At 72.1% G+C, this 57,671-nt stretch carries 48 protein-coding genes, 3 pseudogenes and 1 riboswitch (1 of these 52 running past the window's edge); of the genes and pseudogenes, 22 read left to right on the top strand and 29 right to left on the bottom strand.

Annotated features, from left to right (window positions below):
* Positions 1-1,890, top strand: the 3' portion of a protein-coding gene (locus ABZ374_RS29300) for an AAA family ATPase (RefSeq protein WP_360316430.1). It extends 225 nt beyond the left edge of the window; only the last 1,890 of its 2,115 coding nucleotides appear in the window; its start codon lies beyond the left edge, outside the window; its stop codon occupies positions 1,888-1,890.
* A 71-nt stretch (positions 1,891-1,961) separates the two neighbouring features.
* Positions 1,962-2,678: a metal-dependent phosphohydrolase gene (locus ABZ374_RS29295; RefSeq protein WP_360316428.1), complete on the top strand. Its 717-nt coding sequence runs from the start codon at positions 1,962-1,964 to the stop codon at positions 2,676-2,678.
* A gap of 16 nt (positions 2,679-2,694) precedes the next feature.
* Here the strand turns inward: ABZ374_RS29295 and ABZ374_RS29290 are convergent, their stop codons facing one another.
* Complete coding sequence (locus tag ABZ374_RS29290; protein WP_360316426.1) at positions 2,695-2,964, bottom strand: DUF4031 domain-containing protein; 270 nt, start codon at positions 2,962-2,964, stop codon at positions 2,695-2,697.
* Positions 2,965-3,009: 45 nt separating this feature from the next.
* Here ABZ374_RS29290 and ABZ374_RS29285 point away from each other — a divergent pair, with 45 nt between their 5' ends.
* Positions 3,010-3,393: a hypothetical protein gene (locus tag ABZ374_RS29285; protein ID WP_360316424.1), complete on the top strand. Its 384-nt coding sequence runs from the start codon at positions 3,010-3,012 to the stop codon at positions 3,391-3,393.
* A 293-nt stretch (positions 3,394-3,686) separates the two neighbouring features.
* Here ABZ374_RS29285 and ABZ374_RS29280 read toward each other — a convergent pair.
* The 7 genes and pseudogenes from ABZ374_RS29280 to thrC all read right to left on the bottom strand — a co-directional run.
* Positions 3,687-4,046 (bottom strand): annotated as a pseudogene (locus ABZ374_RS29280) (DUF6569 family protein); the annotation flags it as partial.
* A gap of 314 nt (positions 4,047-4,360) precedes the next feature.
* Entirely contained in the window at positions 4,361-5,866 is a 1,506-nt protein-coding gene (locus tag ABZ374_RS29275) for a hypothetical protein (protein WP_360316422.1), read from the bottom strand.
* A gap of 284 nt (positions 5,867-6,150) precedes the next feature.
* Positions 6,151-6,465, bottom strand: a complete 315-nt coding sequence (locus tag ABZ374_RS29270; RefSeq protein ID WP_360316420.1) for a hypothetical protein — start codon at positions 6,463-6,465, stop codon at positions 6,151-6,153.
* 184 nt (positions 6,466-6,649) lie between these two features.
* Complete coding sequence (gene groL, locus ABZ374_RS29265) at positions 6,650-8,275, bottom strand: chaperonin GroEL (RefSeq protein ID WP_020557825.1); 1,626 nt, start codon at positions 8,273-8,275, stop codon at positions 6,650-6,652.
* A 519-nt stretch (positions 8,276-8,794) separates the two neighbouring features.
* On the bottom strand, positions 8,795-8,998 hold the full coding sequence (locus ABZ374_RS29260) for a cold-shock protein (RefSeq protein WP_020557826.1): 204 nt from the start codon (positions 8,996-8,998) through the stop codon (positions 8,795-8,797).
* 421 nt (positions 8,999-9,419) lie between these two features.
* Positions 9,420-9,698: a MoaD/ThiS family protein gene (locus tag ABZ374_RS29255; protein WP_360316416.1), complete on the bottom strand. Its 279-nt coding sequence runs from the start codon at positions 9,696-9,698 to the stop codon at positions 9,420-9,422.
* Complete coding sequence (thrC, locus tag ABZ374_RS29250) at positions 9,695-10,969, bottom strand: threonine synthase (protein ID WP_360316414.1); 1,275 nt, start codon at positions 10,967-10,969, stop codon at positions 9,695-9,697. The genes ABZ374_RS29255 and thrC overlap by 4 nt, the downstream gene beginning before the upstream one ends.
* A 16-nt stretch (positions 10,970-10,985) precedes the next feature.
* A riboswitch (SAM riboswitch) is annotated at positions 10,986-11,137 on the bottom strand.
* 192 nt (positions 11,138-11,329) lie between these two features.
* Here thrC and ABZ374_RS29245 point away from each other — a divergent pair.
* Positions 11,330-12,307, top strand: coding sequence for a glucosyl-3-phosphoglycerate synthase (locus ABZ374_RS29245; protein ID WP_360316411.1), 978 nt, complete (start codon positions 11,330-11,332; stop codon positions 12,305-12,307).
* 31 nt (positions 12,308-12,338) lie between these two features.
* On the opposite strand, the gene ABZ374_RS29240 is transcribed toward ABZ374_RS29245, so the two are convergent.
* Complete coding sequence (locus ABZ374_RS29240; RefSeq protein WP_360316408.1) at positions 12,339-13,280, bottom strand: hypothetical protein; 942 nt, start codon at positions 13,278-13,280, stop codon at positions 12,339-12,341.
* Positions 13,265-13,669: a peptidase inhibitor family I36 protein gene (locus ABZ374_RS29235; RefSeq protein WP_360316406.1), complete on the bottom strand. Its 405-nt coding sequence runs from the start codon at positions 13,667-13,669 to the stop codon at positions 13,265-13,267. Before ABZ374_RS29235 ends, ABZ374_RS29240 begins: the two co-directional genes overlap by 16 nt.
* 205 nt (positions 13,670-13,874) lie before the next feature.
* On the opposite strand from ABZ374_RS29235, the gene ABZ374_RS29230 reads away from it, so the two are divergent.
* Positions 13,875-15,341 carry a trehalose-6-phosphate synthase gene (locus tag ABZ374_RS29230; RefSeq protein WP_360316403.1) on the top strand — a complete coding sequence of 489 codons (1,467 nt, stop codon included), beginning with the start codon at positions 13,875-13,877 and terminating at the stop codon, positions 15,339-15,341.
* Between the two features lie 43 nt (positions 15,342-15,384).
* On the opposite strand, the gene ABZ374_RS29225 is transcribed toward ABZ374_RS29230, so the two are convergent.
* The 4 genes from ABZ374_RS29225 to ABZ374_RS29210 all read right to left on the bottom strand — a co-directional run bounded on the left by ABZ374_RS29225 (position 15,385) and on the right by ABZ374_RS29210 (position 20,592).
* Complete coding sequence (locus ABZ374_RS29225; RefSeq protein WP_360316401.1) at positions 15,385-16,554, bottom strand: LPXTG cell wall anchor domain-containing protein; 1,170 nt, start codon at positions 16,552-16,554, stop codon at positions 15,385-15,387.
* A gap of 43 nt (positions 16,555-16,597) precedes the next feature.
* On the bottom strand, positions 16,598-17,620 hold the full coding sequence (locus ABZ374_RS29220; protein ID WP_360316399.1) for a DUF916 domain-containing protein: 1,023 nt from the start codon (positions 17,618-17,620) through the stop codon (positions 16,598-16,600).
* A 341-nt stretch (positions 17,621-17,961) separates the two neighbouring features.
* A complete protein-coding gene (locus tag ABZ374_RS29215; RefSeq protein ID WP_360316396.1) occupies positions 17,962-19,350 on the bottom strand; it encodes a hypothetical protein in 1,389 nt (462 codons plus the stop codon).
* A 189-nt stretch (positions 19,351-19,539) separates the two neighbouring features.
* Entirely contained in the window at positions 19,540-20,592 is a 1,053-nt protein-coding gene (locus ABZ374_RS29210; protein ID WP_360316393.1) for a hypothetical protein, read from the bottom strand.
* Positions 20,593-20,819: 227 nt separating this feature from the next.
* On the opposite strand from ABZ374_RS29210, the gene ABZ374_RS29205 reads away from it, so the two are divergent.
* Entirely contained in the window at positions 20,820-23,237 is a 2,418-nt protein-coding gene (locus ABZ374_RS29205) for a helicase-associated domain-containing protein (protein WP_360316391.1), read from the top strand.
* Between the two features lie 561 nt (positions 23,238-23,798).
* On the opposite strand, the gene ABZ374_RS29200 is transcribed toward ABZ374_RS29205, so the two are convergent.
* Both ABZ374_RS29200 and ABZ374_RS29195 read right to left on the bottom strand, forming a co-directional pair.
* Positions 23,799-24,644, bottom strand: coding sequence for a hypothetical protein (locus ABZ374_RS29200; RefSeq protein ID WP_360316388.1), 846 nt, complete (start codon positions 24,642-24,644; stop codon positions 23,799-23,801).
* Positions 24,641-25,525: an ABC transporter ATP-binding protein gene (locus ABZ374_RS29195; protein WP_360316385.1), complete on the bottom strand. Its 885-nt coding sequence runs from the start codon at positions 25,523-25,525 to the stop codon at positions 24,641-24,643. Before ABZ374_RS29195 ends, ABZ374_RS29200 begins: the two co-directional genes overlap by 4 nt.
* 297 nt (positions 25,526-25,822) lie before the next feature.
* Between ABZ374_RS29195 and ABZ374_RS29190 the strand changes: the two genes are divergently transcribed.
* A complete protein-coding gene (locus tag ABZ374_RS29190) occupies positions 25,823-27,469 on the top strand; it encodes a DNA repair helicase XPB (RefSeq protein ID WP_360316382.1) in 1,647 nt (548 codons plus the stop codon).
* A gap of 20 nt (positions 27,470-27,489) precedes the next feature.
* Here the strand turns inward: ABZ374_RS29190 and ABZ374_RS29185 are convergent, their stop codons facing one another.
* Both ABZ374_RS29185 and ABZ374_RS29180 read right to left on the bottom strand, forming a co-directional pair.
* Complete coding sequence (locus ABZ374_RS29185; protein WP_360316379.1) at positions 27,490-28,146, bottom strand: VanZ family protein; 657 nt, start codon at positions 28,144-28,146, stop codon at positions 27,490-27,492.
* Positions 28,147-28,152: 6 nt separating this feature from the next.
* Positions 28,153-28,362, bottom strand: a complete 210-nt coding sequence (locus tag ABZ374_RS29180) for a hypothetical protein (protein ID WP_360316377.1) — start codon at positions 28,360-28,362, stop codon at positions 28,153-28,155.
* A gap of 309 nt (positions 28,363-28,671) precedes the next feature.
* Here ABZ374_RS29180 and ABZ374_RS29175 point away from each other — a divergent pair.
* Positions 28,672-29,250: pseudogene (locus ABZ374_RS29175) on the top strand (haloacid dehalogenase-like hydrolase); the annotation flags it as partial.
* Positions 29,248-30,096, top strand: coding sequence for an ATP-dependent sacrificial sulfur transferase LarE (gene larE, locus ABZ374_RS29170; RefSeq protein ID WP_360316510.1), 849 nt, complete (start codon positions 29,248-29,250; stop codon positions 30,094-30,096). The pseudogene ABZ374_RS29175 and the gene larE, both read left to right, overlap by 3 nt.
* Positions 30,097-30,130: 34 nt before the next feature.
* Here larE and ABZ374_RS29165 read toward each other — a convergent pair whose 3' ends face one another.
* Positions 30,131-30,367 (bottom strand): hypothetical protein, encoded by a 237-nt coding sequence (locus ABZ374_RS29165; protein WP_360316375.1) that lies wholly within the window; start codon positions 30,365-30,367, stop codon positions 30,131-30,133.
* A 203-nt stretch (positions 30,368-30,570) separates the two neighbouring features.
* Between ABZ374_RS29165 and ABZ374_RS29160 the strand changes: the two are divergent.
* Positions 30,571-30,756 (top strand): annotated as a pseudogene (locus ABZ374_RS29160) (cold-shock protein); the annotation flags it as partial.
* A gap of 334 nt (positions 30,757-31,090) precedes the next feature.
* Here the strand turns inward: ABZ374_RS29160 and ABZ374_RS29155 are convergent.
* Genes ABZ374_RS29155 through ABZ374_RS29140 form a run of 4 tightly spaced genes read right to left on the bottom strand, consistent with a single transcriptional unit; the run spans position 31,091 to position 34,483 of the window.
* Positions 31,091-31,927: a 1,4-dihydroxy-6-naphthoate synthase gene (locus tag ABZ374_RS29155; RefSeq protein WP_360316372.1), complete on the bottom strand. Its 837-nt coding sequence runs from the start codon at positions 31,925-31,927 to the stop codon at positions 31,091-31,093.
* Positions 31,924-32,574 carry a futalosine hydrolase gene (locus ABZ374_RS29150; RefSeq protein WP_360316369.1) on the bottom strand — a complete coding sequence of 217 codons (651 nt, stop codon included), beginning with the start codon at positions 32,572-32,574 and terminating at the stop codon, positions 31,924-31,926. Before ABZ374_RS29150 ends, ABZ374_RS29155 begins: the two co-directional genes overlap by 4 nt.
* Positions 32,575-32,577: 3 nt before the next feature.
* Positions 32,578-33,036 (bottom strand): DUF2771 domain-containing protein, encoded by a 459-nt coding sequence (locus tag ABZ374_RS29145; protein WP_360316366.1) that lies wholly within the window; start codon positions 33,034-33,036, stop codon positions 32,578-32,580.
* A 10-nt stretch (positions 33,037-33,046) separates the two neighbouring features.
* On the bottom strand, positions 33,047-34,483 hold the full coding sequence (locus tag ABZ374_RS29140) for an MFS transporter (RefSeq protein WP_360316508.1): 1,437 nt from the start codon (positions 34,481-34,483) through the stop codon (positions 33,047-33,049).
* A 236-nt stretch (positions 34,484-34,719) separates the two neighbouring features.
* On the opposite strand from ABZ374_RS29140, the gene ABZ374_RS29135 reads away from it, so the two are divergent.
* Positions 34,720-35,571, top strand: coding sequence for a DUF3027 domain-containing protein (locus ABZ374_RS29135; protein WP_360316505.1), 852 nt, complete (start codon positions 34,720-34,722; stop codon positions 35,569-35,571).
* A 124-nt stretch (positions 35,572-35,695) separates the two neighbouring features.
* Here the strand turns inward: ABZ374_RS29135 and ABZ374_RS29130 are convergent, their stop codons facing one another.
* Positions 35,696-35,953 carry a hypothetical protein gene (locus tag ABZ374_RS29130; RefSeq protein ID WP_360316363.1) on the bottom strand — a complete coding sequence of 86 codons (258 nt, stop codon included), beginning with the start codon at positions 35,951-35,953 and terminating at the stop codon, positions 35,696-35,698.
* Positions 35,954-36,167: 214 nt separating this feature from the next.
* Between ABZ374_RS29130 and ABZ374_RS29125 the strand changes: the two genes are divergently transcribed.
* A complete protein-coding gene (locus ABZ374_RS29125; protein ID WP_360316360.1) occupies positions 36,168-39,242 on the top strand; it encodes a molecular chaperone Hsp90 in 3,075 nt (1,024 codons plus the stop codon).
* Positions 39,243-39,282: 40 nt separating this feature from the next.
* Here ABZ374_RS29125 and ABZ374_RS29120 read toward each other — a convergent pair whose 3' ends face one another.
* Together ABZ374_RS29120 and ABZ374_RS29115 are read right to left on the bottom strand one after the other, a co-directional pair.
* Entirely contained in the window at positions 39,283-41,727 is a 2,445-nt protein-coding gene (locus ABZ374_RS29120; RefSeq protein ID WP_360316357.1) for a cation-translocating P-type ATPase, read from the bottom strand.
* 128 nt (positions 41,728-41,855) lie between these two features.
* The gene (locus tag ABZ374_RS29115; RefSeq protein ID WP_360316354.1) at positions 41,856-42,533 is read right to left on the bottom strand and encodes a DUF2530 domain-containing protein; all 678 of its coding nucleotides are present in this window, start codon (positions 42,531-42,533) and stop codon (positions 41,856-41,858) included.
* Positions 42,534-42,708: 175 nt separating this feature from the next.
* Here ABZ374_RS29115 and ABZ374_RS29110 point away from each other — a divergent pair, with 175 nt between their 5' ends.
* From ABZ374_RS29110 to ABZ374_RS29085, 6 genes are all read left to right on the top strand, one after another.
* The gene (locus ABZ374_RS29110; protein ID WP_360316351.1) at positions 42,709-44,163 is read left to right on the top strand and encodes an NCS2 family permease; all 1,455 of its coding nucleotides are present in this window, start codon (positions 42,709-42,711) and stop codon (positions 44,161-44,163) included.
* 248 nt (positions 44,164-44,411) lie between these two features.
* Entirely contained in the window at positions 44,412-44,813 is a 402-nt protein-coding gene (locus ABZ374_RS29105; protein WP_360316348.1) for a MarR family transcriptional regulator, read from the top strand.
* A 122-nt stretch (positions 44,814-44,935) separates the two neighbouring features.
* Positions 44,936-46,240 carry an MFS transporter gene (locus ABZ374_RS29100; protein WP_360316345.1) on the top strand — a complete coding sequence of 435 codons (1,305 nt, stop codon included), beginning with the start codon at positions 44,936-44,938 and terminating at the stop codon, positions 46,238-46,240.
* Positions 46,241-46,348: 108 nt separating this feature from the next.
* Positions 46,349-47,128 carry a maleylpyruvate isomerase family mycothiol-dependent enzyme gene (locus ABZ374_RS29095; RefSeq protein ID WP_360316342.1) on the top strand — a complete coding sequence of 260 codons (780 nt, stop codon included), beginning with the start codon at positions 46,349-46,351 and terminating at the stop codon, positions 47,126-47,128.
* On the top strand, positions 47,125-47,277 hold the full coding sequence (locus ABZ374_RS29090; RefSeq protein WP_360316339.1) for a hypothetical protein: 153 nt from the start codon (positions 47,125-47,127) through the stop codon (positions 47,275-47,277). The genes ABZ374_RS29095 and ABZ374_RS29090 overlap by 4 nt, the downstream gene beginning before the upstream one ends.
* 204 nt (positions 47,278-47,481) lie before the next feature.
* Positions 47,482-48,510: a hypothetical protein gene (locus tag ABZ374_RS29085; RefSeq protein ID WP_360316337.1), complete on the top strand. Its 1,029-nt coding sequence runs from the start codon at positions 47,482-47,484 to the stop codon at positions 48,508-48,510.
* 70 nt (positions 48,511-48,580) lie between these two features.
* On the opposite strand, the gene serC is transcribed toward ABZ374_RS29085, so the two are convergent.
* Positions 48,581-49,699 carry a phosphoserine transaminase gene (gene serC, locus ABZ374_RS29080; protein WP_360316334.1) on the bottom strand — a complete coding sequence of 373 codons (1,119 nt, stop codon included), beginning with the start codon at positions 49,697-49,699 and terminating at the stop codon, positions 48,581-48,583.
* Between the two features lie 161 nt (positions 49,700-49,860).
* Between serC and ABZ374_RS29075 the strand changes: the two genes are divergently transcribed.
* Together ABZ374_RS29075 and ABZ374_RS29070 are read left to right on the top strand one after the other, a co-directional pair.
* Positions 49,861-52,710, top strand: coding sequence for an FAD-binding and (Fe-S)-binding domain-containing protein (locus tag ABZ374_RS29075; protein ID WP_360316331.1), 2,850 nt, complete (start codon positions 49,861-49,863; stop codon positions 52,708-52,710).
* Positions 52,711-52,782: 72 nt separating this feature from the next.
* On the top strand, positions 52,783-53,214 hold the full coding sequence (locus ABZ374_RS29070; RefSeq protein ID WP_360316328.1) for a PPOX class F420-dependent oxidoreductase: 432 nt from the start codon (positions 52,783-52,785) through the stop codon (positions 53,212-53,214).
* A 90-nt stretch (positions 53,215-53,304) separates the two neighbouring features.
* Here the strand turns inward: ABZ374_RS29070 and ABZ374_RS29065 are convergent, their stop codons facing one another.
* A complete protein-coding gene (locus tag ABZ374_RS29065) occupies positions 53,305-54,252 on the bottom strand; it encodes a threonine/serine dehydratase (protein WP_360316325.1) in 948 nt (315 codons plus the stop codon).
* A gap of 200 nt (positions 54,253-54,452) precedes the next feature.
* Here ABZ374_RS29065 and ABZ374_RS29060 point away from each other — a divergent pair, with 200 nt between their 5' ends.
* Positions 54,453-55,301 (top strand): (2Fe-2S)-binding protein, encoded by an 849-nt coding sequence (locus ABZ374_RS29060; RefSeq protein WP_360316322.1) that lies wholly within the window; start codon positions 54,453-54,455, stop codon positions 55,299-55,301.
* 82 nt (positions 55,302-55,383) lie between these two features.
* Here ABZ374_RS29060 and ABZ374_RS29055 read toward each other — a convergent pair whose 3' ends face one another.
* Positions 55,384-56,493 carry a citrate synthase 2 gene (locus ABZ374_RS29055; protein WP_360316319.1) on the bottom strand — a complete coding sequence of 370 codons (1,110 nt, stop codon included), beginning with the start codon at positions 56,491-56,493 and terminating at the stop codon, positions 55,384-55,386.
* Between the two features lie 320 nt (positions 56,494-56,813).
* Here ABZ374_RS29055 and pdxH point away from each other — a divergent pair, with 320 nt between their 5' ends.
* Positions 56,814-57,512, top strand: coding sequence for a pyridoxamine 5'-phosphate oxidase (gene pdxH, locus ABZ374_RS29050; RefSeq protein WP_360316316.1), 699 nt, complete (start codon positions 56,814-56,816; stop codon positions 57,510-57,512).
* Positions 57,513-57,671: the final 159 nt, after the last annotated feature.

Genomic DNA, 57,671 nt, shown 5'->3' with positions numbered 1-57,671 from the left:
TTCTTCGGCCGGGTCGACGGCCGATTCGCCGACGGCGTCGAGGGCGTCGAACCGGCCGAGGTGAGCGCCGACCCGAGCAAGCCCGTCGAGTCCTTCTGGATCGGCCGCCGACACGTCCACGACGAACTCGGCGACCCGATGGTGGTGGACTGGCGCGCCCCGCTGTCCCGCGCGTTCTACCGGGCCAACCGGGCCGAACCGCTCGGCGTCGAACTGCGCCGCCGCTTCGGCTGGACGACCGGCGAACTGACCGCGTTCGAGGACGAGCACCTGACCGACCCGGACGAGGCCGACACCGCGAGCGGCATCCTCGCGGCCGAGATCGAGCGCCCGCGCATGGGCCCGATGCGCGACATCGTGGCGACCATCCAGCCCGAGCAGGACGAGATCGTCCGCTCCGACCTGGGCCGCACGCTGTGCGTACAGGGCGCGCCCGGCACCGGCAAGACCGCCGTCGGCCTGCACCGCGTGGCCTGGCTGCTGTACGCCTACCGGGACCGCCTCGCCCGCAGCGGCACCCTGGTGGTCGGCCCGAACCGGTCCTTCCTCGACTACATCCAGCAGGTACTGCCCGCCCTCGGCGAGATCGAGGTCGGCCAGACCACCGTCGAGGACCTGGTCACCCGCACCTCCAAGATCAAGGTCCGGGCATCGGACGAGGCCGTGTCCGGCACGATCAAGGGCGACGCGCGGATGGCCGAGGTGCTGCGCCGCGCGGTGTGGTCCGGCCTGAGCGCGCCGACCGAGTCGGTGGCCGTGGTCCGCGACTCGCGCACCTGGCGGCTCCCGGTCCACGAGGTCGAGGACCTGGTCACCGCGCTGCGCACCCGCGACGTGCGCTACGGCGCGGCCCGCGACATGCTCCGGCAACGCATCGCACACGCGCTGCTGACCAAGATGGAGGAGCGCGGCGAGTCCCCGGACGACCGGGTCCAGGACGCGGTCGCGCGCAGCCGACCGGTCAAGGCCGCGGTGGACGCGATGTGGCCGGCGGTGGACCCGCTCAAGCTGGTGTTCCGCCTGCTCGGCGACGCCGACTTCCGGGCCGCGTGCGCGGACGGCGTGCTCAGCGCCGAGGAACAGGCCGCGATCGGCTGGGCCACGCCGCCGCGCGGCGTGGGATCCGCCCGCTGGACCATGGCCGACGCGGTGCTCGTGGACGAGACCGCCGACCTGCTCTACCGCACCGGCGGCTACGGGCACGTGGTCATCGACGAGGCGCAGGACCTGTCCCCGATGCAGTTGCGGGCGGTGGGTCGGCGCTGCTCCACCGGCTCGGCCACCGTGCTCGGGGACATCGCCCAGGGCACCACGCCGTGGGCCACCCCCGGCTGGACCCAGACGCTGCGGCACCTGGGACACGAGGGAGCCAGGATCGAGGAGCTGACCCGGGGCTTCCGAGTGCCGCTCCAGATCCTGGAGTTCGCCAGTCGGTTGTTGCCGCTGATCGCGCCGGGCCTGGCGCCCGCGTCCTCGGTCCGCCAGGCGGCGGGCGCCCTGGAACTGCGCCCGGTCCCGGCCGACGAGCTGGCCCTACGATCCGCCCGGGCGGCGATCGAACTGCTCGACCACGAGGGCTCGATCGGGCTGATCTGCGCCGACGCACGGGTGCCCGAGGTGGCCGCCGCACTGCGTGCGGACGGCGTCGCGCACCGGGTCCTGGGCACGGACGACGCCGACCAGGCCCGGATCAGCGTGGTACCCGCGTCGCTGGCCAAGGGCCTGGAGTTCGACCACGTCGCGGTCGCCGAACCGGCCGAGATCGTCGACGCCGAGGCCCAGGGACTGCGCCGGCTCTACGTGGTGCTCACCCGCGCGGTGTCCGGCCTGATCGTGCTGCACGCCCGCCCGCTCCCGGAACCGCTGGCGGCCCCGGCCGTCGCCGGCTGATCGGGCCGGGATCGGCCGGCGAACGGCGGGTGATCGGCATGCGATCGGCATCCAATACGAGTGAACCGCGTGTGTCGAACCGGTTGGTGGTCGGCTTCGCTCGCTCGTTCTGCCATGCTGGCCGGGTGGAACGCATCCAGGAGTCCGCGACCGTGACGCTGCGGGACCAGTGGGCCCGGCTCGTCGGTGGGCACGCCGAGGCCGGCGCCGTCGTCGAGAGCCTGCTGGCACGCTATGCCGAGCCGCACCGCCGCTATCACGACACCGACCATCTGCGCACCGTGCTCGACCTGATCGGCGAGCTGGCCTACGAGGCCGACGACGTCGACGCGGTGATGCTCGCCGCGTGGTTCCACGACGCGGTCTACGACCCGGCCCGGGCCGACAACGAGGAGCGCAGCGCACGGCTGGCCGAGCGCGGCCTGCGCGAGGCGGGCGTGGCGCCGGACCTGGTCGCCGAGACGGCGCGCCTGGTCCGGGTGACCGCCGAGCACGCGCCCGGCGAATCCGACCACAACGCGCACGTGTTGTGCGACGCGGACCTGGCCATCCTGGCCGCCGACCGCGAGCGCTACGAGGCGTACACGGCGGCGGTCCGCGAGGAGTACGCGTTCGTCCCCGACGAGGCGTTCCGGGCCGCCCGCGCCGCGGTGCTGCGCGACCTGATGTCGCTGCCCCGGCTGTTCCACACCCGACTGGGCGCGGCCCGGTACGAGGAGGCGGCCCGCTACAACATGCGCGCCGAGCTGGAGCGCCTGGAGGGCACCATCCCGCGCCAGCAGTCCTGACCCGCCGTCGACCCGGTCAGCGCGGACGGTAACGCTTGCGTTGCCGCAGCCCCGCCGCGGTCAGCCGGGTCACCAGTTCCCGACTGGAGACCGGCTCGGCCCCGTTCGCCAGCGCCCTGGCGTACAGGTCGGCCGGGACGTCGTAGTGATCGCGGTCGAACGCGCGTTCCGGCGCGCCGAGTTCGCGTGCGAACGCGTGCAGCTCGGCATGCGAGACGTCGCTGACGAGGTGCGACCACAGCCGCCCGCGTCCGGGCCAGGCCGGGGGATCGATGAGGAGAGCCACGCGGTCGATTCTCGTATACGTCGCGATCACGCACACTTGTGGACCATGAGCAAGGATCCCACCGACGTCGCCCTGTTGACCGCCCGCGCCCTGGTCCTGGCCGATCTGCGCACGCACGGCGTCGAGACCCCCGAGACGGTGACCGTGGTCGAGCACGCCCTGGTCGAGCGCAAGTGGTGGGTCGAGCAGTGGCCCGACGGCGCCGCGTACGTCCCCGGACTGATCGGGCAGGACGTCCAGGAGGCGCTCGCCGAGAACGGCACGGTGTGGCCGCCGTGCCCTCGGCACGACGACCACCCGCTCTACCTGGAACCCGAGCTGGGCGAGGACCCGCACTGGGTGTGCGAACGAGACGCCGAGGCGATCGCCCCACTCGGCGGCCTCACCGCGACTCGGCCGCCGAACGAGCGCGCGGTCAACGACGCGTAGATCGGCCGATCGCCGCCCAGCGCATACGCGCCGACCAGCCGCTCGCTCGCGGCCCGACCCACGGTGACCCCGGCATGCGTGTGCTCCGGGACCAGCGCCACCGGGTGCGCGTCGGCGTCGCCCAGGGTGTGCTCGGCGCGTCGCTGCTCCTCGGCGTCGGCGGCCCGCAGCGCCTCGGCGAGCACGTCGTACGGGTCCCCGGCCGCCGCGCCGTCGCCCCCGGGCAGGTGCAGCACGGTCCGGCTCGGCGGCGGATCGCCCGGATCGTGCAGACCGTGGCGGACCGCCTCCGCGCCGTAGCAGGACCTGATCAGCGGCTCCCACATCGCCGACCAGTAAGCCCGCGAGGGCGCCCGCTCGATCCCGGCGATCTCGCCGTCGAGCAACACCACCGCGCCCACCTGATCCTCGACGCACTCGAACTCGGCGACGAAACGTTCGAGTTCGAGCGCGAAGTGCTTCAGGAACAGCACCAGGTTCCCGGTCTCGGCGAGGCCGGAGGAGGCGTTGAAGCGCTGGACGGCCGACCACAACCGGCTGTACCCGTCCGCGTCCGCACCGGCCGAGGCGGCGGCCCGCAGCGCGAGCGGCAACACCGCCAGCGGCTGCGGCCCCTCCGGGATCAGCCCGGCCTGGGTCTGCTGCACGCACATCGCCGCGTCGAACGCGAGCCGACCCGAGGGCTCGACCAGCGCCGCCCTGGGCATCGCGTGGTCCTGCGCGCTGCGCTCGACGATCACCGCGAGATGGCACGGGACCAGCGCGACGTGCGGCGTGTGATTGACGAAGGTGAGCGTGCCGTAGTTGCTCGTGCCGATCCACAGATCGGTCGGGAGCGCGACGGTGGGCGCGTCGCACGTGTCGCCGAGCAGCGGCAGCACCTGCATCCGGCCGACGCTCTGCACCGGGCCGAGGGTGCAGCCGGCCAGCAGCTCGCCGATCGGCAGCGGGGCGTGGGCGATGGTGTTCATCCGGTCACCTCCAGGTGGGCCAGGCGCAACAGGGCGGGTACGGCGGCGGCCGGATCGATGGTCAACATCAGCCGGCACCAGGCGAGTTCGAGCGCTTCGGGACGATGGACGGGGGCGAGCGGCAGGTCCGGCGCGTAGCCGCGCAGACCGGTCGCCTCGGCCGCGAGCACGGGCGAGAGCTGGACCACGGGCACCGCGACGCCCAGGGTGTGGGCCGCGTCGAGCACCTGCGCGAACCGCCCGGCGGGCGCGTTCTCGTAGCCGTCGCCGATCACCACGATCAGCTCGGCACCGGTGCGCAACGCGGCGACCAGGGCCTCGGCCGCCGAGGTGGCCCCGGCGGGCCGCACCAGTCGGCCGTCCGGGACGCCGCCGATCCACACGTCGTGGCACTCGGCCGCCGCCGCCCGCAACGCGTCGCGCAGCGCGAGCACGGTCGCGATCGGCCGCAGCGGCTGGTCGAGGCCGCCGCGCATCGACGCGGATCCGTCCAGCACCAGGGCGATCCGGCGGTCGGCCAGGTCGAGCCCGGCCGCACCGGCGGCGGCCCGCCGATCCAGCGCCGCGGCCAGGTCGTCGGTCATCCCGGTGGCGAACGCGTACAGGTAGAGCCGGACCGCGTCGTAGCGGTCCAGGTCGACCCCGACCTCGACGCCCGCGCGCTCGGCCTGCCGCTGCCCGGCGAGCCGCTGACCCGCGGTCAGTCGCTCGGCGGTCAGCTCCAGCACGCGCGCCGGCTTCTCGTTCGGATGAAATCGGCCGCGCAGCCCTTCGAGCGTCTCGAACGGCAGCGCGGCGCCCGCGGCCAGGTCGGTACGGGCGGCCCGATACGCGACCGGGAGCGGCAGCGTGTACGGGCCGTCGGCGCCGAGTACGAACGCGACGCACTCGCGCGCGAGCGCCGGATCCGCCGCCCAGCGGTCGATCTCCCGGGCCAGGATGCGCTGTTCCTTGGCATCGAGCCGTGCGCTGGCGAGCAGCCTGGTCAGGATCGAGCGCAGGATGCCGCTCATCCGCAGCCCCCACGCGTGCCGCAGCGCGTCGGCGAGCTTGTCCCGGTAGCGCACCGACCACAACTCCAGCGATGCGGAGCCCAGGACGGTGCGCAGGATCAACCGGCGCACCCGGGCGTTGTTCACCCGCCGCTCGGCCAGCAGACCGAACAGCTTGAGCCGACGCGGCACGGTCAGCGCGGCGACCGCGTCGTACACGGCGGTGCCGTCGTCCTCGTGGGCCGGCGTATCCAGCAGGTGCAACACGCCGAGCTGCCGGCTGCGGTCGGTGGCCCCGGGGGAGCACACGAGACCGGCGTACAGGCGGCGGTCCAGCGCGACCATCGCGCGGTGCGCGTCCTGCTCCAGGGCCAGTTGCTCGTCGCGGGTGTTGTAGAAGGAGGCCCGCCCGGTCGCGGCCACCGCGACGTCCAGAAAACGAACGACGGTGGCGGCGGCCTCGGCACGGGCCGGATGGTCGGCGCTCAGGGCGCGCAGGATTTCGGTCATCGGAAGGCTCCCCCGTGGGCACCCGGGGTAGATCGCGGGTCCGGTATGTGGTCCCCGGATCAACCGTGGGACCGCTTCCTACCGATGGGAAACGGCTCTGTACGAACACGCAGTTCCCCGGGTGCAATGGCGTGCGACCGCGGGCAGGTCACGGGTCCCGGACAGGGATTCGAACCCCAAGCACCCCGAAAGCGCTTGTACGCCAAGACAGAAGGAACACGTAGTTCCCGCGGTCGCATCACGAGCCTACGAGCGAGCGACCGCCGATGCCGGCGAATATCGGCTCAGCGGGGGAAGTCCGAGGTGTCCGGGTCGATCCCGAAGGGTTCGGGGATCCTGATCGTTTTGCCGTATGCAACGTGAAGGAACTGTCGGTACGGTCCACCATCGGGTTCGGAGAACAGGGTTACGGACGGTCCTGTGGGATCCCAGCGGTCGACGACCGGTTCGTGCCCGTGTAGGGGTGGTGGCGACATCGTGATGTTCTCTCCGTCGAACTCGGCGCGCCGGCCTTCGGGCACGTCCAATCCCTGCCACATGGTCACGATTTCGCGCCAGGCGACGCCCACATCGATCCCGGGTGCGGTCGTCTCGTCCACCTCGCCTACCTCGATCCATGCCGTACGAGAACGACGCCAAGGCCGCCCGGAGACCATTTCAGGGTAAGTCGCCACCCCCACTCGAACGAGCGAACACGCGGAAACGCGAACGAGGCGGCCCCCCGAAGGGGACCGCCTCGTTCGTCGAACGACCGGCCGTGCGGGTCCGGCGACCCTCAGCGGATCAGAAGTCCATGCCGCCCATGTCCGGAGCGCCGCCGGCCGGGGCCGGGTTCTTCTCCGGCTTGTCGGCGATGACGGCCTCGGTGGTCAGGAACAGCGCGGCGATCGACGCGGCGTTCTGCAGCGCGGAACGGGTGACCTTCGCCGGGTCGATGATGCCCTCGGCGATGAGGTCCACGTACTCGCCGGTCGCGGCGTTGAGGCCGTGACCCGGGGTCAGGTTGCGCACCTTCTCCACAACCACGCCGCCCTCGAGGCCGGCGTTGACCGCGATCTGCTTGAGCGGGGCCTCGACGGCCAGGCGCACGATGTTCGCGCCGGTGGCCTCGTCGCCGTCCAGCTCGAGCTTGTCGAACGCGATGGTGGACGCCTGGAGCAGGGCCACGCCACCACCGGCGACGATGCCCTCTTCGACGGCGGCCTTCGCGTTGCGCACCGCGTCCTCGATGCGGTGCTTGCGCTCCTTGAGCTCGACCTCGGTCGCGGCACCGGCCTTGATGACCGCCACGCCGCCCGCGAGCTTCGCCAGGCGCTCCTGGAGCTTCTCGCGGTCGTAGTCCGAGTCGGAGTTCTCGATCTCGGCGCGGATCTGGTTGACCCGACCCGCGACCTGGTCCGAGTCACCGGCGCCGTCGACGATGGTGGTCTCGTCCTTGGTGACGACGACCTTGCGGGCGCGGCCGAGGAGTTCCAGACCCGCGGTGTCGAGCTTGAGGCCGACCTCCTCGGAGATGACCTGGCCACCGGTGAGGATGGCGATGTCGCCGAGCATGGCCTTGCGACGGTCGCCGAAGCCCGGGGCCTTGACGGCGACGGACTTGAAGGTGCCGCGGATCTTGTTGACGACGAGCGTGGCCAGGGCCTCGCCCTCGACGTCCTCGGAGATGATCATGAGCGGCTTGCCCGACTGCATGACCTTCTCCAGCAGCGGGAGGAGGTCCTTCACCGAGGTGATCTTCGAGTTGACGATGAGCACGTAGGCGTCTTCGAGGACGGCCTCCATGCGCTCCATGTCGGTCGCGAAGTACGGCGAGATGTAGCCCTTGTCGAAGCGCATGCCCTCGGTGAGCTCGAGTTCGAGACCGAAGGTGTTGCTCTCCTCGACGGTGATGACGCCTTCCTTGCCGACCTTGTCCATGGCCTCGGCGATCATCTCGCCGATCAGGGGGTCAGCGGCGGAGATCGAGGCGGTGGAGGCGATCTGCTCCTTCGTCTCGACGTCCTTGGCAAGCGCGAGAAGCTGCTCGGAGACGGCCTCGACGGCCTTCTCGATGCCACGCTTGAGGGCCATCGGGTTCGCGCCGGCGGCCACGTTGCGCAGGCCCTCGCGAACGAGCGCCTGGGCGAGGACGGTCGCGGTCGTCGTACCGTCACCGGCGACGTCGTCCGTCTTCTTCGCGACCTCCTTGACCAGCTCGGCACCGATCTTCTCGTACGGGTCCTCGAGCTCGATCTCCTTGGCGATGCTCACACCATCGTTGGTGATGGTGGGCGCACCCCACTTCTTCTCGAGCACGACGTTGCGGCCCTTGGGGCCCAGCGTGACCTTGACGGCGTCGGCGAGCTGGTTCATCCCGCGCTCGAGGCCGCGGCGCGCTTCCTCGTTGAACGCGATGATCTTGGCCATGTGGTGAAGTCCTCCCAGAACGGGGGTGAGTGCCGGACCGCACTGGCGCCCGCGACGGACGACCCGACCACCGCGAGGATCCCTCCCTCACGGGTGCCGAGCCTCACCGGCCCGGTCCGTTTCTGTCACTCTCACATCCAGAGTGCTAACGCCAATGATTAGCACTCGACCATGCCGAGTGCAAGCGCAACGGCGGGTCCCGACCCCTCCGCGCGTACCCCCGCGCGTGTCGCACGTGGGGCCGGGTCCGGCGGGGTCGCGCCCACCGTGATCGCCCGCGCGACGGGGCGCCCGCGCGCCGGGGGCCGGACGCGGGCACGGGCCCGGACGCACAACGACCGGGGCCCGGCCCCCGCGTGGCGGGAAGGCCGGGCCCCGGTCACCGATCGAACCCGATCCGCCGATCCGACGAGGGATCGGCGGGGAGAACGGGAGATCGGACAGGATGTGTGCTGCGGTGTGTCGTGCAGTCCGTGGTGTGTGGACCGTTTCAAGCAGAGGAGCGGATTGCTCCCTGGTTCAGGCGGTGACGCGGACCATGTCGGCCTGCGGCCCCTTCTGCCCCTGCGAGATCTCGAACTCGACTCGCTGCCCCTCCTCGAGCGTCCGGTACCCGTCCATCTGGATCGCGCTGTAGTGGACGAAAACGTCCGCACCACCGTCGACCGCGATGAAGCCGTACCCCTTCTCCGCGTTGAACCACTTGACGGCGCCCTGAGCCATTCCTAACTCCCCTGTTACTGGCCCTTTCACGGATACTGCACGTCGCAGCTCCGGGTTCGTATCCAGAAGGACCCGGCCTTCCGCTACGACCGCGGCTGAATGTATCCGGACGGATGCCCGGAGCAACAGGTCAATCGGACGACAATTCCCGAGTGAATAAAACTCGCATTCCTCGCGAATTGTCATGAAGGCCGTATTTCAATTCATCAGGAAAGCGACTTTCTGCACAAAACGGATGTGATCCCGACCACGGGTTTACCGACGCGTCGCCGCCAAAGCGCGGAAATGGACCTGTTTAAACACGTGTAACGCACAACTTCGAGGAGACCAAGAAATCCGCCGCCCGGAGCCCCGGACGGCGGATTTCTCGGTTCCGTTTCGGGCCCGACTCGATGAAGATCGGGACCGTCGGCCTATCGCGTCAGCAACCGCCGGCGACCGCCGGGATGATCGAAACGGTGCCCTTGTCGGGGATCGCCGTGGCAAGCCCGTCCGCGAAGCGCACATCCTCGTCGTCCACGTACAGATTCACAAAGCGACGCAGCTTGCCCTCGTCGTCGAGGATGCGCGCGCGAATTCCGGCGTGGTCCTTTTCCAAGGCACCCAGAACCTCGGCGAGGGTCGTCCCCTCGGCGGACACCTCGGCCGCCCCGCCCGTGTAGGTGCGCAGGATCGTCGGGATGCGAACGGAGACGCTCATGCCAGGCCGGCCTTTCGGAAGGAATCCAGAGTGGGTCGAATGGTCGCGGTGGCGCCGGTGGTCGGCGTGACCGCGTCCAACGTCTTGAGGCCGTCGCCCGTGTTGAGCACGACCGTCTCGGCGTCCGGGTCCAGCGCGCCGGACGCGAGCAGCTTGCGCAGGCAACCGACGGTCACGCCGCCCGCCGTCTCGCCGAAGATGCCCTCGGTGCGCGCCAGCAGCTTCATCGCCTCGACCACCTCGGCGTCGGTCACGTCCTCCACCGCGCCGCCGGTGCGCTTGCACACGTCCAGCACGTAGGGGCCGTCGGCCGGGTTGCCGATCGCGAGCGACTTGGCGATCGTGTCCGGCCGCACCGGGCGGATCACGTCGTGGCCGGACTTCCACGCGGCGGCCACCGGGGAGCACCCGGTCGCCTGCGCGCCGAAGATTTTGTACGGCGCGTCCTCGACCAGGCCGAGCGCGATCAGCTCGCGGAAGCCCTTGTCGATCTTGGTGAGCTGCGAACCGGACGCGATCGGGATCACGATCTGCTCGGGCAGTCGCCAGCCGAGCTGTTCGGCGATCTCGTAGGCGAGCGTCTTGGAACCCTCGCCGTAGTACGGCCGCAGGTTCACGTTGACGAAGCCCCAGTCCTCACCGGCCGGGTCGCCGATCAGCTCCGAACAGAACCGGTTGACCTCGTCGTAGGTGCCTTCGATGGCGACCAGCTCGCCGCCGTAGACGGCCGCCGTGACGACCTTGCCGGCCTCCAGGTCGGCCGGGATGAACACGCAGCTCCGCAGGCCCGCCCGAGCGGCGGCGGCACCCACCGCGCCGGCCAGGTTGCCGGTGGAGGAGCAGGAGAGGGTGGTGAAACCGAAGGTGCGGGCGGCCTCGACGGCGATCGCGACCACGCGGTCCTTGAAGGAGTGCGTCGGGTTGCCCGAGTCGTCCTTGACGTGGAGCTTCGCGATGCCCAGCTCGCGGCCCAGGTTCTCGGCCCGGACGAGCTTGGTGAAACCGGGGTTCAGATTGGGGCGGGAGGCGACGTCGGCCGAGACCGGCAGGAGCGGCGCGTAACGCCAGATGTTCTGCGGGCCGGCCTCGATCTGCTCGCGCGTCACGGTGCCGAAGTCGTAGGCGACCTCGAGCGGGCCGAAACAGGACTCGCAGGCGTACTTCGGGCCGAGTTCGGTGCGTTCGCCGCACTCGCGACACGACAGCGCGACGGCCGGACCGAAGGGGGTGGAGGTGGCGCTGGTGGAGCGGGTGGCGGTGGGTGTCGCCATGGCGAGGGCCTTTCTGTCCTCATCTTTACCCGTGGGGTCCCACGGGCCGGACTTGGCACCTGTCCGACCGCCGGCGCTCGCTCGCGCCGAAAGCGCGTCACGAGGAATGACGATCGGATGGTTGCCGGGGCTTCAACGGGCCGTTCCCTCTGCCCCTCTGGATGAGCTGCTATGGCGGTGGACACACCCTTCGCAAGGTGGCCGGTCCGCGTTTGTCCGGCTCGACGTGCGATCGTCGTATCCGGTGACGACGACTGTAACCGAACCGGTGCCGCGTCGATCATCCGGTCCACCTCGCGAGACGATAAAGGGTGGCCGCGACCGAGGCCGGAGCACCGGCGACGACAGGGGAATTCGAACGTGCAGCCCGAGGTGAGCGCCTGGCTTCGACGACGGTCCTCCGTCGCCGCCGACTGGCCCGTCGACAAGCTTCTTGACGCCAAACGCGACACCCGGGTCAGCGTCGTCCTGCCCGCGTTGAACGAGGCGGCGACCGTCGGGGACATCGTCAAGGTGATCCGGACCGAGCTGATCGAGCGATCGCCGCTGGTGGACGAGCTGGTGGTGGTCGACTCCGGATCCACCGACGACACCGGCAGGGTCGCCGCCGACGCGGGCGCCCGGGTCGTGCACCGCGACGACATCCTGCCCACGCTGGCGACCGTGCGCGGCAAGGGCGAGGTGTTGTGGCGCTCGCTCCTGGTCACCGACGGCGACATCGTGGCGTTCGTGGACGCCGATCTGAAGGACTTCTCGGCGGACTTCGTCACCGGGATCCTGGGCCCGCTGCTGACCGACCCCTCGGTGCAACTGGTCAAGGCCATGTACGACCGGCCGCTGGAGATCGGCGACACGATCGTGCCCGCGGGCGGCGGCCGGGTCACCGAATTGGTCGCACGCCCGCTGCTGAATCTGCATTGGCCGGAACTCGCCGGTTTCGTCCAGCCGCTCGGCGGCGAATACGCGGCCCGGCGCTCGCTCCTGGAACAGTTGCCCTTCCCGTGCGGCTACGGCATCGAGACCGCGATGCTCGTGGACACCCTGCGCCTGGTCGGCCTGGACGCGATGGCCCAGGTGGATGTGGGCGTGCGCCGACACAGCCACCAGGACGAGGCCGGGCTCGGCCGGATGGCGGCGGAGATACTCCAGGCCGTCGAGCGTCGACTGCGCCGCGGCCCCACGGGCGCGCACCCGGACGAGCTGAGCACCGCGCTGACCCAGTTCGAGCGGGACGAGGAGGGTTTCCGGCTGCGTACCCACGACGTCGCGGCCCGGGAACGGCCGCCGATGACGACCGTGCCCGAGTACCGCGCGCGGACCCGCCTGGTCGACCGCTGAGGGCGATTTCCGGCCGGCCGCCGGACAGGCCCTAGTCGCCCAGCACCGCGCCGACCCGGCGGGCGCACTCCTCCTCGTTCGCCCGCACCCGGGCCAGCGCCACCGCCTCACGCTCGATCGCCTGCCGCTGATAGGCCACGTCGACCGCGTACCAGGTGCCCGCCACGTCGTACTGCGTCTTGCAGGCCACCGTCGCCCTCGCCGCGGCGATCTCGCGCGCGCTCGGTGTGGGCGTGTCCCACGCCGGATCACCGCCCGCCGCCAACGGGTCCGGGTAGTCGAACCCCTTCGCGCGCATGCAGGTCGACCACTGCGCCAACACCCGAAGCACCCGGGGATCGGCCCGCGATCGCTCGAACGACTCCACGTCGAGTCGACCCGGCAGCGCCGCGCGCTCCAGCGCCGGATCCACGCCCAGCGCGAACCGCGCCCGGCCCAGGCAGCCCGGCCCCGGCCGATCGCGGCCCTCGGTCGGATCCGGCGGCACCCCGTCCGCGCCCGCCTCGCCGTACAGCGCCACCGCCAGCTCCCGGCTCGGCGCCGGCCCGCTCGGCTTGTCCGTACCGCCGGCGACGGCACCCGGCGGCCGAAAGCCCCAGGTGCCCACCTCGACCGCGTCGCCCACGCCGTACCGGCGCTCGGTGCGCGACTTCGACACCGGCCCACCGGCCGCGGCCGGCGGCGCCTGGTAGGTCAGGCCCAGCGGGGCCAGGCAGTCCCGGATCAGCACCAGCTCGGCCGAGGCCCGCCGGGCACGCTGCTCCGGGGTCGGCAGGTAGGCCGCGATCGGCAGGTCGAGCCCGCTCACGTCGCCGGTCACCGGGGTCGCCGCCGGCGGCGGGGCGCCCGACGCGCGGTCGGCCGCGGGTGGGTGGTCGGCGCGGTCGCCGGCCCCGGTGCAGCCGGCCAGCGCGAGGCACAGCAGCGCGATCGTGGCCGGCGCGTGGCGCGGGCGCCCTACTGCGCGGTCCAACTGCCCGACGCGTTGTTGTTCTTCAGCGCCGGGTCGAGATTGGCCGTCGACTTCGGGCCGATCTCCTGCATCGGACCTTGATAGTTGCTGCCGTAGTAGATCCGCAGCACGTGCGTCGGGTCGTTGTTCCACACCGACGCGGCGTGGTTCTTCACCGGCACCCCCGTGCCGCTGCCGCCGTCCGGGGAGCGCATGAACGTGTAACCGGCGTAGTTCGACAGGTTGTACCGATGGTCGAAACGCGCGCCCTTGGTGTTCGAGTTGTAGTACAGACACGCGTCCCCGTCGTTGCACGCGCCGTCCCCTTCGGCGACCGCCGGCGTGGCGCCGGCCGCGAGGACCAGTGCGGTGGCCACGGCGCCCGCACCGAGCCCACGATTGCTGCGCATATCCGATTCCCCCTTGCCCCGTTGCCCGCATGCCCGAGGTGCCGGGCCCGTCGCATGCGAGTGGGATCGGCCCGACGAGTCAAGAGAAAGCACACCCTCGCTACTCCCGGTAATGACATGGACACGTGATACTCGCCACACCGTTCGAGTCGGGGGCACGATCGGGCCGGGTTTGCGCACCGGGATGCGTGGCTAGGGTCGGGGCATGAGTGCTCCCCCTCCCGCCGGTGTCCTGGTCGCGTCCAATCGTGGTCCCGTGTCCTTCTCACTGGAGGACGACGGCACGCTCTCGGTGAGCAGAGGCGGCGGCGGACTGGTGTCCGGGCTGTCCACCGCCGGGCAGGGGACCGGCGCCGTATGGGTGTGTTCGGCGCTCGGCGAGGCGGACCGGACCGCGACCCGGGCGGCGCCCTCGGGCCGGCTGGATCTCGCCGGTCACGACACCGGCGGCCTGGCGGTGCGGATGCTCGACATCGACCCGGGCACCTTCGCCCGGGCGTACAACGCCATAGCGAATTCGACGTTGTGGTTCGTCCACCACCTGCTCTACGACACCCCGTCCAAGCCGGTCTTCGACGCGCGCTTTCGCAAGGAGTGGGTCTCCTACGAGGCATACAACCAGGCGTTCGCGCAGGCGCTGGCCGACGAGGCCGCCGAGGGCGCCAAGGTGGTCGTGCAGGACTACCACCTGACCCTGGTGCCGGTGCTGCTGCGCCGACTGCGCCCGGATCTGCGGATCGGGCACTTCGCGCACACCCCGTGGGCACCGCCGGACTACTTCCGCCTGCTGCCCGACGACATCGCGCGGTTCGTCCTGGAGGGCGTGCTCGGCGCCGACCACGCGGGCTTCCAGACCCGGCGCTGGGCGCTCGCGTTCCTGGACTGTTGCGCGGACGTGCTCGGCGCGGTGGTGGACCGGGACGCGATGACCGTCACGCACGCCGGCCGGGTGACCGAGATCGGCGTGCACGGCCTGGGTGCGGACGGCGAGTTCCTGCGCGAGCGGGCGTCGCGTGCCGACGTGGACACCCGGCTCGCCGGACTGCGCGAGGTGGTCGGCGATCGGCGGGTGATCGTCCGGGTGGACCGGACCGAACTGTCCAAGAACATCGTCCGGGGCCTGCTGGCCTATCGCGAACTGCTGCGCACCCGACCGGAATGGCTCGGTCGGGTGGTGCACGTCGCGTTCGCCTATCCCTCCCGGCACGACCTGCCGGAGTACCGCGAGTACACGGCGGCGGTGCAGCGGGTGGCCAAGGAGATCGACGACGAGTTCGGGACCGGCGACTGGCAGCCGCTGATCCTGCACGTCAACGACGACTTCCCGCGCTCGCTGGCGGCGTACCGGCTGGCCGACGTCGCGTTGGTGAACCCGATCCGGGACGGGATGAACCTGGTCGCCAAGGAGATTCCGGTGGTCTCGCTGCTGGACGAGGCGCACGGGGGTTGTGCGCTGGTGCTCTCGCGCGAGGCCGGCGCGTTCGAGGAACTGGGCGCGGACTCGATCGTGATCAACCCGTTCGACGTGTCGCAGACCACCGAGGCGCTGCACACCGCGCTCACGATGGACTCCGCCGAGCGGCTGCGGCGCACCAGGCGGCTGGCCGCCGCAGCGGTCGCGCTGAACCCGCAACAGTGGTTCCTGGAGCAACTGGACGCGCTGGGCAAGTAGTCGCCCGCGCCCGTCGGTCGAGCCGGCGGGCGCGGGCGACTGCCTAGGGCGTGTTGTTGCGGCGGCGGCGCGTGGTCAGTACGGCGGCCGTGCCGGCGCCGACCAGGGTGACGCCGAGGACACTCGCGCCGACCAGGCCGGCCGGTCCGGTCAGCGGCAGGCTGCCGCCGCCGGACTTGCCCGCGTCGCCGCCGCTCGTGCCGCTCGTGCCCGCGGCGGTGCCGCCGGTCGAGCCGCCGCCGGTGGTCGCCGCGCCGGTCGTGCCGGTGCCCGAGGTGCCGCCGGTGGTGCCGGCGGACCCGCCGGTCGTGCCCGATCCGGTCGTGCCCGAGCCGCCCTTGAAGGAGACCTTGACGAACGCGTCCTGGCTGCGGTCGGGCGAGCCGTGCGCGGCCATGGTCAGCACGTAGCACTCGGTCTTGAGGCAGTCGACGTCCTTGCCCGCGCCGTTCTTGTACGTGGCCTTGACGTCGGTGAGGGTGGCGGAGAACGTGCCGTCCGGGTTGATCCCGCCCGGACCGAACGCCTTGAGCCACTTCGACGCGCCGTAGTTGCCCGCGTTGGTGGTCCAGTCGGCCTCCTTGGGGCCGAACACCACGTAGATCCCGTTGCCGCTGCCGGCCGCGTAGCCGGAGCCGGAGACCGTGATCGACGCGCCGGCCGGATCGAGGCCGGTGCTCGGCGTGACGGTCAGCTTGGCGCCGCCGGCCGCCGCCTGCGGGGCGGCCTGCCCGAGTTGGGCCGAGGCCGCCGGTGCGGCGGCGCGCAACGATCGGGGAGTGCCGCCCGGTGCCGGTGCGGCGAAGGTCACCGCGACCTTGGCGGTCGGCCCGCCGTCGACGCCGACCCGGACCTCGAACGCGGGTGCGTCCGGGGCGAATCCGGTGCCCACCCGCAGCGGCGTCGCGACGACGCCCTGCCCGTCGGCGGCGAGCGTGCGGCTGCCCGCCCGGTCGACGGTGTCGCCGGCGTACAGCGCGACGGTGACCCGGGCGCCGGGGGTGAAGCCGCGCCCGACGACGGTGATCTCGTCGCCGGCCGGGGCCAGCGCGGTGTTGCGCGAGGCGGTCGCGGTGGGCGTGGCCGGGCTCTCGGCGCGGGTGTCGGCGGGTGCGGCCGAGGCGCCGGCGGCGGCGCCGAGCACGCCGGCGGCGGCCAGGCCGAGCACGGCGGCCGAGCCTGCGGCGCGACGAAGGCGGTGGGAGGTGTGCATGTCGGCTCCTGGTGGATCGGGGCGGCGACGCGACGGCGGGTGCTCAGCCGGTCGGGTCGGCGGTGACTTCGGTGGGGGAGGCGGCGTCCTTCGCGAGGGCGGCCTCCTTTTCGGTGGCGACGCGCCGGCGGCGACGGAGCACCGTCACGCCGTAGGCGATCAGCGCGCCGAGCAGCAGCGTGATCGCGCCCAGCAGCAACCACGGCGGTGCCCATACGCTCGTCGACTTCGTGGTCACGGTCGCCGGGTTGCCGGTGACCTTGACGTCCGCGGTGAGTCGACCGGCCGGGAAGACACCGTCGAAGCGCTGGACCACCTCGTGCGTGGCTCCCGGCAACAACTCGGGCAGGGCGGCTCGGGCGGGGCCGCCCAGTCGCCAACCACCGAGCCCGGAGACGGTGGTCTCGACCCCCGCCGTGGTGCGGACGTTGCCGGTGTTGCGCACCCGGTAGCGCACGACCGCCTCGGCGCCGCCGAACATCGCGATCGGGTTGTCGTACGACAGCCGCAGGTCCTCGATCGCCAGTCGCGGCACGGCGGGGCCGTCCACCCGCAGGTAGATCCGGGCACCGACACGCCGGTCCACGTCGAACCGCTGTTGCCCGGGACCGGTCGCCTCGGCCTTGATCGAGGCGACGATGGCGCCGGTGTGGTCACCGGGGCTCGCGTCCGCCGGGACGGTCAGCCGGAACGGGATGTCCGCGCGCTTGCCCGGCTCGACCGTGTACGACTCGGCGTCGAAGCCGATCCACGCGCCGACGTCCTTCGGCCGTTCGGCGGCGGTCAGCAGGGTCATTCCGCCGTCGGCGGCGAGCACGGCGTCGGTCGCGTACACGCGCAGCGTCAGCGGCTTGTCGCCGAAGTTGGACACGCCGACCACGTCGACCAGGGTCCGGCCCGGCGCGGCGGTCAGGACGAAGTGGTCGCGCCCGCCTGCCGGTTGCACGCCCCAGGTGAACTCGTCGGCGGCTTGGGCGGGGGTGGCGGAGGCCAGGAGGGGGAGCAGGAGGGCTAGGAGGGCCAGGAGGGTGGGCAGGGTGGGCAATGGGCGGGCGGCGGGGCGCATGGGGGGGTGGCTCCTTTGTTGGGCGCCTTTGGCGCCGGCTCGCGAGGCACCACTTTTTCTCTCCCCCGCCGGCGCTCCTCCGAGAAAAAGTGGCCCCTCGCTCGTGACTTCGTGTCCCTTCGCTTCGCTACGGGCCGCGAAGTCAAAGTTCTGCGGCTCCGCCGCTCTCCGCGCTTCGCGCGTCGATCACGGGGCGGGCTGGGTCGGGGGCGCTGACGCGCCGGGGGTGCGGCGCGGGTGGGTGTGGTGCGTGGGTGGGGCGTGCATGGGGGTGGGGCGGGGCCGTCCCCCGACGGGTTGGGGTCGGGGGACGGGTGTCGCTGTTCCTTGGGGCGCCGGGGTCAGATCAGCGTCAGCGTCAGGGTGCCGGTGTAGGTGCCGGGGACGGTGATGCCGGGGACGCCGAGCTTGAGGGCGCCGCCGCATTCGAAGGAACCGGCGCTGGCGCCCGCGGCCGACGAGCACAGGGTGCGGGGCTGTCCGAGGCCGGTGCCGGGCTCGGCCTTGGCGCCCGGGGTGACCTGCGGTGCGGTGCCGCCGGTGGGCAGGGTGCCGGTGACGGACTTCGCGGTGGGGGTCCAGCCGAGGTTGTCGCCGACGATCCGGCCGCCGGTGGCGGTCAGGTCACTGGCCTGGCCGGTGAGCGTCCAGCCCGCGTTGGTGCCGCGGGCGTCGGAGACGGTGAGCGGGTTGAGCGCGCCGCCGGTGAAGGCGTCCTTGCCGTTGAGCGTGACGCCCGGGAGTGCGACGTCGGTGCCGCCGACGCCCAGGGTCAGCGGGCCGCCCTGCACGTCGGTGGTGATCACCTGGTAGCCGGTGCCGGGGCCCGGCGGGACGGTCACGGCCTTGAACGCGACCGGCAGGAAGGTGTCCTGGCTGCGGTCGGGCGAGCCGTGCGCGGCGAAGGTGACCACGTTGCACGTGGTGACCGAGCAGTCGGTGTCGACGCCGTTCGCGTTCTTGTACTTGGCCTTCATGTTGTCCAGCGTCAGCGTGAAGCTGCCGTCGGCGTTCAGCTTGGCCTGGCTCGGCGAGGACGGAGCGGTGCGCACCCACTTGGTCGCCTGGTACGGCGCCGGGTTGGTGTTCCAGTCGGCGCCCTTGGGGCCGAAGGCGACGTAGATGCCGTTGCCGCCGTCGCGGACCGGGTCGAAGCCGGTGCCGGTGACGGTGAAGGTCTGCCCGGCCGGGTCGGCTCCGCTGACCGGGGTCACCGCGAGCTTGGGCGCGGCCGGCGTGTTGTTCTTGAACGCGACCGGCGTGAAGGTGTCCTGGCTGCGGTCGGTCATGCTGGCGCCGTGCGCGGCGAAGGTGACGACCCGACACTCCTGCTTGAGGCAGTCCACCTCCTTGCCGTTCCCGTCGGTGTACTTCGCCTTGACGTCGAGCGTCGTGGTGAAGGCGCCGTCGGCGCTCATCTTGCTGCCCGCGACCCACGCCTGGGCGCTGTAGGCCCCCGCGTTGGTGTAGTAGTCGTCGATCTTGGGACCGAACAGGACGTAGACCCCGTTGCCGGAGTTGCGCACCTTGTCGAATCCCGTGCCGTTGACGGTGATCGTGGCGCCGTCCGGGTTGATGTCGACGTTGGGCGACACGCTCACGGACGGGGTTCCGGCGGCCTGCGCGGGCGAGGCCAGGCTCACGCCGGCCATCGCCAGCGCGGCGGTCGTGCCTATCGCACCGAAGCGGATCAAGCGGTTCGCGGGCTGGGGCCGCGCTCCGTTCGTCATCCTTGGCTCCTCCATCTGGCAGTGTGCACAGGGCGGCGCCCGGACCTATTAGCGGTAGGTCCGGGCGCCGTCCGATGCAGAGGAGGTAAGGCTAACCTAATTAATGGGATCGTAAAGAGCGGGTACGGCGCTCCGACAGCGGAGTACGTCACACCCGGACCGGCCCGAATACGGGCGGTATTCCCGTGCCTACGCCGTGATCCGGCGCCGATTCAGTCGCCACAACAGGTACGCGGACGCGGCGATCGCGGCTATCCGGACCATTGCCGGCAAAAGCTCGCCGAAGCGATCCCACGCCTCGTCCCGGGCCAGATCGGTGCCCAGGTGCCCGGTGGCGCGCAGCCACATGCCGATCGCGAACGCCAGCGCGGTGGCGCCGGGGACGTAGAAGGCGGCGAACCGCCGCTCCTTGAGCGACCACGCGCCCGCGGTGAAGACCACCAGGTAGCCGAGCAGCACCACCACGGTCGAGGCGACGATCGCACCGATCGCCATCATCGCGATCGCGAACACCTCGCGCACCTGCGTGCGCAGCGCGCCCGGACCGAACATGCCCAGGGCCGGCGTGGGTTCGGTCAGCGACTCCTCGTCGTCCCAGGTCGCCGACGAGTCCGAGAGCACACCGATCGGATACGCCGGCGCGTGCAGCGAGCCGTCGCCGTACACGTCCGGGCCGGGGCGCTCCGGCGTCCCGCCCTCCGGCGGGGTCCGCCACCACAGCGGCTCCTCGTCGGGATCCGCGAGCGGGACCGGCTTGGTCGCGGCGCCGCCGGCCGCGGTCTCGGCGAGCGTGGGCGGACCGGCCGCCGCCGGGGCCGCCTCGGGGGAGACCCGAGGCGCCGGCGGTGCGGCCGGCGGCGGCGCGGCCGGCTGCGGGCGGGACGGATCCGGGATGGCCGGAATCGGCGTCGCGTCCGCGCGAAAACCCATCTGCCGCGCCACCGTGGCGTAGCGCGAACCTCGCATCGACATCGCGCCCGCGCCGTCGTCGGCCCCGGCGGTGCGCAGATCGCCGAGCCGGTACAACTCGTGTCCGACCACGGCCTCGGGGCTGCCGAGCCGATCCAGCACGACCTGCACTGTGCCGGGGGTGTGTGCGTTCAGCCGCTCGCGCTCGCTGTTGATCTGGCTGCGCAACCGCTCCACCAGCCGGGCCCGGTCGGCGGGACGCAGTCTGCGCTGGGCGGCGTCGCCGACCTCGCCCAGGTACTGCAGAACCAGATGATCGCTCTCGAAGTTCACGCCCCCACCCCACCCCTGCCGAAGGATCGTCGCATCGGCACGACGCTTGCATCGGTAAAGCGACAACTCAGCGTAGGGGCGCGGGCGTAGCGGAGCGAGGGGTTGACCGAAATGGTGATCGCCCGGACCGCCCGAGCCGCCGCCGGCGGCCGATATTCGGCCGCCGCGAGGCACCGGGATCGCGGGACCGGTGATCATCGGCGGGCGGACCGTCTAACGTTGATGGGATGACCACGTCTGCGTCGCCCACCCGTGCCGAGGCCGATCGGCTCGCCGAGTCCGGCCCCCGGACGCTCGCCGAGGATCTGCGCGGACGCACCGACGCGGCCCTCGCCGCGTTGTTGCGGGCCCGGCCGGACCTGACCTCGCCGGTCCCGGTGGACCTGACCCAGCTCGCCACCCGGGCCACCACGCGGGCCTCGATCGCGCGCGCCCTGGAGCGGCTGGACCGGTTCACCCTCCAAGTGGTCGACGCCGCGGTGGTGCTGCCCGACGGCTTCGCGGCGGCCCGCCTGCACACCCTGGTCGGCGTGGACCCCGAGCTGCTCGCCGGGGCGGTGGCCAACCTGCGTGAGCAGGCCCTGCTGTGGGGCCCCGACGACGCGCTGCGGGTGGTGCGCACGGTGCGCGACCTGGTCGGCGCGAGTCCGGCCGGGCTCGGCCCGACCCTGGCCGGCGCGGCGGCCCCGACCGCGCCGTCCCGGCTCCAGGAGGTGCTCGCCGATCTCGGGCTGGGCTCCAGCCACGACGCGGTCTCCGCGATCGCGGCGATCACCGACCTGTTCACCGACCCGACCCGGCTGGACGCACTGCTCGCGCAGGCTCCCGAGGCGGCCCGCGAGGTGCTGGACAAGCTGGTCTGGGGGCCGGCCGCGGGCAGCGTGCGCGGCGCGGACCGGCCGGTGCGCGCCGACGCGGCGCGTACCCCGGTGGAGTGGCTGCTGGCCCGGGCACTGCTGGTCCCGGCGGGCCCGGACGCGGTGGTGTTGCCGCGCGAGGTCGCGCTGCACCTGCGCGGTGGCCGGGTGCACCGGACCCCGGAGCCCGCGCCGCCCGAGCTGCCCACGCGCGAGCACGATCCACAGGCTGTGGACAGCCTGGCGGCCGGCTCCGCGTTCACCGCCGTGCGTCGGGTCGAGGACCTGCTGGAGGCGTGGAGCACCGGCGGCCCGGCCGTGCTGCGGGCCGGCGGCCTGGGCATGCGCGAGTTCAAGCGCACCGCGGTGCAGTTGGACGCGCCCGAGGCCGAGGTCGCGCTGTGGCTGGAACTGGCCTACGCGATGGGCCTGGTCGCCGGCGACGGCGAACCGGACGAGCAGTGGCTGCCCACCCCCGCGTACGACACCTGGCGGCGCACCCCGGTGGGCACCCGCTGGGCCGCACTCGCCGGCACCTGGCTGGAGACCACCCGGGTGCCCTCGCTGGTCGGCTCGCGCGACGACAAGGACCGCCCGATCGGCGCGCTGGGCATGCAGGTGGACCGCACCGCCGCGCCCGAGGTGCGGCGCCGGATCCTGACCACGCTCGCCGCGCTGCCGCCGGGTTCGGCCACCGACGCCGACTCGCTGCTCGCGCATCTGACCTGGCATCAGCCGATCCGGGCCGCGCGGCTGCCCGAGGAGCTGTTCCGGGCGATGCTGGTCGAGGCCGAACTGCTCGGCATCACCGGGCGGGGCGCGCTGGCCGGATACGCCCGCACGCTGGCCGAGGGCCGGGTCTACGAGGCGGGCGACGCGCTGACCCCGCTGCTCCCGGAGCCGCTGGATTACGTCTTCCTCCAGGCCGACCTCACCGCCGTGGCCCCGGGCCCGCTGGTCCTGGACCTCGCGCACGAACTGCACCTGGCCGCCGAGGTGGAGTCCACCGGCGGCGCCACCGTGTACCGCTTCACCGAGACGTCGGTGCGCCGCGCGCTGGACGCCGGTCGTACCGCGGCCGATCTGCACCACCTGCTCGCCACCCACTCGCGCACCCCGGTGCCGCAACCGCTCGGCTACCTCGTGGACGACGTGGCCCGCCGACACGGCCGGATTCGGGTCGGCACGGCGGGGGCCTTCCTGCGCTGCGACGACGACGCGCTGCTGGGCGAACTGCTCGCCGACCGCCGGGCCGCGGGACTGCGGCTGCGCCGACTGGCCCCGACCGTGCTGGCCGCCGAGTCCGCCCCGGACCTGGTGCTGGAGAAGCTGCGCGGGATGGGCTTCGCGCCGGTCGCCGAGTCCGCCACCGGCGACCTGGTACTGACCCGCCCCGACACCAGACGCACCCCGCCGCGCTCGGCCCCGCCCCGGGTCGCCGGCGAGCCCCCGGCCCCCGGCGAGGCGCTCCTCGGCGCAGCCGTCACCGCGATCCGCGCAGGCGACGCCGCCGCCACCGGCCGCGCCGACGACGGCACGGACCGCGACGGCGAACCGATCGAACTCCCCCGCACCTCGGCCGCCGAGACCCTCCTGGCCCTCCAGGCAGCCCACGCCGACCGCCGAGCAGTCTGGATCGGCCACGTAACCCGCGAAGGCCGAGCCACCCAACACATCGTGGTCCCCCTCCGCCTGGAAGGCGGCTACGTAACCGCCCACGAACAAGGCACCGGCGAAATCCACACCTACCCCCTACACCGCATCACCGGCGTAGCCGAAACAACCTAGCCCCCACCCCCAAGCCCCCACCCCCAAGCCCCCACCCCCAAGCCCCCACCCCCAGGCGCGTCAGCGCCCCCGAGGCGGCCAAGACCTCGTGATCGACGCGCGCAGCGCGGAGAGCGGCGGAGCCGCAAAACAAAGACTTCGTGGCCCGGAGCGAAGCGCAGGGACACGAAGTCACGAGCGAGGGGCCACTTTTTTGTGGAGGAGCCCGCGACGGAACAAAAAAGTGGTGCCTCGCGAGCCGGCGCCGAAGGCGCCCAACAAGAAGCAACGCCGCATCGCCGACCGACGCCCACCCCGCTCGCTCCGCTCACGACCCCGGTCCGGTCGTGCTGTTCACCTCACGACCGGCGCCTTCCGGCTCGCTGCGCTCGCGATCTCGGTCTGGTTGCCGGGGCTCGGCCCGCGACCGGCGCCACCGGCTCGCTGCGCTCGCGCCCCCGCTGCCGGGCTCGGCCCGCGTCCCAGCCCCACCCGCTCGCTACGCCCCCGCCACCGAAACCACCGAAACCACCGAAACAACCCCTCGGCAACTCCCTCCCACAACCCCCCGACAAACCCCCCTCACATCTCCCGCCGCCCAATCCGCCAAACCGCCAGCCAAACACACAATCCCGACAAAACCACCGACAACCCAAAATTGTCGACATACTCCCCAGGAGTATGCCCCCGCAGCAAATCGATCTGCGAGTTGAAGAGCTGCGAAGGCAACCAGCTCTGCAACGGCCGCCACAACGCCGCCAGCGGCATCACCACGAAGCTCACCAGGGTCGCGCCAAAAATCGCCACCGGCCGGCGCAGGCACGCGGCCATCGCGGCGACCACGCTGAGTTCGAGCACCACGCCGACGATCCCGTAGAGCGACCCGTAGAAGACCGCCTTCGCCGGCAGCGGCCCGAACATCCAGTGCACCTGGGCCCACGCGATCAGGCTGCCCAGCAGATAGGCCAGCGAGACCGCCGCCGTGGTCACCGTGTACCGGGGCAACACCAAATCGCGCGGGCGGCGCATCCGGGTGCGATGGAACGCGGCCAGGCCGGGTCGATGGTCGACCGCCAGGGCGCTCGCCATCAGCGCGAGCCCGACCAGGACGCTGACCTGGCCGACGCCGTACGTGTACACCGCCATCCCGCTGTCCGCGCGCATCCCGCCCGCCGGCGCCACCGCGTCGATGTGCAGCGCCTCGACGATGCGATCGCGGTGCCTGGCGAACACCGGGCCGATCAGCCCCAGGCCCGGATAGGCCATCACGAGCAACAACCACCGCCGGGTACGCACCAGCCGCAGCCACTCCAGCCGCCACAGCCCCAGTCGGCGCGGCCCGCGCGGGACACGATCGACGCCGGCCACCACCGCGGACGCGGTCGGCTGGGTCGTCGTGGGCGCCTGCACGGCGCCGGACCGGGTCATCGCGGACCACCGGTGATGGACAGGAACGCCGCCTCCAGGTCGGACTCCTCCGGCGCGACCGAGACCACCCGGGCCGAGCTGCGGCTGAGCACCTCGGCGAGGTGCCGCTCGCCGGCCTCCAGCGACCGGGCCTCGACCCGGAACAGCCCGGGCCGCAACGACGACACACGCGCGACCCAGCTCTCCGCCGCGAACGCGCGCAACAGATCGGTGCCGCCGCCCCGCACCCGCACCAGCCAGCTCGGCCGCATGTGCGTGTCCACCAGCTCGGCGGTGGACCCCTGGTAGAGCAGCCGGCCCGCGCGCATCACGCCCACCTGATCACAGACCCGCTGTACGTCGGCGAGGATGTGGCTGGAGAAGACCACCGTGGTGTGTTCGCGCAGACTCGCCACCAGATCGAGCACGTCGGCCCGACCGCGCGGGTCGAGCGCGGAGGTGGGCTCGTCCAGGATGAGCAGTTCGGGGTCCGCCACCAGGGCGGCGGCCAGGCCCAGACGCAGCGTCATGCCGCGCGAGAGCGAGCCGGCCTTGCGCTCGGCGCAGCCGGACAGCCCGGTGCGATGCAGCGCGACCTTGACCTTCTCCCGGGGCAGCCGTCGTTCGACGAGGTTTCCGGCCAGTTCGACCACCTCGGACGCGGTCAGCCACGGTTCGAATTCGGGCACGTCCGTGGACACTGCGACCCGGCGCCGGTCGACCCCGAAGAGCACCTCGCCGTAATCCGCCCGCCGAGTGCCGCCCATGATCGACAACAGCGTGGTCTTGCCCGCGCCGTTCGGCCCGACCAGGCCGTATACGCAGCCGCGCGGCACCGCCAGGTCGATGCCGAAGATGCCGGTGCCGCCGCCGTAGTCCCGGGTCAGGGCGCGCGTGGACACGGCGGGACCAGTGGTCGGTGCGCCGGCGTGCTCGGGGGTCTCGGCGGCGGGGCGATCGGGACGGGGAACCCGATCGTCGGAGGCCGACGACTTTTGTTGCGCCATCAAGTATCCAGGGTAGGTAGACGGGCCGGTTTGTGTGTTCCTCCGTAAGGATGGGTCTGGCGCTCCTCCCTGGGCAGTACGGCCCCTGGAGCCTGCTCCTGCCGATGACAAACGGTTTTCGGAACACGGTCGCCGCGCCGATGGTTGAGACTTGTTGGTCCCGTCCCCTCCACCATGCGGAAAGGTTGGCCCGTGCCCGATGGCCCGCTGATCGTCCAGTCCGACAAGACCCTGCTCCTCGAGGTGGGGCACGAGGCATCCGCCGACTGCCGTCGGGCGATCGCTCCGTTCGCCGAACTCGAACGCGCCCCGGAGCATGTGCACACCTACCGGCTGACCCCGCTGGGCCTGTGGAACGCGCGCGCTGCGGGCCACGACGCCGAGCAGGTCGTGGACGTGCTGCTGCGCTACTCGCGCTACCCGGTGCCCAACGCGCTGCTCGTGGACGTCGCCGAGACGATGGGCCGCTACGGGCGGCTCCAGTTGTCCAAGCACCCCACCCACGGCCTGGTGCTGACCAGCACCGACCGCGCGGTGTTGGAGGAGGTGCTGCGCAGCAAGAAGATGATTCCGCTGGTGGGTGCGCGGGTGGACCCGGACACCGTGGTGGTGCACCCCTCCGAGCGCGGCCAGATCAAGCAGGTGCTGCTCAAGCTCGGCTGGCCCGCCGAGGACTTCGCGGGCTACGTGGACGGCGAGGCGCACGCGATCGACCTGGCCGAGGACGGCTGGCGATTGCGGGCGTACCAGCAGGAGGCGGTCGAGGGCTTCTGGCACGGCGGCTCGGGGGTGGTCGTGCTGCCGTGCGGCGCGGGCAAGACGCTGGTCGGTGCGGCGGCGATGGCCACCGCGAAGGCGACCACGCTGATCCTGGTCACCAACACGGTCTCGGCTCGGCAGTGGAAGTCCGAACTGGTCAAGCGCACTTCGTTGACCGAGGACGAGATCGGCGAGTACAGCGGCACCCGCAAGGAGATCCGGCCGGTCACCATCGCCACCTACCAGGTGGTGACCACCCGTCGGAAGGGCGTCTACCCGCACCTGGAGCTGTTCGACTCCCGGGACTGGGGCCTGATCGTGTACGACGAGGTCCACCTGCTGCCCGCCCCCATCTTCCGGTTCACCGCCGACCTGCAGGCCCGTCGTCGGCTCGGCCTGACCGCGACGCTGGTACGCGAGGACGGTCGCGAAGGCGACGTGTTCTCGCTGATCGGTCCCAAGCGCTACGACGCGCCGTGGAAGGAGATCGAGAACCAGGGATACATCGCGCCGGCCGACTGCGTCGAGGTGCGGGTCACCTTGACCGAGACCGAGCGGCTGGCCTACGCGACCGCGGAGCCCGAGGAGCGATACCGCTTCTGCGCGACCACCGCGAGCAAGACCCGTGTGGTCAAGGAGCTGGTCGAGCAGCACCGGGGCGAACAAACCCTGGTGATCGGCCAGTACATCGACCAACTCGACGAGTTGGGCGAGGTGTTGGACGCGCCGGTGATCAAGGGTGAGACCACCAACAAGGAACGCGAGCGGTTGTTCGACGCGTTCCGCACCGGTGCCGTGCAGGCGCTCGTGGTCAGCAAGGTGGCGAACTTCTCGATCGACCTGCCGGACGCGACGGTGGCCATCCAGGTGTCCGGCTCGTTCGGCTCGCGGCAGGAGGAGGCGCAGCGGCTCGGTCGGGTGCTTCGGCCCAAGGCGGACGGCCGGGGCGCGCGGTTCTACTCGGTGGTCGCGCGCGACACCATCGATCAGGACTTCGCCGCTCATCGGCAACGGTTCCTCGCGGAACAGGGCTACGCGTACCGGATCGTCGACTCCGACGATTTGGACAAGCAGAAGTAGTCGACGGGCGGGGCGTTCGGTCACGCGATCGGGCGCTTCTCCAGGGCCTTCGGGGGTCGCTCCCGTCGCCGGCGGGTGCGGCGGGGGTGAACCCGGGCGGCCAGGTGCCGGCCCAGGAACAGGTAGGCGAGGACCGCGCCGCTCGCGTTCAGGATCACGTCGTCGATGTCGAACGCGCGGCCGACGACGAACAGGCCCTGCACCGCCTCGACCACGAGCATCGGCACGCCGACGGCGAGCAGGATCCGCAGCGGGCCGCGCAGCCGGGCGGAGACCACCGGGAGCAGCACGCCCAGCGGCGTGCACAACACCAGGTTGCCGCCGATCTGCCGGATCGCGTCCCGGACTTCGGGGCGGTCCAGGTAGGACCGGATCGAGTTGCCCGGGTCGGTGTTGCCGGTGACCAGGTCCTGCGAATCGGGTTGTGGGGTGAGCGTCACCCGGGCCAGCACCAGTGCGAAGGCGACCAGGGCCAGCACGCCGAACCCGATCGCGACGGCGCGCAGCACGCGTGCGGCACGGGTGCGGGTGGGCCGGGGGCCGTCGGCGGCATCGGCGGGCTTCGCGGCGGTGCCGGGTCGCGCGTCCTCGGTCCCGAACGGGTCGTCCACCGTGTCCACCCCCGAGTGTCGATTCGGCTGCCCGAGCGGACGTCTGCCCGCGCGCAGTCGGACCATGCCGGGTCACGGCACGGCATGCCTGCCGAGCAGGGTGACTCGAACGGCCGTGCCGGTGAACACCCACGCGCCGCGCGCGACCGTCGCGGTGAGGTGGGCGGGCCGACGCAGCCGGGCGCGGACCAGTTCGGTGAACGGGATCTCGGCGGCGGAGGAGCCGCGCAGCTTCGGCATCCGCAACGAATGGGGGGCGGGGAGATGCGTCATCGTGCTCATGTCCCCGACGCTATGCGGACCGACATAACGGGCGCGTCAGCACCAGGGCGCCCGCTGCGATACCTCTCCCGGATGACCGCCCCCCAGGGGTCGACCGTGCGGCCGACCCCTGGGACTCGGGGGCGGCGGACGGGAATCCGACCACAAGCGCGCGGGGCGGCGAGCCGTCCACGGGCGCATTCCGCTTCGAATGCGCCCTTGACACGAATGAGTCGAAACGATCAAGGAAAGTGCAGTTCACGGCATTGCCCGCGTTCGGACATCGGCCTGCAACGCGCCGCATCGTAGGCTGAACGGGTGAATTCCCTCATGGTTGGTTTCGACCTGGACATGACGCTCGTCGACTCCCGTCCCGGCATCGGGGCGGCCTGGGCCGTGCTCGCCGCGGAGACCGGTGTCCCGATCGACATCGCGCTGGTCGTCTCCCGACTGGGGCCCCCGCTGGAGATCGAGGTCGCGAACTGGTTCCCGGCCGCCGAGGTCACCGCCGTGGCCGCGCGCTATCGCGAGCTGTATCCCGACCATGCCGTGCTCGGCACGGACGTGCTGCCCGGTGCTCGTGCGGCGCTCGCGGCGGTGCATCGGCTCGGCGGTCGCACGATGGTGGTGACCGGCAAGCACGAGCCCAACGCCCGGCTGCATCTGGACCATCTGGATCTGGCCGTGGACCATCTGGTCGGCGACCTGTGGGCCGAACAAAAGGGCGCGGCGCTGCGCGCGTCGGGGGCGAGTGTGTACGTCGGCGACCATCTCGGCGACCTGGCCGGGGCCCGTGCCGCGGGCGCGGTCGCGGTCGGGGTGGCGACCGGACCGATCTCCGCCGAGGACCTGCGCGCGGCCGGCGCCGACGTCGTGCTCACCGATCTGACCGAGTTCCCCGCGTGGTTGGAGGCACACGTCGCCGACCTGCGGCTCGCCGGGCTGCGCGAGCGGCTGCGCGGCCTGGGCAGCGTCGCGGTGGCCTTCTCCGGCGGCGCGGACTCGGCCTTCCTGCTGGCCGCGGCGGTTCGCACGCTGGGCGCGGCCAACGTGCTCGCGCTGACCACCGAGTCGCCGAGCCTGCCGGCCGCCGAACGCGACGCCGCACGGGCCTTCGCGGCGGACCTGAGGGTGCGTCATGAACTGGTGCCCAGCGACGAGATGGCCCGCGAGGGTTATCGCGCCAACAATGGCGACCGATGCCGGTTCTGCAAGACGGAGTTGATGGCGGTGCTCGCGCCGGTGGCGCGTGCGGCGGGGATGGCCCACCTGGCCACCGGCACCAACGCGGACGACGCGCGGGTGGGCTTTCGGCCGGGGATCGCCGCGGCGGCCGAGGCGGGGGCGGTCACCCCCCTGCTGGACGCGGGCCTGACCAAGGCTCAGGTGCGGGCGATCAGCCGGACCTGGGGGCTGCCGACCTGGGACAAGCCGGCCGCGGCGTGCCTGTCCAGCCGGGTCGCCTTCGGCGTGGCGATCACCCCGAGCAGGCTGGCCCGGGTGGAGCGGGCCGAGACCGCCTTGCGCGCGGTCCTGGCCCGGGACGGGATCCCGGTTCGCAACCTGCGGGTGCGCGACCTGGGGCAGTCCGCGCGGATCGAGGTGGACGCCGCGCTCAGCGCCGCCGTGGACGGGCACGAACCCGCCCTGGCGGCGGTCCACGAGGCCGGCTTCACGAGCGTCGAGGTGGACCCGCTCGGCTACCGCGAGGGCGCGATGAACGAACTGTTGCCCGACCCGGAGTCGTACCGCTAGGAACGCCCCCCGGCGCGTTGCGGCGGGCGCGGCGTCAGAGCGTCTCGGGCACCGGGCGACGCCTGCTGCGGGCCGACTTGAACAGGCCCGCGGCGGCCACCGCGAAGCCGACCGGCATCAGCGCGCTGACCAGATAGACCGCGGTCGGCAGCGCGTCGGCGCCGATCAGCAGCGGTGTCACGGTGGCGAGCGTGGCGATCGTCCCGATGGCGAATAGCACCGCGCCGATGCGGACGAGCCGATCGCCGGGGCCTGCGGATGCGTTGTACACACGCCCAGGGTAGATGCCCCGATCCGGCCCCGATGCGCCCGGGGCGGTATCCCGATGTCCGGCCGAGAACGCGACCATTAGCCTGGTCGAGTGAACGGGGTCACTACGCGTTCCTGCTCGGATTCGATGTGTGCGCCCCACCCAGCCTGGTAAATGCTCGTAAAAGTCCCGACGAAGCCGTCCCGACACGATCGAGGTCTCCCGTGCCCACCGGCAAGGTCAAGTGGTTCGACACCGAGAAGGGCTTCGGGTTTTTGTCCCGGGACGACGGGGGCGACGTGTTCGTGCACGCGTCGGCGCTGCCGCAGGGCCTGGACACGCTCAAGCCGGGCACCCGGGTCGAGTTCGGCATCGTCGAGGGGCGACGGGGCGAACAGGCCCTCTCGCTCCGGGTCCTGGACCCGCGTCCCTCGGTCGTCGCCGCGAGTCGCAAGAAGCCCGACGAGATGAGTTCGATCATCCAGGACCTGCTCAAGGTCCTCGAAGGCGTCGACAAGACCCTCGAACGCGGCCGCTACCCCGACAAGCGCGCGACCACGAAGGTCGCCGAACTGCTGCGGGCCGTCGCCGACGAACTCGACACGTGAGCACCGCCTGACGGCGGCGCGGGACACCCCGCCCGACGGCCGGTGCGGTGCCCTCGAACACCGGACGGGCCGGATGGTGCCGGGCGGGCCCGGGCGGCCCGTCCGGCGTGCTCGGGGCCGTCCGGCGCCCGCCGGGTCAGGGAAGTTTCAGGGCGTCGGCCGGCACGGGCGGGACCAGGCCCTCGGCGGCGGCTCGGGTCAGCAGGTGGGTCACTGCCGCGTGGCCGGATTCGCCCAGGTCCCGGGTGAACTCGTTGACGTACAGGGCGATGTGCCGGTCGGCGACGTCCGGGTCCATCTCCTGGGCGTGTGCGAGGACGTAGGCGCGTGACGCGGCCGGATTCGCCCAGGCGTGTTCGACCGACGCGCGGGCGGCGGCGGCCAGGGCGGGCAGGTCCAGCGAGCGTTTCGCGATGATCGCGCCGAGCGGGATCGGCAGCCCGGTGTCCGACTCCCACCAGTCGCCCATGTCGGCCAGGCAGGTCAGCCCGTAGCGCGCGTAGGTGAAGCGGGCCTCGTGGATCACCAGGCCCGCGTCCACGAGGCCGTCGCGCACCGCGGGCATGATCTCGTCGAACGGCAGCACCCGGATCTCGCCGACGCCGCCGGGCACGTTGCCCGCCGCCCACAACCGGAACAGCAGGTAGGCGGTGGAGCGTTCGCTCGGCACCGCGACCACCTTGCCCGCCAGAGCCGCCGGCGTGCTCGCGCCCAGGCTCAGCACGAGCGGGCCGCAGCCGCGGCCGAGCGCGCCGCCGCAGGGCAGCAGCGCGTATTCGTCCAGGACCCACGGGAGCGCCGCGTAGGAGACCTTCAGCAGGTCCAGTTCGCCGCGTTCGGCCAGGCCGTTGGTGATGTCGATGTCGGCGTAACGCACGTCCACCGGCGGCGCGTCGGCGAGCAGGCCGTGCGTCCAGGCGTGGAAGACGAACGTGTCGTTCGGGCACGGCGAGTAGGCCAGCGACAGGGTCATCGGGTCGGGCTCCCTTCGAGCGCGGCGAAGGCCGAGGTGAGGGCGCGCAGTGCGTCGGGGATGCGCCACGCCGCGCGGTCGCGCGGGCCCACGGCGTTGGAGATGGTGCGCAGTTCGAGCATCGGCACGTCGAACGCGGCGGCGGCGGTGGCCACTCCGAAGCCCTCCATGCCCTCGACCGCGGCGTCCGGGTGCCATTCGGCCAACTCGGCGGCGCGCGCGGCGGTGCCGGTCACGGTGGACACGGTGAGGGCGAGTCCGGTGACGAGCGGGATGTCGGCCGCCCGCAACGCGTCACCCACGTGGGTGATCAGCCCCGGATCCGCGTCGAACGCGCCCGTCCCGAAGCCCAGTTCCTCGATCGGCACGAACCCGTCGGCGGTCTGCGCACCCAGGTCGGCGGCCACCACCCGGGTGGCCAACACCGTCGAGCCGACCGGCGCCCGGCCCGAAAAGCCGCCGCCGATACCGGCGTTGATCACCAGGTCGTAGGCACCACGCGCGAGCGCCGCGGCCGTCCCGGCGGCAGCGGCGGCCGGACCCGCACCGACGGCGAGCACCTCCGGACCGGGAGTGCGCCACGAACGCGAACCGCCGAGCACGGCGTCGCGCTCGGCGGCCACGGCGGTGATCACCAGAATGGGCAAGAGCTACTTCTTCTTGACCTTGAACGACCAGATGCCCCGGTAGCCCTCTTTGCCGTCCGGCTGCACGACCTGGACCAGGATCGGCTCGTCGCCCTTCTCCGGCGCCCCGTACTTCAGCCGAATGTCGGAGTAGTAGGTGGTCTTGATCGCCGACGCGGTCTGCGGCTTGCCGTCGAACAGGAGCAGCCAACCCTTGTCGGCGATCTTCTTGTCCACGCCCACCGAGAAGCTGCCGCCCTCGTCGACCGAGATGGTCTTGAGCTTCGTCTTGTTCAGGCACTCCGACACCTTGGCGTCGTCGAGCGTGCCACCGTCCTTGTAGCACTCCGCCTCGGAGTGGACCGACGTGGTCCCGGTGACCAGGGTCACCAACGGGGTGGGCTTGTCGATGTTGCAACCCGTCAGGGCGAGCGCGCCCAGGACGGCGGCGCCGGCGAGCGCGGCAGGGCGGCGAGTCTTCATGATCGGAAGATTACCGGGCGGCCCGCAGCCGGACGCCGGGGGACCGCTTGCGACGCGCCCGGCGAGTCGTCAGTTTGCGACCGACGATCACCAGCGCCAGGGTCAGCACGCCCGCCGCGACGCTCATCCCCAGCGTGCCGTTCAGGGGCAGCGCGATGCCGATGCCGCCGCCGATCACCCAGGCCACCTGGAGCGCGGTCTCGGTGCGGGCGAAGGCGGAAGTACGCACCGCCTCGGGGATGTCGCGCTGGATCATCGCGTCCAACGAGAGCTTGCCCAGCGCCTGGGCGAGACCGGCGACCGCCGCCACCGCGAGCACGGTGACCAGGCTGTACATCACCGCCGCCCAGGCCGCGCAGGTCGCGGACACCAGCAGCACGCCGACGATGATCGCCTCCGGCGCACGGGACTTGAGCCAGGCCCCGAGCGCGGTGCCGACCGCGTTGCCGACCGCGGCGGCCACCACCACCGCGATGGTGGCCTGGGTCGCGGACAGGTCGGCCACCGGGTGCTGGCGCATCAGGAAGCCGAGGAACATGATCAGGAAGCCGGAGAAGCCGCGCATCGCCGCGTTCGCCCACAACGCCTGGACCACGGACGGGCCCACACTGCGCAGCCGCCGCGAGGTCTTGACCCGGACCGGCTTGCGACCGGGCTCGCGCTCGGTCGACGCCTCGGGTTCGGACGCCGGCTCGGCGCCGCCCCCGTCCCGGCCGGTCCGCAGCTTGGTCAGCGACACCTTGCGCTTGTGGTCGACGCCGGGCGCCTCGGCGGTGAAGGAGGCCCGGTCCTCGCCCTCGGCCGAGTCGACCTTGGCGGGCAGGGTGAGTGCCAGGACCGCGCCGAAGGTGAACACGACACACGCGCCGTACAGGATCCCGGGCGTGCCGAACGCGTACTTGAGGCCGCCCGCGACCGGTGCCGCGCCCATCGTGCCGATCAGGCCGAACAGCGTGATCCGCGAGTTCGCCTTGACCAGCGAGACCGATCGCGGCTGGAGCCGGGGCACCACCGCGCTGCGGCTGACCCCGTACACCTTGGAGGAGACCAGCACGCCGAACGCGGCCGGATACAGCTCCAGCCCGCCGTCGTTCACCGAACCGGCCATCAGCCAGCACAGCCCCACCCGGACCAGCATCGCCATCGCCATCGCGACGCGCCGACCGCGGCGCATCCGGTCCAGGATCGGACCGAGCACCGGGGCGAGCAGCGCGAACGGCGCGAGGGTGATCAGCAGGTACATCGCGACCCGGTCGCGCGCCTCGCCGGTGGGCACCGAGAAGAACACGGTCGTGGCCAGCGCCATGGTCACCAACGCGTCGCCCGCGTTGTTGATCAGATGCAGCTCGATCAGCTTGGCGAGACCGCTTTCTCCGGCCCCCTTGGCCCGGGCCGCGCCGCGCAGTCTGCCGAAGCCGCCGGTGAACAGTCCGCCGAACCAACCCAGCGCGCGCCGCGCCGGACCTCGGTTCCTGGGGTACGACCCGCGGGTCGAACTCGGCGCCCGAATGGTGCGCCGTGATGCGGTGGTGGTCTTGGAGGCTGCCACGCCGGGATCCTGCCCTCGCTCCCTCGGATGATGCGGTCGCGACACGCCAGGAAGGGCTCGCTCCGCGCGCCCGTTCGGGAATCGGACGTGTTTTGAGGGTATCGGCGGTGGAGACCTTCGACGCGTGAGAGAGAATCACTCTCGTGAGTGCCGCGACCCGTAGTCGAACCCCGGACCGCCTCTGCGCCGAGGCGGTTGATCTTGCCTTCGCTGCCGCCGAGGAAGCCGCAGGTCAGGACTCCGTCGGCGAGCATCTGGGTGTTCAGGTGGATGGTGATCGCCTGGTCACCCACCTGTTCGCGTGCCGCGAGTCCGCCTACCACGGCTGGCGGTGGGCGGTGACCGTTGCCCGTGCGCCCCGCGCCAAGCTGGTGACCGTGGACGAAACCGTCCTCGTCCCGGGACCCGAGGCGCTGCTGGCGCCTGCCTGGGTGCCGTGGAACGAGCGCCTTCGTCCCGGCGACCTCGGCGTGGGCGACCTGTTGCCCACCGACGCCGACGACCCCCGTCTCGAATTCGGTTACACCGGAGCGGACGAGACAGAGGAGGAACTGACCGAACCGATCGCGTTCGGTCCCAAGGCGGTCGCGTACGAGCTGGGACAGGGGCGCGCACGCGTCCTGTCGCCGGTCGGCCGCGATCTGGCCGCAGACCGTTGGGACGAGCACTTCGGCCGGGCCACGCCCATGGCCCAGGCCGCCCCGGCGCACTGCACGAGTTGTGGCTTCCTGGTCAAGGTCGGCGGCCCGCTCGGGCAGGCGTTCGGAGTGTGCGCCAACGAGTACTCGCCCGCCGACGGCCGGATGGTCTCGCTGGCGTACGGCTGCGGCGGCCACTCGGAAGCGGCGGTCATGCCCGCCGCGACGCCCGCCGCCGAGCTGTCCCTGGACGAATACCGGATCGAGACCGTGCGGATCCGCCCGGTGGAGAGTCCGGTGGACGAGGACGGCATGCAGCCCGGCGAGGACCAACTGGGCCACTCCTGATCGATCCCGTGCCCGTGTGCGCGACCTCGCGCGACACGCCCGACGTCCTCGAATCCGCCCACCCGACCGACACGCCGAAGCCGCCACCGAACCGGTGGCGGCTTCGGGTCGTTTCGGGCTCGGATCAGCGTGCGGTGCCGCGGAAACCGACCGGGCCCTCACCCGGGAACTGCGCGGAGCCCTGGAAGCGCGCGCCGTCGTCGAAGAAGGTGATCGTCGCGTTGCCCTGCGGGCCGGACCAGGAAAGCTGGGTGCCGGTCGCCGGGCGCGCCTTGTCCGGAACCACGGCGTTGCGACTCTGTACCACGACGGCGAGGTCGGCGTCGTCGTGCCAGGCGGCGTCCGGGCCGCCCCACTGGATCTGTGTGCGATAGGTAGCCACGTTGTCTCCCCTTCCGTAGCCGAGCGGGGTTTCCCCCACCGCCGTGTCTACTCCCGTGTCCGCGGGTCTCGCCACACGAACGGACAGGCTCGCATGTGAGGGTTTTGTGTGGGTTGATCCACTGCCGTCCATCCGGTGGGATCGCCGGGAAGCCGTGTGACCGGAAACGCAATAGGGTTCCGGCCACATCCGCGAACGAGGGACGGCGCACGGTATGGGCATCGACGACCGCTTTGGCACCGCTTCGCTTCGGCGAGCCGTACTGGACGCGTGGGCCGCGTCGCCCGCGCGTTTCCGGGAGGACGCGAACGCCGAGGAGGAACTCGCCCTCGGCGGCTACCGCGACCGCCTGGTGGTCGAACTCGCGCAGAACGCCGCCGACGCGGCGGCCCGCGCGGGGGTGCCGGGCCGGCTGCGGCTGACCCTGCGCGACGGCGTGCTGGTCGCGGCCAACACCGGCGACCCGCTGCACGCCCAGGGCGTCGAGGCGTTGTCCACGCTGCGCGCCTCCGCCAAGCGCGACGACGGGCCCGAGGCGGTCGGCCGGTTCGGGGTCGGCTTCGCCGCGGTGCTCGCGGTCACCGACGAGCCGTGCGTGCTCTCGCGCACCGGCGGCGTGCGCTGGTCCCTCCAGGAGGCCCGCGACCTGGTCGCCGAACAGGCTCGGAACAACGCCGGACTGACCGACGAGCTGGCCCGGCGCGACGGCGGTGTGCCGGTGCTGCGGCTGCCGATGCCGGCCGAGGGCACGCCGCCCGAGGACTACGACACCTGCGTGGTGCTGCCGCTGCGCGACGGCGCCGCCGCGGATCTGGCCGCCCGGCTGCTCGCCGAGATCGACGACGCGTTGCTGCTCACCCTGCGCCGGCTCGGCGAGATCGTGATCGAGACCGCGGACGGCGTGCGGACGCTGACCTGTCGGGCCGAGGGCGGTGCCCTCGTGGTGACCGACAACGGCGTGACGACCCGCTGGCGGGTCGGTGAGGACGGCGGCGCGCTGGCGCCCGAACTGCTCGCCGATCGGCCCACAGAGGAGCGCCGGCGGGCCGCCTGGTCGGTGTTGTGGGCGGTCCCGCTGGACGCCGTCGACCAGCCGCGCCGGCCCGACGTACGGCCCGTCGTGCACGCCCCCACGCCCACCGACGAGCCGCTCGGGCTGCCCGCGCTGCTCGTCGCGTCCTTCCCGCTCGACCCGACCCGCCGACACACCGCGCCCGGCCCGCTGCGCGACTTCCTGATCGAGCGCGCCGCCGAGACCTACGCCACGCTGCTGGGCACCTGGCCGACCAGTACGACCGGCATCCTGAGCCTGGTGCCCGGCCCGACCGCCGAGGGCGAGCTGGACGGGTTGTTGCGGCATCGGGTGCTGGCCCGACTCGCCGACACCGCGTTCCTGCCCGCCGCCGCGCCCGCCTCCGAGGCCGAGCCGGACGACCCGGACGCGCTGCTGCTCGATCGGGGCACCGCCGCGCGCGACCGGGACCTGCTGCGTCCGCGCGACGCGGTGCTGATCGAGACGGCGGGCCCGGGCCTGGTCGACGCGCTGGCACCGGTGGTGGCCGGGCTGCTGCCCGCGGGGCTGGATCGCAGCGCGGCCCTGCGGGTGCTGGGGGTGCGTCGGTTGCCGCTGGCCGAAGTGGTCGACCAGTTGGCCGGCATGGATCGGGAGCCGGCCTGGTGGCGGGCCCTGTACGACGCGTTCGACCCGGCCGCCCGGGACGCGCTGGGCGCGCTGCCGGTGCCGCTCGCGGACGGCCGGATCGTGCGCGGGCCGCGCGGGATCCTGCTGCCCGGTCCGGACAGCCCCGACCCGGCCGCGCTCGACGTGCTCCGGCTGCGCGTCGCCCACCCGGACGCGACCCACCCGCTCCTGGAACGGCTGGGCGCGATCCGGGCCACCCCGAGGGCGGTGCTCGCGGACCCGGCGGTGCGCGCGGCGGTGGCCGACAGCGAGGACGGCGACGACATCGCCGACGCGATCCTGGAACTGGTCCGGGCCGCCCGGATCGGCCCCGGCGACGAGCCCTGGTTGTCCGCGCTGCTGCTGCCGGACGCGGACGGCGACGCGGTCCCGGCCGGCGAACTGATGTTGCCCGGCAGCCGGATCGCCGCGGTGGTCGAGCCGGACGCGCTCGGCGTCGTCTACCCGGACCTGGTCGAGCGCTGGGGCGAGGACGTGCTGGAGGCGGTCGGCGTGCTCGGCACCTTCGGCCTGGTCCGGGAGGACGACGTGGTCCTGGACCACGACGGCTGCGATCACGACCTGGACGCCGAGGACGACTGGCTCGACGACGTGCTCGACCACATGCCGGACGACGGGGTGCCGCCGGTGCTGGCGACCTTCGTCGCGGTGCGCGACCTGGACCTGGTCGCGGACGACGCCTGGGACGAGGCGCTGGAGGTGATCGCCACGCCGCCGCTGCGCAGCGCGGTGACCGAGCCGGCGCACGTCCTGCTGCCGGACGGCGGCACGGCCCGGGTGCCCTCCTACACCTCGTGGTGGCTGCGCGGACATCCGGTGCTGGACGGCCGGCGGCCGGCGGGGCTGCTCGCCGCCGACGGGGACCGGCTGCTGCACGGGCTCTACGACGAGGTCCGGGCGAGCCTGGATCCGGTCTTCCTGACGGCCCTGGGCGTGCGTACGACGCTCGCGGCGCTGCTGGCCGACCCGGACGGCCCGGACGAACTTCTGGAGCGTCTGGCGGACCCGGAGCGGCCCGTGACGCGCGACCAGTTGCGGGCGCTGTACACCGCGCTCGCCGACGTCGCACCGGAGCGGTTGTCCGCGCCGGCCGAACTGCGCGGCGTCTCGGGTGGGCGGATGACCGTCGCCGACGTGGCCGACGCGCTGGTGGGCGACGCGCCGGACCTGGCGGCCTTGGTCGCGGACGACGCGGCGCACGTGGTGCTGCCGGTGCGTCCGGATCGTGCCGAGGCGCTGGCCGACCTGCTCGACGTACCGCTGCTGTCCGAGACGATCCCGGGCAAGGTGCTCTCCGAGGGCACGCTGCACGAGGTGCCGGAGGACGTGCTGGCCGCGATGCCGGACGCGCCGAAGGAGTACTACGAGCACGAGGAGCTGATCGTCTCCGGCCCGAACGAGAGCGAACTCGACGCGGACTGGCGCTACGTCGACGGCCGGGTGCACGCCACCACCTTCGAGGGCGTCGCGCGCGGCCTGGCCTGGGCGGCGGGCGAGTGGCACCGCCGCTTCGAGGTCGAACAACTGCTGACCCACCCCGAGAACGCGGACCACTTCGCGACGGAACGCGACTTCGACGGGGTGTGAGCGGGCCTCGGTACGTCGGGGGCGATGGGGGCGCCGGGGCTCAGGCCGCGGTGTCCCCGTCGTTTTCGGGGTGTTCGGAGTTCTCGGGGCGCTCGGGGTACTCGGTGCTCTTGGAACGCTCGGTGTCCTTGGTGTTCTTGGGGTGCTCGGTGTCCTCGGTGTTTCGGTGGGCCAGCCAACCCGAGACGTGCCAGCCGACTTCGAGGAGGGCGGCGGCGACCAGGGCGATGCCGACCGCGGTGCCGTTGTTGCCCTGGTGCTGGGGATACAGGGCGAAGAAGTCGGCCACGAACGGGACGTAGAGCGCGATCAGGAAGAGTGCCACCATGGCCGCGATCAGGGCGATCCGCCACCACGTGTAGGGGCGGGCGACGATCGCCAGGATCCAGGTCGCGACCAGGAACAGGGTGATCACCGCGGTGGTGCGGTCCTGGTCGAGGTTCGAGCCGTGGTTGAGGTGGGCCAGCCAGTAGGACAGGAAGGTGGCCAGCGCGGCGACCACGCCGCCGGGGATCGCGAAGCGCAGGACGCGCGGCACGAAGCCGGAGCGGGCCCGTTCGGTGTTCGGGGCGAGGGCGAGGAAGAACGCGGGCACGCCGATGGTGAGCGAGCCGATCAGGGTGAGGTGGCGGGGCAGGAACGGGAAGACCACACTCGCGACGCCGGTGAGCAGCGACAACAGCAGTGCGTAGACGGTCTTGGTCAGGAACAGGTTCGCGACCCGCTCGATGTTGCCGATCACCCGGCGGCCCTCGGCCACCACCGAGGGCAGCGTGGCGAAGCTGTTGTCCAGGAGCACGATCTGCGCGACCGCGCGGCTCGCGCCGCTGCCCGCGCCCATCGCGACGCCGATGTCGGCGTCCTTGAGCGCGAGCACGTCGTTGACGCCGTCGCCGGTCATCGCGACCGTGTGGTCGCGGGCCTGGAGCGCGGCCACCATCGCCCGCTTCTGCTGCGGGGTGACCCGGCCGAACACGGTGTCGTCCTCCAGCGCTCGACCGAGTTCGGTCGGGTCCTGGGGCAACCGGCGGGCGTCCACCGCGTGTTCGGCGCCCGCGAGGCCGAGCTTGGCGGCCACCGCGCCGACCGAGAGCGCGTTGTCGCCGGAGATCACCTTGGTCGCCACCCCCTGATCGGCGAAGTAGCGCAGCGTTGCCGCGGCGTCAGGGCGCAGCCGCTGTTGCAGCACCACCAGCGCGGCGGGACGGGCCCGGCCGCCCGCCTCGTCGGTCAGCGCGTCGGCGGTCGCCAACAGGAGCACCCGCAGCCCCCGCGCGCCGAGTTCGTCCACCTGCGCGAGCACCGGGTGGCCCTCGGGGAGCAGCACATCGGGCGCGCCGAGCAGCCAGGTCCCGTGCCCGGCGAAGCTTGCGCCGCTCCACTTGCGGGCCGAGGAGAACGCGGCGACGTCGGTGACCGGCCAGTCCGGCGGCGCCGGGTAGGCGTCCACGATCGCCTGCAGGCTGGCGTTCGGCCGCGGGTCGGAGGTGCCCAGGGCGCCCAGCGCCGCGTCGACGGGCAGGGTGTCGTCGAGCGGGCGCGTCTCGGCCACGTCCATGCCGCCCTCGGTGAGCGTGCCGGTCTTGTCCAGGCAGACCACGTCGACCCGGGCCAGGCCCTCGATCGCGGGCAGTTCCTGGACCAGGCACTGTTTGCGACCCAGCCGCACCACGCCGACCGCGAACGCGACCGAGGTGAGCAACATCAGGCCCTCGGGCACCATGGTGACCAGGCCCGCGACCATGCCGCGCAGCGCGTTGGGCAGGCCGTCGTGGGTGCGGAGCTGACTGATGATCAGCAGGATGCCCACCGGGATCATCAACCACGTCACGTAGGTGAGGATGCGATCCAGGCCGCGGCGCAGTTCCGAGTCGACCAGGGTGAATCGGCCGGCCTCCTCGGCGAGTTCGGCGGCGTAGGCGTCGCGGCCGACCCTGCCCGCCCGGAAGGCGCCGTTGCCGGCGGCCACGAAGCTGCCGGACATCACCTGGTCGCCGACCTTCTTGTGGACCGGATCGGTCTCGCCGGTGAGCAGCGATTCGTCGAGTTCGAGCGCGTCCGCCTCGACCACCACGCCGTCCACCAGGACCTGTTCGCCCGCGCCGAGTTCGCAGACGTCGTCCAGGACGAGATCGCGTGCGGACAATTCGGCGGTGTGCCCGTCCCGGCGCACCCGGGGCTTGGCCTCGCCGACCACCGCCAGCGCGTCCAGGGTGTGCTTGGCACGCAGCTCCTGGATGATGCCGATCGCGGTGTTGGCCACGATGACCAGGCCGAACAGGCCGTCCTGGATCGGGCCGACGATCAGGATCACCACGAACAGGGTGCCGATGATCGCGTTGAACCTGGTGAGGACGTTGCCCCGGACGATCGCCGAGGTGCTGCGGCTGGACCGGGCCGGCACGTCGTTGACGCGACCGTCCGCGACGCGTTCGGCGACCTGGGCGGCGGTCAGGCCGGGGAGGGTGGCGGGGGCTTCGAGCATGCCCTGACGCTACGTTAGGAAATGGGCTTGATGTCGGATTTTGTATTGTTTGCGATTGCGGTTCGTCGGTCGCGGCTCGTTGCCTGTGGTTGGTGGCTCGTGGTTTGTGGCCTGTGGTGGGGTTGCGGTCAGTCGTCGTTCTGGAGTCGGCGGCAGTACCAGAGACCGAACAGGCCCAGGCCGGAGCCGGCCAGCGCGCACCACGGCCACCACTCCCGGTCCTCGGCGAGCGAGTCGCGCATGAACCACGCGACCACGAACAGGGCGAACCAGATCAGGCTGCCGACGGCGACGAGCTTGATGATGTCGCCCTCGTGCGGAGGGGGCGCGGGGCGCATGCCGGTGTCCGTGTCGGGGGGCTCGGTGTCGTGAGGCTCGGTGGGGCGGGGCTCGGCGGATCGGGGCCGGTCGGGCTCGGCAGGCTCGTCGACGACGGCGGCGAATTCGGCGGTTCCGCCCATGAGGGCCGGATCGGTGGCCGGGTCGTAGGCGCTCGCGCCGTAGGTGGGCACGGGGTGTTCCCCGGAGTACGGCACGGAGTGTTCCCCGGAGGAGTACGGCTCGGGTTGATCCCCGGAGGAGTACTGCACGGGGTGTTCCCCGGACGAGTACGGCTCGTACTCGGCGGGCTCGTACGCGGGCGATGGGTATTCGGTCGGGTCGTAGCCCGTGGGCGGGTACTCGTCCGCCGCCTCGTCGGACGTGTACTCACCGCCGCCGAGCGGGCTGGTGTCCGGGCGCGGTGCGCCCGTGTCGTCCGGATCCGGCGAGGTGCGCCGTCGTTTCCCGCTCCCGTGCCTGCTCACGAAACCTAGGCTACTTGGCCGCCTGTGCCGGTCCCGCGCCCGTCCCGACGAACAAGCGGAAGGGTCGGTTCCGGTTTTTGGTGTGGTGTCTGGCACCCTTTCAAGGTCTCCCGGCACCGGTCCCAGGTGCCGTGTGCGTGTCTCGACCACCCGTTCCCGCGCTCCGAGGATCAGCATGTCCCGCCAGGCCGCCGCTGCGACCGACCCCGAGATTTCGACCGCGCGAAGGGGCGGGCTCGACCGCTTCTTCAAGATCTCGGAGCGTGGCTCGTCGCCGCTGCGCGAGGTGCGTGGTGGTCTCGCCACCTTCTTCGCGATGGCTTACATCATTGTGCTGAATCCCATTATTTTGGGGTCTGCCCAGGATCGATACGGCCATCACCTGTCCCAGCCGCAGTTGGTCACCGCCACCGTTCTGGTCGCCGCGGTGATGACGATCCTGATGGGCCTGGTCGGCAACATGCCGCTCGCGTTGGCCGCCGGGTTGGGCATCAACGCGATGGTCGCGTTCCAGATCGCGCCGCAGACCACGTGGGACGAGGCGATGGGCCTGGTCGTGCTGGAGGGCATCGGCCTGTTGATCCTGGCCGCCACCGGGCTGCGCGAGGCGATCATGAACGCGATCCCGCTGGCCCTCAAGCAGGCGATCGGGGTCGGCATCGGTTTGTTCGTGACCCTGGTCGGCCTGGTCAGCGCGGGTGTGGTGACCAGGGTCCCGGACGACGTGCACAGCACCGTGCCGGTCGCGCTGGGCAGTGGCGGCACGCTCAAGGGCTGGCCCGCCGTGGTCTTCTGCTTCGGGCTGCTGCTCACGTTCGTGCTGGTCGTGCGCAAGGTGCCGGGCGCGATCCTGATCGGCATGGTCGCCTCGACCGCGCTCGCGGTGATCGTGCACCAGGCGGCCGGTCTGGACAAGGCGACCTGGGGGCTGACCGCGCCCGAGGCGAACGGTGTCGTGGACACACCCGACTTCGGACTGATCGGCAATGTGGACCTGTTCGGCGCGTTCGGTCGGGTCGGCTTCATCACCGCGTCGTTGCTGATCTTCACGCTGCTGCTGTCGAACTTCTTCGACGGCATGGGCACCATCATCGGGGTCAGCCGCGAGGCCGGACTGCTCGACGAGCAGGGCAGGGTGCCGAATCTGGGCCGCATCCTGACGGTGGAGTCGGTGGGCGCGATCGCCGGTGGTGGCGCCTCGGCGTCCTCCAACACGGTCTTCGTGGAATCCACGGCGGGGGTCGGCGAAGGGGCCCGGACCGGGTTGGCCAACCTGGTCACCGGTGGCCTGTTCGCGCTCGCGCTGCTGTTCACGCCGTTGGCGAAGCTGGTGCCGGCGCAGGCCGCCACGCCGGCGCTGGTGGTGGTCGGCGCGTTGATGATGACGCAGATCAAGCACATCGAGTGGGACGACCTGACGGTCGCGGCGCCGGCGTTCGTGACGATCGCGCTGATGCCGTTCACGTACAGCATCACCACCGGGATCGGTGCGGGGTTCGTGCTGTATGTGGTGCTGCGGACTGCGGTGGGCCGGGCGCGGGAGATTCCGGTGCTGTTGTGGGTCGTTTCGGGGTTGTTTGTGGTGCATTTTGCTATTGATCCGATTGAGCAGGTTTTGGGGGTCAAGTAGGGGGCTGGGGCGGGGGCGCCGGCGCGCCGGGTCGGGGTCGCATTCGAGAGCTGGGGCGAAGTCTGAGACTGCGGGCTCGGAAGTGGGGGTGGCGGGTGGGCGGTGCTGGGGCTTTGTCGGGGGTGGGCGGCCGGTTGTGGCCTGCTGGTGTCTTCGGGAATATCTCCGGGGGGCAAACCATTGGAAGTTAGCGAGAGTAAAGAGTTAAGCTAAACAACGTGTCCCCGTCCGAACCCGACCGTGCCACGGTGGCTGCTCTCCGTGCCTCGGTGCTGAAGCTCTCCCGTCGCCTGCGCAATCAGCGGGCCGACGAGACGCTGAGCCCCACCCAGCTTTCGGTGTTGACCGTGCTCGTTGTGCGCGGCGCCATGACTCCGGGTGAACTCGCCCGGCAGGAAAAGGTGCAACCGCCTTCGATGACACGGGTGATCGCCGGCTTGGAGGAGCGCGGCCTGGTGCGGCGTGAGCCGCACCCCGACGACCGCAGGCAGGTCGTGGTCTCCGCGACCGAGCCCGCCGCCGCCGTGGTGGAGGAGAACCGCAGGCTGGGCAACGCCTGGCTGGCGGAGAACCTGTCCCGGCTCACGCCCGAGGAGAACGAGGCGTTGCGCGCGGCCCTGCCGGTGCTGGAGAAGTTGGCGCAGGCCTAGGAGCCCGGCGCGCAGGCTCGACGGCCTTGCGTGTGCGGGAGTCCGCGTGCCCCGCGTCGTGGTCGGTTCAGGGACGGGATGTTCATCCGGCCCAGGCCGACCGTACGACGAAGGGGGAGCCCGTGGCGGCGACAGCCGGCACCTTCTCATCACTACGAAACCGCAACTTCCGGCTGTTTGCCGCGGGGCAGACAGTGTCGAACACGGGTACCTGGATGCAACGCATCGCCCAGGACTGGCTCGTGCTCAAGCTCACCGGCAGCGCGACCGCGCTCGGGGTGACCACCGGGCTGCAATTCCTGCCCATGCTGTTGTTCGGCCTGTGGGGCGGCGTGATCGCCGACCGCTACCGCAAGCGCCTGTTGTTGATCGGTACGCAGACCGTGATGGGTCTGCTCGCCGCCGTGATGGCGGTGCTGGTGTTGAGCGATGCCGTCCAGGTGTGGCACGTGTGGCTGCTCGCGTTCGGACTGGGCATGGCCACCGCGGTGGACAACCCCGCGCGGCAGGCGTTCGTGATCGAGATGGTCGGCCGCAAGGACCTGGCCAACGCGGTCAGCCTGAACTCGGCGAACTTCCAGCTCGCCCGGATCGTCGGCCCCGCGGTCGGCGGCCTGCTGATCACCGCGATCGGCACCGGCTGGGTGTTCGCGGTCAACGCGGTGTCCTACATCGCGGTGTTGCTCGGCCTGCTGGCCATGCGCGAGTCGGAACTGCGCACGATGCCGGTGGTGCCGCGCGAGAAGGGACAACTCCGCGAGGGGCTGCGCTATGTGCGCGGTCGGCCCGACCTGCTCGTGGCGATCGCCCTGGTCGGCTTCATCGGCACCTTCGGCTACAACTTCGCGGTCACCCTGGCGACCTTCTCCAACGACGTCTTCCACGCCGGACCCGGCTCGTTCGGGCTGCTCAACACGGTGTTCGCGGTCGGCTCGCTGGCGGGTGCCCTGTTCGCGGCCAAGCGTGGCCGGACCCGGCTGCGGGTGCTGGTCGGTGCCGCGATCGTGTTCGGACTGCTGGAGACGATCGCCGCGCTGATGCCCGGCTACTGGAGCTTCGCGCTGCTGCTGGTGCCGATCGGGATCGCCGGGCTGACCTTCAACACGGCGGCGAACTCGACCGTGCAACTCGGCAGCGATCCGGCGATGCGCGGTCGGGTGATGGGCATCTACATGCTCGTCTTCATGGGCGGCACCCCGCTGGGCGGCCCCCTGACCGGGTGGCTGGCGGAGAGCTTCGGGCCACGTACCGGTTTGCTCGTGGGCGGCCTGATCTCGTTGGCCGCGGCGCTCGTGGTGGGCGTGCTGCTCGCCCGGCATGCCGGAATCCGGCTGCGGCCGAGCACCGTGGTGCGGGCGATGCGGCCGGCGAAGCCCGCCGTCTCGGCGACACGGTCGGAGTTCGGTAATCCTGTGGTCAAGATCTGACAGAGTGTCAGCACGAGTGTGCGACACACCTTTTCTTGACGTGGGATTCACACTCAGGGGTGACGCAGGCCATCGACACGTCACCCGAAACGCTGGAATCCTCGATGGATGGACTACGTGCGGTTCCAGCACCTGTTCCAGGCGGAAGGTCTCCGTCTGGGCCAGGCGGCCGTCACGGACATGGACGCGCCGGTACCGTCCTGTCCCGGTTGGACGGTCGCCGACGTCGTACGACATTCCGTGCTCATGTACACCGATGCAGCCGGGCAACTACGCCCGCAGCACCGCCCGGTCGGGGGCGACCCGCTCCCGGTCGCGGGCAGCGCAACCAAGGGGGATCTGCTCGACACCTACACCCGGGCGCACGCGGCGCTCGTGACCGAGATGGCCCGGCGGGACCCGCTCGACCCGATCGAGGGGGAGAACCTCGACCCGGGCGTGGCGGAGGGCGTGGACGGCGACGGGCCCGACCCGGGCACCGCCGGCTTCCTGATCCGTCGGATGGCGCGCGAGGCCGCGGTGCACCGCGCCGACATCGAGATGGCCGTCGGCACCCCGGGACCGCTGGACGCCCAGCAGTCCCTGGACGGCATCGACGAGGTGCTGGGCGTACTGCTCCCGGCGCACTACGACGGCAGCGCGCGCGACGGCGCGAGCGGGCGCACGATCGGCGTGCACAGCAACCGGCACCACTGGCGGCTGACCATGCAGCGCTCCGGCGTGGCCATGTCCCGCGACCAGGGGTTCGCGGACGCGGCCGTCAGCGGCGAGCCCGCCGAACTGTTGCTCTACCTGTGGGGCCGACGCCCCGGCACGGTCGTCTCGCAGACCGGCGACCGCACCGTGCTCGCCGCCTTCCGGCGCAGGCTGGCGGTGTCGATGGTGTGACCGCGAGCGCGGGCGCCCGGCCGGAATTCGACCGCGCGCCCGCGCCGCGTAGTCTCTGGGGCGTGAATCCCCGCACCAGAACCCGCATCGTCACGGCCACCCTGGCCCTCCTGCTCATCGCCGTGATCATCGGTGCCCTGATGCGTTGAGGCACCGACGCCGGACCCGGCGCGGCGCGAACTCGCGCGTCGTCGCCGGGGCCGGCCCCGATGCACGGCGATCCGCGACGTATGCGACCGAGCTGTCACAAAGTGCCGCCGCCTCGACGGTGATCGGGGCCGGGCCGGCAGGCTGGACCCCATGACAGGACGGGACGGGTGAAGCGGGTGGGACGGGGCCGGGTGGGACGCGGGATGCGCGGCTTCGGAGCCCTGGCGGCCGCCGCCGCCCTGGTGATGGCGATACCGGCGTCGGCGGTGGCCGACGCGGACGTGTTGTTCACCATCAAGGACGAGCGGATCACCGAGTCCAGCGGCCTGGTGGCCAGTTTGCGGCACCCGGACGTCTATTGGACGCACAACGACAGCTCGGACGCGCCCAGGATCTACGCGATCGGCAAGGACGGCGCCACCAAGGCGACCATCACGCTGTCCGGCGTGGACGCGCGGGACTGGGAAGCGATCACCGTCGGCAAGGACGACGCGGGCAATCCGGCGGTGTTCGTCGGCGACATCGGCGACAACCTGCACGGCAAATGGCCCGAGGTGTGGATCTACCGCTTCGCCGAACCCGCGACGCTGGCCGACGCGACGGTCAAGGCGACCAAATTCCGGGTGAAGTACGACAACGGTCCGCGCGACGCCGAGGCGCTGCTGCTGGATCCGCGGACGAACAAGCTGTACATCGCCAGCAAGGAGGGCGAGGGCGGCCTGTACGAGCAGCCCGAGCAGCTCTCCTCGACGGGGGTCAACACGTTCAAGCGGATCGCCGCCGGCGGCTCGACGGTGACCGACGGCGCGTTCGCGCCGGACGGCTCCCGGTTCGTGCTGCGCGGCTACTTCTCCGCGACCGTGTTCGCCGCGCCCGGCAAGGAATTGGCCGGGGTCGGCGTGCCGATCCAGCGCCAGGGCGAATCGGTGGCGTGGAGTCGGGACGGCAAGGAGCTGTTGTTCGGCAGCGAGGGCAAGGGCAGTCAGGTCCGCCGGGTCGAGCTCAAGGGCGACAACCGCCCGGACCTGGTGCGCAACGCGCCCGGCGGCAAGCCCGGCTCCGGCTCGGACGGCGGGGGTGCCGCGGACGCGACCACGTCCGCCGGCGACGAGAGCGGGGGCGAGTCCGTCGCGGACAAGGCCAAGACCTACAGCCCGGTGCTGCTGGCCGTGGTCGGCCTGGGAGTGCTGTTCTTCGCGTACCGGCGGCTGGGCGGCCGGAACGGGGACTGAGCGGGAACGGGCCGCCGCCCCGGACCGAGGTGGTCCGGGGCGGCGGCCCGTCAGGCTTCGCGGACGCGGATCAGAGCTGCTCGATCACGTAGTCGACGCACGCGGTCAGCGCCTCGACGTCGGCCGGCTCGACGGCCGGGAACATCGCCACCCGGAGCTGGTTGCGGCCCAGCTTGCGGTAGGGCTCGGTGTCCACGATGCCGTTCGCGCGCAGCACCTTGGCCACCGCGGCGGCGTCCACCGAGTCGGCGAAGTCGATCGTGCCGACGACCTGGGAGCGGGCCGCCGGGTCGGTCACGAACGGGCTCGCGTACGCGGACTTCTCGGCCCACCCGTACAGCCGGCTCGACGAGTCGGCGGTGCGCGCGACGGCCCAGTCCAGGCCGCCCTGCCCGTTGATCCAGTCGAGCTGGTCGGCGAGCAGGAACAGCGTGCTCAGCGCCGGCGTGTTGTAGGTCTGGTCCTTGACCGAGTTGTCGATCGCGGTGGCCAAGTCGAAGAACGGCGGGATGTAGCGGTCCGACGCGGCGATCCGCTGCGCGCGCTCCAGCGCGGCCGGCGAGAACGCGGCGAGCCACAGACCGCCGTCGGCGGCGAAGTTCTTCTGCGGCGCGAAGTAGTAGACGTCGGTCTCGGCCGCGTCCACCGGCAGGCCGCCCGCCGCGGAGGTCGCGTCGACCAGCACCAGCGAGCCCGCGTCGGCGCCGGCCGGTCGGGCGATCGGCATCGCGACGCCGGTCGAGGTCTCGTTGTGGGTCAGGGCGTATACGTCCACGCCCGCCTCGGCCTGCGGCAGCGGGTGCGTGCCGGGCTCCGCCTTGAGTACCGTCGGCTCGTCCAGCCACGGCGCGGCCTTGACCGACGTGGCGAACTTGGAGGAGAACTCGCCGAACGACAGGTGCTGGGACTTGCGCTCGACCAGGCCGAATGCGGCGATGTCCCAGAAGGCGGTGGCACCACCGTTGCCCAGGATCACCTCGTATCCCTCGGGCAGGGAGAACAGGCTGCCGACACCTTCGCGAACCCGGCGCACCAGGTTCTTCACCGGCGCCTGCCGGTGGGAGGTGCCCAGGAGAGAGGTACCGGTCGCCGCGAGAGCGGCGAGTGCCTCGGGGCGTACCTTGGACGGGCCCGAACCGAACCGGCCGTCGGCGGGCATGAGCGCTGCGGGAATCTGGATCTCGGCCACGCGAAGAGCGTAGTCGCGCCCGATTCGCGAGTGACGCGCATTCCGAACAATGAGACGATCCCGCCCACCATGCGAGCATTCGCCGTCTCGACGGCCGGCCGACCCGCCGCGCCCGACCGGGTCCGGCGACCCGAGCGCCCGGCACGCGCGAGGATGACGGGGTGACGGCACAGTTCGGGGACCTCGAAGACGCGTTGCGGGCACGAGTGCGGGGCGAGGTCCGGTTCGACCCGCAGGCCCGCGCGCTGTACTCGATGGACGCCTCCAACCACCGCAACGTGCCGCCGGGGGTGGTCGCGCCGCTGGACGCCGAGGACGTGCTCGCCGCGCTCGCGGTGTGCCACGAGCTGGGGGCGCCGGTCACCGTGCGCGGCGGCGGCACCAGCATCGCCGGGCAGGCCACCGGCAACGGCGTGGTCCTGGACCTGGCCCGGCACCTGAACCGGATCCACCACGTCGACCCGGCGAACCGGATCGCGCACGTCGAGCCCGGCGTCGTGCTCGACGACCTGCGCCGCGCGGCCGGCCGACACGGACTCACCTTCGGCCCGGACCCCTCCACGCACAGCCGCTGCACGCTCGGCGGCATGATCGGCAACGACGCGTGCGGGTCGCACTCGGTCGCCTGGGGCCGGACGAGCGCCAACGTGGAATGGCTCGACGTCGCGACCATGGACGGCACCCGGATGCGGGTCGGCCGCGATCAGCCGGTGCCCACGACCGGCCGCGCCGCCGAGATCCACGCCGCGCTCGCCGAACTCGCCGACGCCAACCTGGCGTTGATCCGGCGGGGCTTCCCGGCCCTGCCGCGTCGGGTCTCCGGTTACGCCCTGGACCGGCTGCTGCCCGAGCACGGGCGCGACCTGGCCCGGGCCCTGGTCGGCACCGAGGGCACCTGCGCGGTGGTGCTCGGGGCCGGCCTGCGCCTGGTCGAGGCGCCCCGGGCCCGCGCCCTGGTGGTGCTGGGCTTTGCGGACGACTTCGCCGCGGCGGACGCGGCGCCCGCTCTGCTGCCGTATGGGCCGCTGACCGTGGAGAGCCTGAGCGCGGGCCTGGTCGCGTTGGCCGCGTCCGCCCGCGAGGTCGAACTGCCGCCCGGCGCGGCCTGGTTGTTCGTCGAGTTCGGCGGCGACTCGATCGCCGAGGCGGTGGCCCGGGCGCACGCGTCGGCCGGCTCCGGACCGGCTCGGGTGGTCACCGACCCGGCGGAACAGCGGGCGTTGTGGCGGATCCGCGAGGAGGCGTCCGGCACCGCGACCCGGATGGCGGACGGCTCCGAGGCGTGGCCGGGCTGGGAGGACACCGCCGTGCCGCCCGAACGGCTCGGCGCGTACCTGCGCGCGTTGGCCGAGCTGATGGACCGGCACGAGTTGCGCGGACTGCCCTACGGCCACTTCGGCGAGGGGTGCGTGCACATCCGGATCGACTTCGACCTGCTCACCACCCGCGGCGTCGCGGCGTTTCGGGCGTTCTCGTCCGACCTGGCGGACCTGGTCGTCGCGCACGGCGGCTCACTGTCCGGGGAACACGGCGACGGGCAGGCCCGGGCCGAGTTCCTGCCCCGGATGTACGGACCGGAGATCGTCGAACTGTTCGGCGCCTTCAAGGCGATCTGGGATCCGGCGGGATTGTTGAACCCGGGCATCCTGGTTCGTCCACACCCTGTGGACGGCAATCTGCGCTTCACCGGGACGCGTACGCCGGTGTCGGTGGAGTTCGGCTATCCGGCGGACGGCGGCGACTTCGCGGCGGCGGTGCGTCGCTGTGTGGGGGTGGGCAAGTGCCGCGAGTCGGCGGACACCTCCTCGGGCGGGGTGATGTGCCCGTCGTACCGGGTCACCGGCGAGGAGGCGCACTCGACCCGCGGACGCGCCCGGTTGTTGCACGAGATGCTGATCGGCGACGTGATCACCGACGGCTGGCGCTCCACCGAGGTGCGCGACGCGCTCGACCTGTGCCTGTCCTGCAAGGGCTGCCGCAGCGACTGTCCGGTGGATGTGGACATGGCCACCTACAAGGCCGAGTTCCTGCACCACCACTATCGGGGTCGACTGCGGCCGGCGGCGCACTACGTGCTGGGCAACCTGCCGCTGTGGGCCCGCGCGGTGGGTGCGGTGCCCGGTCTGGCGGGCGTGATCGACGCGGCGGCGCGGGTGCCGGCGCTGCGCCGGGCCGCGCTCGGTGCGGCCGGGCTCGATCGCACTCGGGAGATCCCGTCGCCGGCCGCCGAGCCGTTCACCCGCTGGTGGCGCGATCGGCCGCGTGCGAAGGGTGGTTCGCGACCGCGCGTGGTGTTGTGGCCGGACACCTTCACCAACCGTTTCCGGCCCGAGGTCGGGCGCGCCGCGGTCGAGGTGCTGGAGGCCGCAGGGCTGGAGGTGGTGGTGCCGCCGGGGTCGGTGTGTTGCGGCCTGACCTGGGTCTCGACCGGGCAACTGGGCATCGCCCGAAGGGTGATGGGCCGCACGGTGCGCGTTCTGCGGCCGGCGATCGAGGCCGGACTGCCGATCGTGGGCCTGGAACCGTCCTGCGCGGCGGCGCTGCGCACCGACGTACCCGAGCTGCTCGGCCCGGCCGCGGCCGGTCTGGCGGACTCGGTCAAGACCTTCGCCCAGGCCCTGGAGGAGTACGCGCCGCACTGGTCGCCGCCGGTGCTGGATCGCCCGGTGACCGGCCAACTGCACTGCCACCAGCACGCGGTGCTCGGCGACGCGGCCGATCGCCGGCTGCGTGCGCGCGCCGGGTTGACCGGCGAACTCGCGGGCGGTTGTTGCGGGTTGGCGGGCAACTTCGGGTACGAGGCGGCGCACGGCGAGTTGTCGCGCGCGGTCGCGGCGGACCGCCTGCTGCCCGCGCTGGAGGCCGCCGGGCCGGATGCGGTGACCCTGGCGGACGGGTTCAGTTGCCGTACCCAGATCACCCACGTGAGCGACCGCCGGCCGCTGCACCTGGCCGAACTCCTGGCCGCCGCATTGCCCCCGGGCCCCGGGCGCGCGGAATCCGGCGGGTGAGTCGGCCCCGCCCACGTCACCCGGCCGGACGCGGCGGGGAATGTCGGCGGGCGACGGCGACTTGGCATCGGCATGACCGACACGTCGTTCAACCCACGCACGCTGCTCGCGGAAAGCCGACTCGGCGTCCTCGCCACGATCAAGTCGGACGGCCGCCCCCAGCTTTCCCCCGTCATGCCCTTCTACGACCCCGAGACCGGCCTCCTCTACGTCTCGATGACCGAGGGCCGCGCCAAGACGGCGAACCTGCGCCGCGATCCACGAGCCGCCCTGGAGGTCACCGGCCCCGACGGCCGCTCATGGGCCACCGCCGAGGGCACGGTGACCCTGACCGGGCCGGGGGCCACGCCCGACGGCCCGGAGGTCGAGGCCCTGGTGGACTACTACCGCCACGCCGCCGGCGAGCACCCGAACTGGACCGAATACCGCGCGGTGATGGTGGCCGACCGCCGAGTGCTGATGACCATGACGGTCGACCACGTCTACGGCGCCGACCTCGGCTGAGCCCGACCCGGGATCGTCACCCGATACCGAAACGGCCACCGCACGACCGTGCTCGCGCGGTGGCCGCCCGTGCGGCGTCGGGCGCCGGGTTCAGACCAGGTCACCCGGGTCGGTGTTGGCGCCGCACAGTATGACGGCGACCTTTTCCCCCTGGGCCGGGGCGTAGGCACCGGTGGAGAGGGCGGCCAGGGCCGTGGCGGCGGCGGGTTCGACGACGATGCGGAAGTTGTCCCACAGGGCCTGACGGGATTCGATGATGGCCTTGTCGGAGACCAGGACCGAGAACGCGCCGGTGCGTCGTGCCGTCGCCAGGGCCGTGCGGGAGACCCGGCGCGCGCCCAGCGAGTCGGCGGCGATCGAGTCGGTCGGCACGTCCACGACCTCGCCGGCCTCCAGGGCGGCGTTGAGCGCGCGGCAGTGTTCCGGTTCGACCGCGACCGTGCGGATCCCGTGTTCCTCGGCTGCGGTCGCCACGCCCGCGAACAGGCCGCCGCCGCCGACCGAGACGATGATCGTGTCCAGTTTCCCGGGTACGCCCGCCACCATCTCCGGCACCAGCGTGCCCGCGCCCGCGGCGATCAGCGGGTTGTCGTACGCGTGCGACAACAGCGCGCCGGTCTCGTCGGCGTAGCGCCGCGACGCCTCCAACGCGTCCGCGTACTCGCGGCCCACCAGCAGCACGTCCGCGCCGTACGTACGCAGCCGCTCCACCTTGATCCGCGGCGCGGTCTCCGGCAGGAACACCGTCGCGCGCACGCCCGCGCCACGCGCCGCCCACGCGCACGCGAGGCCCGCGTTGCCGCCGGAGGCGATCACCACGCCGGCCTCGGGCATGGTGCCCGCCTCGATGTGCGCGGTGGTGAAGTTCGCCGCGCCGCGGGCCTTGAACGATCCGGTGTGCTGGATGTACTCCAACGCGAGCCACACGTGCGGCGACGGGTGAATCGGCATCATGGTGACCGGTTGGGTCTGGCCCACGATGCGTTCGGCGGCGTTCCTGATGTCGCCGTAGGTCAGTTCGGGCGTGGCGGTATCCATGACGCCCGACCCTATGGCTTGGCCGCCCGCCCGGGCCCGCGTCGGCTGCGCGCCTCCGGGCGGCAGCGCGTGCGCAGGGCGCGCGAGGCGATCGTGCGCCCCGCGGTGGCATCGGCCGACCGGGTGGGGTCGCGGCGTGTGATCGCACTCTCGGGCGCATCATGTGGACAGCCTGGTTAGGCAAGCCTTACCTTCGGATCATGACGTTGCTCGATCTTCGGCAGCTCGCACCGTGCCCCGCGTTCGCGGAGACCTTCCGGGCGCTCGGGGCCGCGTGCCCGCTGATCGCGGTCGAGCCCGGGCGTCCGGGAGCGGACCTGCTGCACGCCTCGCGGCTGGCGAGCGACCCCGACGTGATCGCCGGCGCGCTGGCCGCCGAACGGCGGCGCATCCTCGCGACGCTCGACGCCGAACCACGCGCCGACGCGATCGCGATGTGGGCCCTGCACGGCTACGCGTGGTACGCGTGCCTGATGCTCGCCGGGCCCTGGTTCCTCGGTCGCCGCGTTCCGCTGGTGAGCCTGGACGAGGTATGGATCGACCTCGGATCCGAACGGTCCAACCGCTGCTTCACGGTCACCTCGAACACCTTCGCGTGCCTGCCCGACGACCCGGACGCGGGCGCCGCCGGCGCCCGCGTGGTCGCCGACCAGGCCGCGCTGCGAGCCGAGCTGTTGCGCACGGTGTCCGCGCACCTGGAGCCGCTGCTCGGCGCCTTCCGGCCGCACCTGCGCCGGGGCGAGCGGGTGTTGTGGGGCATGGTGGCGGACGAACTGGTGAGCGCCGTCTGGTATCTGGGCCGCATGCTCGGCGAGGCCGAGGGCGAGCGCGCGGTCCGCGAACTCGGCGAACTGCTCCCCGGCGACACCGGCCGGTTCAAGCGCGACGCGGGCTTTCGCACCCTGCGCGGCACCGAGGGCCGCACCCACTGCAACCGCACCCAGAGCGTGTGCTGTCTGTGGTACACCGTCGACCCCGACGCCCTGTGCGGCACCTGCCCCCGCGCCGACGACGCCCGCCAGGTGGCCATCCTGGAGGGCCGCGCCTGACCGGTGCCGCGCGGCGGACACGACGGAACCCCGCACCCCCTGCGGGGGACGGGGCTCCGGATGAGCGTCGAGCACTCATACCTCAGGTCAGGTTGCGGACCGTGTCGTCGTAACCCGCGACCTCGGTGATCGGGCGGGTGCCCGGGCCGATGTACAGGGCGGCCGGCCGCACCAGGCGCGAGGTGCGCTTGTGCTCCAGGATGTGCGCACTCCACCCGGCGGTCCGGGCGCAGGTGAACATCGAGGTGAACATGTGCGCCGGAACCTCGGCGAAGTCCAGCATCACCGCGGCCCAGAACTCCACGTTGGTGGCCAGGATCCGGTCGGGGCGCCGAGCCTGAAGCTCCTCCAACGCCGCCTTCTCCAGCGCCGCGGCCACCTCGTAGCGAGGCGCCCCCAGCTCCTTGGCCGTGCGCCGCAACACGCGCGCGCGGGGGTCCTCGGCCCGGTAGACCCGGTGACCGAAGCCCATCAGGCGCTCGCCGCGATCGAGGACGCCCTTGACGTACGCCGTGGCGTCGCCGGTGCGCTCGATCTCCTCGATCATGTGCAGCACGCGCGAGGGCGCACCACCGTGCAGCGGGCCGGACATCGCGCCGACCGCGCCGGACAGACACGCGGCGACGTCGGCACCGGTGCCCGCGATCACACGCGCGGTGAACGTCGAGGCGTTCATGCCGTGCTCGGCCGCCGACGTCCAGTAGGCGTCGACCGCCTTGACGTGCTGCGGGTCCGGCTCGCCGCGCCAGCGGATCATGAAGCGCTCGACGATGGTCTGTGCCTTGTCGATCTCGCTCTGCGGCACCATCGGCTTCTCCAGGCCGCGGGCCGACTGGGCGACGTACGACAGCGCCATCACGGCGGCCCGGGCCAGGTCGTCCCGCGCCTGGGCGTCGTCGATGTCGTGCAGCGGTTTCAGACCCCACACCGGAGCGAGCATGGCCAGCGCGCTCTGCACGTCCACGCGGACATCGCCCGAATGGATCGGGATCGGAAACGGTTCGGCCGGCGGCAGGCCGGGGTTGAACGCCCCGTCCACCAGCAGGCCCCAGACATTGCCGAACGAGACGTGGCCGACGAGGTCCTCGATGTCCACACCTCGGTACCGGAGCGCGCCACCCTCCTTGTCGGGTTCGGCGATCTCCGTCTCGAACGCTATGACTCCTTCGAGCCCGGGTACGAACTCGGACATCAGGCGGCTCCTCATGCGATCTCGACTGACTTGTGGTCCTTCATACCCCGCACTGCCACACCGTGTCTTCCCCCGAACGAGGCCGGGGCGCCGGGTGCCGATCATGCTCCGCACGCCGGGTCCACCGGTGTCTCGGGGAGGTGTTCCGCTCGGTCCGGGCAAGGCCGGGATGGTGCCTCGCCTGAAGGTATGGGCCGATCGAAGTCCGTCGGTCAGGATATCTCTCGATATCGAGACGACCTACGCCGGAACACGCCGGACCGAGTGAGGTCCGGCACAAACCGCCGGGTTCGGTCGCCCCGATTGTCACCCGCTCGGGGGTGACCGTGCCGGCGACGGGCGCCGAGTGGTACTCGTTGTCCGTGGAGTTCACCGAGCTTGCCGCCATGCGCCGGCAGTACCGAGGCGAAGGCATCGACGTCGGCGCGTTGCCGCCGACCCCCTTCCCGTTGTTCACCGCGTGGCTGGCCGAGGTGGCCGCGGCCGAGTTGCCCGAGCCGAACGCGATGGTGGTCGCGACCGCGACGCCGGACGGCCGGCCGAGCACGCGCACGGTGCTGCTCAAGGAGTTCGACGAGCACGGCTTCGTCTTCTATACGAACTACGGCTCGCGCAAGGGCGGCGAACTGGCCGCGAACCCGGCGGTGAGCCTGCTCTTCCCGTGGCACGCGCTCGCCCGCCAGGTGATCGTGAGCGGCTCCGCCGAACGGGTGTCGCGCGAGGTCACCGCCGAGTACTTCCGCTCCCGGCCGCGCGGCTCGCGGATCGGGGCCTGGGCCAGCGAGCAGTCCCGGGTGGTGTCCGGGCGCGAACAGTTGGAGAAGCGCTACGCCGAGGCCGAGGCCGGCTTCGCGGGCATCGACGACATCCCGCCGCCGGAGTTCTGGGGCGGTTTCCGGGTCCGCCCGGACGAGGTCGAGTTCTGGCAGGGCCGCGAAAACCGAATGCACGACCGCCTGCGCTACCTACGCCGGGGCCCCGAGGGCACCCCATGGCAGGTCGAACGCCTGAGCCCGTAAGCACAAGCCCCCACAGACAGCCGCACCCCCAGGCGCGTCAGCGCCCCCGACTCGGGCTCACCCTGGTGATCGACGCGCGCAGCGCGGAGAGCGGCGGAGCCGCAAAACGTTGACTTCGTGGCCCGGAGCGAAGCGCAGGGACACGAAGTCACGAGCGAG

Source organism: Embleya sp. NPDC005971 (genome assembly GCF_040629175.1).
Taxonomy (GTDB): domain Bacteria; phylum Actinomycetota; class Actinomycetes; order Streptomycetales; family Streptomycetaceae; genus Embleya.
This window is presented reverse-complemented; position numbering and strand designations above follow the sequence as displayed.

Coding starts and splice junctions, on each gene's coding strand:
- ABZ374_RS29285 (WP_360316424.1), top strand. CDS start 3,010: ATGAGCAAGGATCCCACCGACGTCGCCCTGTTGACCGCCCGCGCCCTG.
- ABZ374_RS29275 (WP_360316422.1), bottom strand. CDS start 5,866: ATGACCGAAATCCTGCGCGCCCTGAGCGCCGACCATCCGGCCCGTGCC.
- groL (WP_020557825.1), bottom strand. CDS start 8,275: ATGGCCAAGATCATCGCGTTCAACGAGGAAGCGCGCCGCGGCCTCGAG.
- ABZ374_RS29260 (WP_020557826.1), bottom strand. CDS start 8,998: ATGGCTCAGGGCGCCGTCAAGTGGTTCAACGCGGAGAAGGGGTACGGC.
- ABZ374_RS29255 (WP_360316416.1), bottom strand. CDS start 9,698: ATGAGCGTCTCCGTTCGCATCCCGACGATCCTGCGCACCTACACGGGC.
- thrC (WP_360316414.1), bottom strand. CDS start 10,969: ATGGCGACACCCACCGCCACCCGCTCCACCAGCGCCACCTCCACCCCC.
- ABZ374_RS29235 (WP_360316406.1), bottom strand. CDS start 13,669: ATGCGCAGCAATCGTGGGCTCGGTGCGGGCGCCGTGGCCACCGCACTG.
- ABZ374_RS29230 (WP_360316403.1), top strand. CDS start 13,875: ATGAGTGCTCCCCCTCCCGCCGGTGTCCTGGTCGCGTCCAATCGTGGT.
- ABZ374_RS29225 (WP_360316401.1), bottom strand. CDS start 16,554: ATGCACACCTCCCACCGCCTTCGTCGCGCCGCAGGCTCGGCCGCCGTG.
- ABZ374_RS29220 (WP_360316399.1), bottom strand. CDS start 17,620: ATGCGCCCCGCCGCCCGCCCATTGCCCACCCTGCCCACCCTCCTGGCC.
- ABZ374_RS29215 (WP_360316396.1), bottom strand. CDS start 19,350: ATGACGAACGGAGCGCGGCCCCAGCCCGCGAACCGCTTGATCCGCTTC.
- ABZ374_RS29205 (WP_360316391.1), top strand. CDS start 20,820: ATGACCACGTCTGCGTCGCCCACCCGTGCCGAGGCCGATCGGCTCGCC.
- ABZ374_RS29200 (WP_360316388.1), bottom strand. CDS start 24,644: ATGACCCGGTCCGGCGCCGTGCAGGCGCCCACGACGACCCAGCCGACC.
- ABZ374_RS29185 (WP_360316379.1), bottom strand. CDS start 28,146: ATGGTCCGACTGCGCGCGGGCAGACGTCCGCTCGGGCAGCCGAATCGA.
- ABZ374_RS29180 (WP_360316377.1), bottom strand. CDS start 28,362: ATGAGCACGATGACGCATCTCCCCGCCCCCCATTCGTTGCGGATGCCG.
- ABZ374_RS29155 (WP_360316372.1), bottom strand. CDS start 31,927: ATGACCCTGTCGCTGGCCTACTCGCCGTGCCCGAACGACACGTTCGTC.
- ABZ374_RS29145 (WP_360316366.1), bottom strand. CDS start 33,036: ATGAAGACTCGCCGCCCTGCCGCGCTCGCCGGCGCCGCCGTCCTGGGC.
- ABZ374_RS29125 (WP_360316360.1), top strand. CDS start 36,168: ATGGGCATCGACGACCGCTTTGGCACCGCTTCGCTTCGGCGAGCCGTA.
- ABZ374_RS29120 (WP_360316357.1), bottom strand. CDS start 41,727: ATGCTCGAAGCCCCCGCCACCCTCCCCGGCCTGACCGCCGCCCAGGTC.
- ABZ374_RS29110 (WP_360316351.1), top strand. CDS start 42,709: ATGTCCCGCCAGGCCGCCGCTGCGACCGACCCCGAGATTTCGACCGCG.
- ABZ374_RS29095 (WP_360316342.1), top strand. CDS start 46,349: ATGGACTACGTGCGGTTCCAGCACCTGTTCCAGGCGGAAGGTCTCCGT.
- ABZ374_RS29085 (WP_360316337.1), top strand. CDS start 47,482: ATGCGCGGCTTCGGAGCCCTGGCGGCCGCCGCCGCCCTGGTGATGGCG.
- ABZ374_RS29070 (WP_360316328.1), top strand. CDS start 52,783: ATGACCGACACGTCGTTCAACCCACGCACGCTGCTCGCGGAAAGCCGA.
- ABZ374_RS29065 (WP_360316325.1), bottom strand. CDS start 54,252: ATGGATACCGCCACGCCCGAACTGACCTACGGCGACATCAGGAACGCC.
- ABZ374_RS29060 (WP_360316322.1), top strand. CDS start 54,453: ATGACGTTGCTCGATCTTCGGCAGCTCGCACCGTGCCCCGCGTTCGCG.
- ABZ374_RS29055 (WP_360316319.1), bottom strand. CDS start 56,493: ATGTCCGAGTTCGTACCCGGGCTCGAAGGAGTCATAGCGTTCGAGACG.